The organism is Spirulina sp. CCY15215 (assembly GCF_016888125.1).
In the GTDB taxonomy this organism is placed as follows: domain Bacteria; phylum Cyanobacteriota; class Cyanobacteriia; order Cyanobacteriales; family Spirulinaceae; genus CCY15215.
Map to the genome: position 1 here is coordinate 1 of NZ_JACSWA010000530.1, position 47,201 is coordinate 47,201.

The window sequence follows — 47,201 nt, forward strand, 5'->3', positions numbered from 1 at the left end:
ATGGAAGTATTGTAACGCAAGACGGGTTAAAACCCGTTGCGTTCGATGTCCATTGATTAAAATCAATGGCTAACCCTCACTCTCTAGCTTTAGGTTTGTTTTCTGTTGCTCTTCTTTTTGGAGACTGTTGTAGCGGTGGATTGGGCTTGACGTAAGGCGCGAATTGTGGTTAGGGTCGCTTCGGCAACGCGATCGATTTCTGCTTCGGTATTAAAGCGTCCGATGCCAAAGCGCAGGGAGGCATAAGCAAGGGTTTCCGATCGCCCCAAGGCAGTCAGGACATGGGAGGGGGCGTTTTTCGTGCTGGTGCAGGCGGAACCGGAGGAGACGGCTGTAACGTTTTGTAAACCTAAGAGTAATGCGGAGCCATCTACTCCTTCGACACTAATATTAAGATTTCCAAACAAACGGCGATCGCGGTGTCCGTTGAGGTGAATGCCGTCGAGTTGGCTGAGTTTTTCCCAGAGGCGATCGCGCAATTTCCCGGTGCGTTGTCCTTCGCTTTCCATTTCTGCCAGTCCCAATTCTACGGCTTTAGCAAAACCGACAATTTGAGGGGGATAGAGGGTTCCCGATCGCAGTCCCTTTTCTTGTCCTCCTCCTTGAATTTGCGAGGCGAGTTTCACCCTCGGATCGCGCCGACGGACGTATAATGCGCCGATTCCCTTGGGTCCGTAGACTTTATGTGCCGTTAGGGACATCAGATCGATGTTCATTGCGTTGACATCGAGGGGAATTTTGGCGATCGCTTGGGCGGCATCACTATGAAATAAAACTTCATGTTTACGACAAATTTGGCCAATTTCTGCTAAGGGTTGCAATACACCAATTTCATTATTGGCTGCCATCACCGATACTAAAATTGTGTCGGGACGAATTGCTTTTTCTAGTGTTTCTAAATTGAGCAAACCATCTTTTTCTACAGTTAGAAAAGTAATTTCAAATCCGAGGGATTGGAGATAAAGACAAGGATCGAGGACGGCGCGATGTTCGCTTTCTAGGGTAATAATATGTCGTCCTTGGGTGTAATATGCCTCTGCAACTCCTTTAATGGCTAAATTATTGGCTTCTGTGGCACCACTGGTAAAAATAATCTCTTCTGGGGTTCCCTTAATGCTGTTGGCGATCGCTTCTCTGGCTTGTTTTACGGCGGCTTCGGCTTCCCAACCATAGGCATGATTAATACTGGAAGGATTGCCAAATCGCTCGGTAAAATAGGGTAGCATGGCTTCAACAACTCGCTCATCAACGGGAGTTGTGGCGTGGCAATCAAGGTAAATGGGACGATGAACCATAAAAATTCTAGTTTTGCATTATGAGTCCATTTTATACTAATTTGTAAGCTGGCTGTATTCAGAAATTATTCGAGAATTTATTGGCGATCGAAGGATTGCCTTAATGCACCTAGCGATCGCAGCGTACTATTCTTATTGTTGTTTTGTACTTTATTGCCTTGGCTGAATCTTCTTTACACCTCATTCCTTAAAGGCTCGATCTATCTGTTTGATGGATTATTCTTCGATAAACCATTTTTACGAGAGTAAAAAATGTCCGAGTCAGATGATAGATATGATGACTGTTGAAACTAAAAATCTTGAACTGTTTGAGTAAATTCATTGCCAATCCAAGGTTATTTCTTTGTATCATTTTAATTGCCATTAAAGCTGCAAAGAAAACCTCTAAAAATCGAAAATAGTCGCTGCGAACAATTTCTTTCTTTCGCACAAATAATTTGTTTCCCAAAATTTCCATTTCCAGATCGAGAAATACTTGCTCCAATGACTTCAAAGACAAGACATCGCGATTCACTTTTTCATACGCTGTCTTTGCCATTTCTTCTCGAATGGTATCATGAGTTAGATAGAATCTAGCTTTTGCTAACAACTCTTCAAGATCGCAAAAACAATCAATTTCTCGTCCGATAGAAAAACACTTTTCGAGATGGGAAACCCATTCTGTTAAACAAAATGAACCCGAAGCACAGATTTCAAAGGGACGACCTTTCAATTGATGAATGTGTTGTCTCCAAGGTTCTAACTGAGCGATTGAATCTGGAATACTAGAGCCAGTAAAATTTAAGCATATTTTTGAGTTGGCAAAAATTTCTCTCATCTTCTGTCTAGAAATAAAACCATTTTTCGAGCCGCGACCAAATATTTCAACGCGAAAACCTGCTTCTTTTAAAGTATTTAGGTATTGGTGACGATTAGATTTACGACAATCTCCAACAAAAGCAATATCTATTTTTTTGTCTTGAATAGTCGGTAAAATAGTCAGATCGATGGTTGGAGCAGGGAAAAAAAAAGTAGGAATATCTAATTGTTCAAATATTCCCCGTCCATAAAAATCAGTGGTGATAATAGCATGGGCGGATTGTGCTTGATAAAAAGTTTGTGATGTGCTATATATTTCATCATCAAAACTCCAGATAATTAGGGCAATTTTTTCCGATATTTTCTTTAAAAATTCGGGAGTTAATGCCATAGAATAATGGTAGAATGAAGCAATGACTAAACTGGACTCGCGATCGAGACTTGAGATATGATTGATAATCTGGCTATACATCTCATCAATGCCTAATTCTATCAATTGCTCTGTATGGTCAAATAAAGTCACTTGATAGTTTAACTGTTTTAGTGCTTGGGAATAAGAGATAAAGAGATAGTTTTGGCGATCGGGAATCAGCCATAAAATTTGACGAATTTTCATAATAAAATTTCCTTTAACTTAGCTCCTCGAATTTTCACTGGTTATCAATCATCAGTTTAACTTCCTCAATCGAATCACCAATCAGTAAACGTTTGTAATCTTTCTTCTTAACTCTCTCAAGAGTGAATTCTCCATCTTCTTGAAGAATACCATAGAAGCGATCGTTAACTTCTATAATATTGAATTGCTTATAACCTTCAGTCACTAGCTGAATTTGATTGCTAGAGTCTCTAGAATTATTTATTGTTTCCACTTCTTTATCGATCGCTGCTTTCACTTGCTCAATTGAATTACCAATCAGTAAATGCCTGTATTCTTCCCTCTCAATTTTCTCAAGATTGAATGCTCCTTCCGCTTGAGCAAGACCATAGAAGAGACTATTAGCTTTAATTATATTAAATTTCTTATAACCATCAACAACTAACTCAATTTTCTGAACTGCACTAACCATTTCAGGCAATAAATCTTGCTCTACTTTGCTTGCACATCGATAAGAGATATGGATAGTGTTTGTATAAATGCTTCTAAACATTAATTTTTTTTCTAATTGATACTCATCTTGAAAGTCTGGAGTTATTACTAAGTCTTTGTATCGATTATTTAACAATCTCCGAAAGGGATCGAGATAGTATGTTGTAAAACTTATTTCAAAAGCGATCGGCTTGGAAAACAAATTTTCTAAGTCTTTGGTTTTCCAGAGAAAGGATTTGTAAGGATTCGGATGTTCCAGTCTTATCAAATAAATATTATTGTCGATTAGTAAATTTTGAAGTTGTTTTCGATTTTTTATAACCTCACTTGGAGGCACACCAAAAAAAGAATTATATCTTAGATCGCCTAAACTAATAGATTGATTTCCCTGTAAATGAAATATCATATCTACTATTAATGGAGAATTAGATAAATATATACTGCGATCGCCGATTGCGTTTTTACATTGACCTGATAAAGATTGTTGAATTTCTTCACTTTCAATAAGCCTATCTAAAGAGTTGTAACCTGAAAAGGCATTGGCAACGCTCATTGCATTGTCTAAAAATGATAAAATACAGAGGAAAACTACTACTCTCATCAACCAATGTAATAGCTTTTTGTAAATATTTTTTTTCTTGAGAGTTATTTGATATATAGCTAAAATTGAATTTCCAGTTATTACTGAAATGATAAGAATAATTTGTGTTGCAAGATAACCTAGCTGTGTAGTATTGAAGTAAACACTAAAGAGTGACAATAAAGTTGCAAACAACCAGATAGCAATGAGCAAACTATATCTCATTGCAAAAAATATTCCCAAAAAAGATATATATGAGAAGATAAAAAGTAATTTTATCGATCGATCATCAGAAAACAAAACAAGTATATAAGCAATTATTAATGCTAAAGAAATGATTGAGATTGCTTGTTTTTGTAGGTTGCGAATTGAAAATAATTTTAATTGTTTCTCTGAATTTAGTCCGATCATTGTAAGAATCAATATTAATAGTGAGCCAATAACTAGGCCGGGAGAAATAGTTGAAAGAATATCTAGGAATAAAGATTCTCTAGGACTCAAAGCAGATAGATGATCGTGTAATGCCCCCATTTCAAAAATCGAGATTAAAGAAGGATTTCTGAAAATCAAAAAATTTACAAAAAATGAAGGAAAAATCGATTGAAAACAAGCGATCGACATTAAAATCACAAAAATCCAGTTAAATTTATTCCGATAGAGATGGGTATTATAAAATCCTAGGGTTTTAAAAAAATAGATTAAACAATAATGAAAAAGAATGACAAATGAAATTAATCCAGTTGCTTCTTTAAACATTGGACTAAGTAACAAAACTAACAAAAGAAAAACAAAATTTTTCTGGCTGCCATTTAAGTATTTCAGATACAAGAAAAGACTGAGACACATTAGCCCTGGAACAAGAGATTGCGGCCCAAATAATACCCAATTTGCTGATATTTCCTGTGGAAATAAAATAAAAGAAGAACTGGTAATCAAACCAATGTATCCACCAAACAAATAATCTGCCAGTAGAAATACAAGGAATCCAGACAAACCAAAAAGCAATAAATTAATTGCAGCACAGACAGAAAGCCCAAAATATTGATAAATGAGAGACTGTAAGAGTTGGTATTCGTAAGCAATAGGTCTATATGCCTTCATCTGCTCTGCTCTCGGTCTAAACCAATAGTCAATAGCACTGTTAATATGACCTAAGTACTTAGAACTTCTTTGGCCGAGCAATACTGAAGTATCATCATAATGTAGTTCAAAGTTAATCCGTGTAATATAGAGAAGAGATGTTAAACCTAGTATTACACTGATAACGATCAAGAATTTTGTGCGTCTTTTACCCAAATTGAAGATATTCATCTCTACAATATTTCTCAAACAAAATAAAACTTTTATAAGAGTCTATTTCTACTTCCAAAAAAATAATTCTCGAATAAATTGGAAGTAATAAGCAGCACCCCATCGCAGAATTTGTAATTTACGCTCCCCACCAATACGAGGAGGTTCATCACCGGAGATTTCTGTTACTTTTAACTTCCGTTTTGCCGCTCTAACAGAAAGGAGTGGCTCCCAACTAATTTTGGTTTGGAAAAGGTTTTCTGGCAAATTGTAACTTTCATCTTTATCAAGGTCTAATTCTTTAATGAGCTTCGTTTTATAAGCTCTATATAAAACCATCGCGTCGGTATAATGTCCTCCGTGAAGAATATTTACCGTCTTTGTAAAAAGCCAATTGCCAAAAGCTGTTATGATATCGTCATCTTCACTTTTAGCATCATCTAAATAGCGCGAAACAATAACCATATCATAACCTTCGCGCATTTTTTCGATCAGATTGGGAATTAGTTCTGGTATCGAGTTACCGTCAGGGCTAAAAGTAATCAGAATATCCCCTTCAATATAAGGTAAAACTTCGCAGTAAGCATTGCGAATACCTCTTTTTTTTTGAACGTGGACAAAATAACCCTGCTCTTTAGCATACTCGATTGTACCGTCTGTAGAGCCTCCATCAAGTACGATGATGCGATCGCACCAATTTTTTTCGATCCGAGGCATAATTGCTTTCATCCCCTCAATTTCATTCCAAGCCAATACTAACAAAGTGATTTTCATTTTTTAATGTTGTTGTTTCTACTGTCCTTAAATTTATCCCACTCAATACCAAACCAATGTTTAATTACCAAGCGGAGGATCGTCAGTCCTGAAAAGACCCCCGAGCAGATTAAAATATTGCGTAGTAGTGCATATCCTCCTGTATCTAAAGTAAAACCTCCAACAGACTGACCGAGAGAAGCCATTAAAGTTGAGGGAGGAATCAAAAAAATAGCAGTTGCCCAGAAATATTGTGTTAAAGAAATTCTGGTAATACCAAAGAAATAATTGAGTGGCCCAAAGGAAAAAATAGGGTTAATTCGGGTAAAAGCTACAGATTTCCATCCCTGTTTCTCAATTTGTCGATGCAGCCACAACCATGCTGGATGTTGAAAGCGTTGGTTAAAGTAATCTCTTGCAATATAGCGGGCAATGGCAAAAGAAGCAAGAGCGCCTAAACTCGCTCCGATCAGCGAAAATAATGTTCCCCAAAAAACACCCCACAGAAAGCCAGATCCCACATTTAGGGGTAATGTCGGGATGAGAGCTACGGTTAATAAAATATATATCAGTATGAAAATAGCAGGGGCGCTTCTGGGATAGCTTTCTGTTAGTTCTTGTAATAGAGATGGAGCGATCGCGTCTTGCTTCCTCAGCCAGTAAAGACTGACGATTAAGACACAGACACCAAGACCCAAAAACCAGCGTTTGTATTGCTTAAACTGCGTCTTTTTCATTTTAAGAAACTGAATCTAGATAATTTTTAATCATTTGGTTTGGTTTACCAATACCTATAATTTTTCCTCGATCTAACCAGATCGCTTGCGTACAGGAATCTCGAATAAAATCAAGATCGTGAGAGACTAATAAGATAGTAATGTTTGTTGAGTTCCAAAGTAGATCGATTCGTTTCTTTGATTTCTCCTGAAAACTAGCATCGCCAACAGACAGGACTTCATCTAATATGAGTATATCGGGATGAACGTCGGTTGCAATGGCAAATCCAAGTCTAGCAGCCATTCCCGATGATAGACTTTTAACAGGTGCGTGCTTATAATCATTTAGCTCGGCAAACTCTAAAATATCTTCAGTTTTGTCTCGCATATATTTCCTAGAAAAACCCAGAAATACGCCATACATTAAAATATTATCAATGACTGATAAATCTGGGTTAAAGCCTGCACCTAACTCAATTAGGGGGGCAATACTCCCTCTTGTTCTAACTGTACCGGAAGAAGGGTTTAAAATCCCTGTAATTACTTTAAGTAAAGTTGATTTTCCTGAACCGTTTGCCCCAATAATTCCCAATTTATCCCCTTCATTGAGCTTAAAACTGATTTCATGTAAAACTTTCCTTTTGACTGGATGCTTATATTTACCTTCGATAATTGAAAATAAGGTTTGTTTGAGGGTATAAGAGAACTCTTCTTTCGTTCTTCTAAAAAGCGATACATTTTCAAGTCTGACAGATTCCATTTTTAAATTAAATCCATGTAATGGGGTTTTAAGATTTGAAAAAATAGCCAACCAATTATTAAAACAATGCTACCTGTGAGTACAGATTGAAAAATCAAAAACAGATCTGGAAATTGAGCGGAGAGAACAATCTGACGAATGCTTTCAATAATCGATGATAAAGGATTGAGTTTGAGAATAGGTTGAATGTTTTGCGGTACGATATCGGCAGGATAAAAGACTGGTGTACTTATCCACATCAAGAAAGAAATTATTTCGTAAAAATAGTGAAGATCTCTAAAGAAAACGTATAAGGCACTCATGATATAACCAATTCCCAAACAAAGCATTGCTAATCCAATTATTGGAAATAATAACGCGATCGCATTGAGAAGACTTTTGGAAATAATCAAGGTGACAATAACAAGAAATGGTAAAGCACCGATGCAAAACTGTACGAGATGAGAGAAAATCATAGCGAGAGGGAAAGCTGCTGCGGGAAGTTTTAGTTTATTAAGCAAAGTTCCATTGATTGTAAGACTTAACAATGCTTGAGATGTTGAGGTGGTAAAGAAATGGATAATAACCAATCCTGTGAATGCAGCTAACATATAACGAAGAATTGAACCGTTATAATATTTGATAAAAGCCTCTCCAAAAATTGCGGTATATACACCAGTCATAATTGCAGGATTCAGAAGAGACCAATAAATCCCGAGAAAAGAGCCTCGATAGCGAATTTTGAGATTAAATTCAACTAAAGTGCGTACAACCTCAAAATATCTCTGAAAACTTTCTTCGCGATATATTTTCTCCTGAAATATTTCCATCTTTTTAAGTTAGTTTTTGAATAAATAATCGATCTTTTTAGGAATCCTGCGATCGCTAGACTGAATTAATCAAATTACAGAGGCGATCAATTTCATTATCTTGTAAATCGGGAAAATTCCCAAGATAAAACCCATAAAAGTGAATGTGTTCAACTTCCGGGAAATCATTGATATTGTAGTTAGGAAATATTTTTTGTAAATAGGGTTGACGTAATTGATTTCCTCCTCCAGAACTCCCACGACGAAACTCAATCTGAGCATCTTTCATTTTTTCCATTAGACGAAGTGAAAAATCGCGATCGCCTTCTTTCAAGATTAAGTTAAAAGCATAGTTACTACATCCTTCTAGTTTAAAGTCAGTGCGGTACTTATTGCGATCGATCTGCTCTAAAAAGCGCTTTAAATTGCGATTGCGACGGATGATATTTGCATCTAATCGTTTCAGTTGATTGCGACCTAAAATTCCACCTAGTTCTGTATTGCGAACATTATAGGCTGGAAATGCAAAAATAAAATCGGGATTGAGATCGGGATAATTTTTCTGATATTCTTGTTTGAGATCGAAACTGCTGGCTTCTCTAACCATTCCATGAGAGCGTAACATTCGCAGTTGTTGATAAACGGTCTCATCGTTTGTACAAATCATCCCTCCTTCAATGGTACTCATGTGGTGAGCGTAATAAAAAGAAAAATTAGAGATCCAGCCAAAATTTCCTAATTTTTTATCATGATGAGTTGCACCGTGAGACTCGCAAACATCCTCAATTAAAACAATTTTGCGACGGTCTAACTCTTCTAAGAGTTCGTCGGTTAAGGCATCAAAACCTTGTACGTGGGTTAAAAAAACTGCTCGCGTATTTTTGTTTAATTGAGCAATAACTTGCTGGCAATTCATGCCTAAAGTATGGCGATCGATATCGACGACAACGGGTGTAAAGCCATTTTGCAGTACCGAGGTAAAATCAGATACCCAGGTTAGTGGTGGAACGATAACTTCTCCTCCTGAAGGATAGCGCAGTTTTAAAGCAGCCATCGTTAAGAGGTTGGCTGAAGATCCTGAGTTAACAAATATACTATACTTGACTCCTAACCATTCCGACCACTCTTCCTCAAAGGCTCTAACATTGGTGGACTGAGTTAAGATCGGATCTTCTTGTTTGAGAAAGGCAATCAGGGCATCTAAATCTTCTCGGAGAATATTGTTTCGCATTAAGGGAAAAGTCATATCAGGCAAACCAAAAATGAATAGAAAAATGAATAGAATCAGAAGATATTTAATTAGACATGGCAATCTGTGGCAGTTGACATAAACGCACCTCAACCTCTTCACAAATATAGTGATATAACAAAAGATGTAATTCTTGGATTCTCGGGGTAATTGTAGAAGGTGTGTCAATTAGTACATCACAATATTGAGCCATTTTTCCACCACTTTTTCCGGTGAGACCGAGGGTTTTCATTCCCAATTCTCGAGCGGTTTTGAGGGCAAGTACAACATTTTGAGAGTTACCACTGGTGGATATTCCCCAACAAATTCCTCCTAGCTGACCGTGGGCCTCAACTTGACGGGAAAAAACTGACTCGCATTCATAATCATTGGTCCATGCTGTTAAAACCGATACATTCGCATTTAAACAAATAACGTTACAAGCCTTTCTGGGCTTTAAAAATATTCCCACCAGTTCGCCGGAAATATGCAGTGCATCCGCAGCAGAGCCACCATTGCCACAAATCAAAATAGGTAATTGACAAGATAGAGTCGAATAAAGTAGGGCGATCGCCTCTTCAATTACACCTCGTTTATCGAGATCGATTAGTTGAGAAACCAGAACTTGATGTTCTCGAAGTCTACGACCGAAATTGCTCATAGCTAATTAGTTAGCCAAATATTTGGCTAATTATTTACATTTTGGTAGATAAACCTGAAAAAATCACTTGTGAACCCATCCAATCAATTTTAAAGGGTGGCCAAACTTTAATTTGGGGAAGAGCTTGACGAATTTTTTCATGTTTTTCGGGGGGAGCAAGAAAGAAGAAAAATCCGCCTCCTCCTGCTCCCATTAATTTACCACCAAAGGCTCCCGATCGCAACGCAATTTGATAAAGATCGTCCATCCAAACGGCTGAAATTCCTTCAGCTAAACGACGCTTGAACTGCCAACTTTTGTCGAGCAATTGTCCGATCGCCTCCAAGGACTCTTGGTGAGAAAAAAGTTGCAGAGATTCTCTTGCAAGAGCATGAATAGAACTAAGTTCTTCTGTTTTTTTTCCTTGTTTTATGTTCTCTAATTTAGCGTGGGCATATTGTTCTGCGATGCGATTGATACCACTAAAACCTAATAAAATATGCGATTCTAAATACTTTAAATAATCGGGAGATAGTAACAAATCGCGTATTGTCCATTCTTCCCCCGCTTTCATTTCAATCACTTGTAAACCACCGTGAGCAGCCATAATTTGATCTTGAATGCCAACAGATTCTTTTAATAGAACTTGTTCAACTTCGATCGCTTCTAATGACAATTGTGTGGCAGAAGACGTGCGATTTTGTAGAGCATGAAGGGCATGAAGGAGACCGACAGTAAAGGAGGAACTGGAACCAATCCCCGATCGAGCGGGTAAATCTCCATCATGGTGAATTTCTAAACCTTGAGAAATTTTTAAATATTCCAGACAACCGCGAATGGAAGGATGGGTAATCTCTTGGTTTTTGGCAACATTTTCAATCTGGGAGTAAACAATACGGCTGTGATGCTCAAAAAATGGGGGCAGGTAACGAACAGTGAGGTAACAATAATGTGCCATTCCTAAAGCAATCACCAATCCGCCATGTTCTTGAAACCAAGGATTATAATCCGTGCCTCCTCCAAATAAAGACAGTCGATAGGGGGTGCGGGTAATAATCATGGGATACTTTTAAAGATTAGAAAACTGATTTCTTCTGATAATTTGGTAGCCTTTGACGAGTTCCTGAATGCCGCGATCGAGGGAAACTTGGGTTTTAAATCCTGTTGCTTCCATGCGCTCGTTACTAACAATATAGTTGCGGCGATCGGGGTCTTTGCCAATTTCGGAGAGAATAAAACGAAATTCCCGAACATGGCACTGGATCACTTCACAGAGTTCTTGTTTACTCAGATTAGCCTCAGACAGTCCAACATTAAAGGGTTTGCCTTTCATTGTCGAATAGTTCTTGATCGCATGAATAAAAGCCCCCGCAGCATCTCGTACATGGAGATAATTGCGTTTAAAATGTGCCTCAAAAAGAACCACGGTGCGATCGACGACGGCACGATAGGTAAAATCATTCACAAGCAAATCTAACCGCATCCGAGGACTAATGCCAAATACTGTGGCAAAACGGAAGGTCACGCAATCTCTTCGGTCTAACAGATAGCGATCAAGATCGACTTTGAGCCGTCCGTAAAGAGAAACTGGACGCATGGGAGTATTTTCATCACAAAAGATGCCTTCTTCTCCCACACCATAGCCACTATTGGTACAGGGAAAAATGAGCATTTGTTCGGGGGATTTACACTCAGCAATAAAGCGCACTGCATCGTAATTAATCTGTTTTGCTCCCACGGGATCGCGATCGCACAGGGGCGCTCCTGTTAAACAAGCTAAGGGTAGAATAACATCACATTGAGAGATGAGTTTTTTAATTAAATCGCGATCGCGCACATCTCCTCGGATAATTTCGAGATTGCGATCGTAACAACAATCCAGCAACGAAGTTTGACCGTACATAAAGTTATCGAGAACGGTCACTTTATAGCCTTTTTGTAATAGCATCGGCACTAAAACCGAGCCAATATAACCCGCACCACCCGTAACCAAAATTTTCATGTTTTTGTTTGTGTAAAATTAAGCAATTGACTCTTTAATGACCAAGGTTACATACATTTGATCCCGATCATAACTAGCAACTCCTAGATTGGGAATATTCAATTGCCGATCTTTTGTTTGTAACAAATTTATCCAAAGATGCGATCGTAGTCAAACTATAACCTTATACCACCACCGAAACAATCTCTTCGCTAATTTCAGCAAGGCTTGTCCTATTCTTCTCTTTACTGCTTTTTTCTTTTTTGGGTTTTGGTGGGTTACAAGAGAGGGGTTTTGAGCTATTTTGAGAGTTGAGTCCTAGACTTTATTGAGAATTTTCTGTTCTAGGTGTTTGATTAGTTCTTTGGCGTTCACAGGAGGCCTGTTCCCATAAACTAATATAACAATTGGAGAAAAACTAATGACTTTGCAAGTGAAAAAAAATAAAAGAAAACGTCAATCTATTCTCAATATACCTGCCGATAATCAAGCCGATAATCAAGCTGATAATCAAGGAAAAAAAATAGGTATTTTGATTGTTGCTTATAATGCAGTAGACACCCTGGCAAAAGTGTTTAAGCGAATCCCTCAAAATGTTTGGAACAATGTGAAAGAAGTCGTTGTTTTTGACGATGCAAGTCAAGATAATACCTATGAACTGGCTAGTGATTATAAAACTACTATGAAAATAAAACATTTAAAGGTTTTTAAAAATCCGAAAAATTTAGGCTACGGGGGAAACCAAAAATTAGGCTATCAATATCTAATCGATCAAGAATTTGATGTTGTTGTGCTTTTACATGGTGATGGTCAATATGCGCCAGAAATTTTATCTCATCTTTATCATCCCATTATTACAGGTGAAGCTGATGCTGTCTTTGGGTCAAGAATGATGCCTAATTATGGGGGAGCAATTAAGGGAGGAATGCCTTTATACAAATTTATTGGCAATAAAATATTAACAACTTTTGAAAACTGGTCATTAGGTATGAATTTAACTGAATTTCATAATGGTTATCGTGCCTATAATCTTAAAGCACTCAAGCAAATTGATATGTCTGCCATGACCAATGATTTTCATTTTGATACTGAAATTATTATCAAACTTCATCATCAAAACTTTTCTATTAAAGAAGTGCCAATTCCCACCTACTATGGGAATGAAATTTGCTACGTTAATGGATTAAAGTATGCCAAAGATGTCTTTCAATCTGTAAGACGATACAAAAAAACTATCCATTCCATTAAAAACTATCCAGAGTATAAAGAATATTATATTCACTATCCGATCAAAAAAAGTAAATATTCAAGTCATGACTTTTTTGTAAAACTTGTAGGAAGCAACTCTAATGTATTAGACATTGGCTGTGGTGAAGGATTTTTCGCTTCTCTAATTTCTAAAAACAATAATAAGGTCACAGGAATAGATTTAATTAACGATCCCGATATTAAAAATAAATTTCAGAGGTTTATTCAAGCAGATCTTGAAAATGGACTAGAAGATGCGGTACTTCAATTAAAAGGTGAGAAATTTGATAAAGTTTTACTCTTAGATATTCTAGAGCATCTTCGATTTCCAGAAATTTTACTCAGAGATTGTCACTCAGTCTTGGATAAACATGGTCAACTTTTAGTTTCAGTTCCTAACATTGCGAATATTACAATTCGCTTATCTCTATTGATAGGGAGTTGGAACTATACCGAACGAGGCATTTTAGATAAAACTCATTATCGTTTCTATACACGCCACACTGCCCGTCATCTTTTAGAAACTAATGGATACAAAGTCGTTAAAGAAATGATGAGTGTAATGCCTATTGAACTTGTGCTAGGCCTATCAGCTAATAACCCTTTAATGGTTATAATGAATCGACTATTAGCTGTATTAACTAAATTCATGCCTGGATTATTGGGATATCAATGTATCATGGTTGCTCTCCCTAAACACGATCATTTAAGCAAATAAAAAATCATTTTTTCTTAACGTCAATTTTGATAACATGATGGGACGATGAGATCAAAGTTTACTAAAAACCGATTCCCAAATTACTCTCCCATGTCTCATATAACCTTAGTTCGTCCTCCTGCTTTAATATCTCGTCATTCTGGTACTGGTTCCTTGACCCCCCCCATTGGACTTGCTTATCTTGCGTCCAGTTTAATCGAAGCCGGGCATTTGGTGACTACAATAGATGCACTTGGCGAAGCTCCGTTCCAAAGAACATCTCTATTTGATAATGAAATAGTGGCAACAGGTCTGTTAAAAGACGAAATTGTAGAACGAGTTCCCCCCCATACCGATTTAATCGGAGTCAGTTGTATGTTTTCTCAGGATTGGCCTTACATTCGACAACTGATTGAGTCCTTAAAAGAGAGATTTCCGCAAGTTCCCATACTGACCGGAGGAGAGCATATTACTGCCCTGCCCGAATTCACTCTAGAAAACTGTTCGGCTGTAGAATACTGTGTCTTAGGAGAAGGAGAAGAAACCTTAGTAGAAGTTGTCGATCGCTTGGCAAATCTATCCACCATGAAAGAAGTGAACGGTTTGGTTCTAAGACAGGATGGAAAAATTTTGCGAACTCCTCCAAGGGGAAGAATAAAAGCAATTGATGACATTCCACTACCTGCTTGGCATCTCCTGCCTCTGGAAACTTATTTGAACAATAATCTGAGTTCTGGCATTAACCGGGGACGCAGTATGTCAATGATTGCGACAAGAGGTTGCCCTCATCGCTGTACCTTTTGTTCCAATCCCACTATGTGGACAACGAAATGGATTCCACGTCAACCCGAATTAGTTTTAGATGAAATCGAACTATATCTCAAAAAATACAATGTTACTAATGTGGACTTCTATGACCTCACGGCCATCGTGCAAAAAAAATGGGTTGTTAAATTCTGCCAACTCATTAAGGAACGCAATCTTCATTTCACTTGGCAATTACCCAGTGGAACTCGCACAGAAGCAATTGATAAAGAAGTCTGTCAACTCCTCTACGAAACGGGGTGTTACAATTTAACCTTTGCTCCTGAAACGGGTTCGAGTAAAACATTGAAAGAAATCAAAAAAGGGGTCAGAATTGACCGAATGTTAAATTCTATGAAGGCAGCCATTGAAAGCGGCTTGATTACTAAATTTAACATTGTTATTGGCTTTCCCAACGAAACCCGTTACGACGTTTGGCAAACCATCTGGTTTTTAGTCAAAATAGCTTGGAGTGGTGTTTATGATGTATCAATTTCTGTTTTTACCCCATACCCCGGATCGGAATTGTTCCAAGAACTTAGGGAAGAGAATAAAATTCCTGAAATTTCTGATGATTATTTTTTAAGTTTACACTCTTTAGTCGATCCGACTCGAACGGTTTCTTGGTGCAAAAAAATCTCGACCGAGGAACTTCACCTTCTTCGCATTTTAGCACACTTAATATTCTTTGGTACTCAATATATTCTTCGCCCTTGGCGATTTGTGCACCTGTTATCTAATTTGATTTCTAAGCATGAAGACTCTCGACTAGATAAATGTTTACAGGACTATGTTCGACGCAACTTTCCTAAGATGTACCCGGAAAAAGTCCAGGAAGATACGGCTTTTTGAGGGATTACATCTCAATAGTTAGCCTTTAGGAACGTTCAAATGTGAAAATATTTAGAAATGTCAACATAATCAAACAGCAGGAAACTAAGAAAAGGACAATGGTAAGAAAAACTCGCACTTTCCTAAGATGTTTAAAATGGAAAGAAACATGATTGACACCCATTTTTAAATTCGTCAGTTTTATTCCTTTAAAAGCATAATTTGCCATAAAAATATTGGCAGGTTTTTCATTTACAAAAGCCTGCCAACTGGGATGAAAGGCATCAGCGTATATAAGCCATAGAGGTGTTGTAGGCTCTTTTTTTAGCTCAATATCGAGTTCTAATGAATTCAAGGAAAAATCAACAATCTTAACGTTAAGCAAATCATTTTGTAGATCTTCAACAGAATTAATATCCTCTAAAAATTCTCTTGGTTTGTTGTTACCATATTCATTAACAATAATGGCATTGGGATTGTCTAATTTTTGTAAAATTGTGGTGACATCATCATTATTAAACTCTTGTCTCAAGTTTTCAGAAGGAATACCAAACCTGATTTTAGAGGCAGTACATCCAATAGTGTTGTAAAACAAAGAATCATCATAAGTTGGAAAAATTGTTCCATAATGACCCTGGCGATTTTCAGGTAACTTTCCTGTTTGTTTTTGTTGAAAAGAAAGTCTTAGTTTCATAAAATCATCAACAAATGTAGTCCAAAAATCTTGTCGATATATAGGAATGCAGGGGTCAGCATCAGCAAAAGTATATATAAGTCCATAACGTGCAAATTCGGGTTTACTCGCTACAATATCGCGAAATACTGATAACGAACGACTATTTTTTAATTGATTTATGGTTTCAAATCTTTTCATTTGGAGGTCGTAATTTTTAACAACAAAAGATTTTACACTGTCAGGTGAATAACTATCACTGAAAATTAGATATGATAAATGCCAAGAAAATATATCGAGCAAATAAAGTATTAAGAAACTATAAATTAAAATTGACTTTATCTTTCTGCTACTTCTATGAAAAAAATACACATTAACAACAAGAAATAACAGCAGCAAAGCTATTGCAAATCCGTTCAAAAAGTAGGGATTTAGCGCATGATGTGGAAAGTTTAAAAAGAGTGGATTATCCTCAAATAAAAAGTAGAGCGAAGATATGAAGACAATAATGATCGAACAAGTTATAAGGGTTTTTTGGTTCTTTTTTCTTCTTTTAGTTGACAAACTCTCGAAGAAATGATCGATTCCTAATGATGCACAGAGTAAAAGAAATATTTTTGCTATGGGTCCAAGAAGTCCAATATGGCGATAATAGCTCAAAAGTGGAAGATGATAAATTATTGGGGCTATGAGACCTTGACGGCCTAAGCCAACAGCTAGTATTGCAAGTAAACATATCAAAGAACTATAAAATATTGTATTTCTGACAAAAAGAACTGAGTATATCAAAAATACGATGGGGATCAACCCTACATAAATCACTGCTTCTGAGAAGCCTATGCCCCATATAAACTCTAAATATCTGAGTATAGAAGTGCTTCCTCCATAGGTTAAAAATACGCTGAGTGGAGCTTTCCTAGTGTTAGGATCTCGATCTATGGATGTTAAGACACTAAAGTTAAGGGCTTCCGAAGCAATAAATAAATAGCACAAAGCAATAAGAATAAAGATAATACTAAATAAAATAAACCAAGGATTTAGTAATCTTTTTAATTGTTTTTTTAAGAATGCTACGTTTGGTTTGAGGTGTTTTAAGAATACTATGCTTAGTTTTAGATAGTTTCTTGTTAAGAAAATAATCAAAAAGAAAAGAAGAGGTATGTAAATTAAAATAGGAGCGAAAAAGGCAGCATTGCCGAATAGAGATAAAAGACTGATTAATCCTGTCAGACCAAGGTACAAAAAATTAAAATTGTCTAAAAATTTTAAAATCAGAAAAAATACTAAAGGGAAAAAACTAAATAGTTTAAAATTAAAGAAAGGTTGTATATACAAAAAAGAACTCAAAAGAATTCCAGCACACATAAATATAATTGAAATTTTCTGATGCAACACTTTTTTAGCTAACAAATAAGACCCTGTCAGGAGTTGAAGTTGTTCGAGGTAAACAGAAAATAAAAAGAGATAATACGTATTTTTAATGTGAAATACTTTACCTAAAAAGAAAGCAAAATACTGAAATGGTGAAAGGCATGTTAGTAAATAGTAATCGCTGGGTAAACCATAAAAATTATAGGGTAGCCATCCGGGTAGCTCTCCATACAACAAAAAATCTCTATAAAAAACATGAAATGATTGTAATGTAAAAAGACTGTCATGTAGGGGAATAGTTGAAGAAAGCCAATAAACTATATTCAAACAAATAAGAATTACGTTTAATCCAAGAAATGTATAATTAATTTTAAGTTTTAACATTACGCAAAAAATGGCTAGATGGGGGACTAGGGGAGGTTATGATTTTTGAAAATGAATTTGGAATAGAAATCAAGAGTTTTAGTGTCTAGAGCGATCGCATGACTATTCCTTCAAAATCCTACCATCTAAACACCATCGATAAACCTTTTTAATTCCTTCCGCGAGGGAAGTTTGAGCAGACCAAGCCAGCTTTTCTATTTGGGAGTTATCCAATCGTTTTAGGGGCATTCCATCTGGTTTATCCGTATCAAACACCAAACGACCCTCAAAACCCACAATCTCTTTGATTATTTCTGCTAGTTCTGCGATACTCACTTCCTCTCCACTGCCAATATTAATCAGTTGAGAGGAATTATGGTTATGATCCAACAAAAAAATTAAGGCATCTGCTAGATCGTCGCTCAATAAAAACTCCCGTTTCGGTTTGCCTGTTCCCCAAATAATAACTTTCTTTGCGTCGTTTATTTTCGCCTCGTGAAAGCGACGAATCATCCCCGGAATGACGTGACTATCTTGGGGATGAAAGTTATCGTTAATGCCGTACAAATTCGCAGGAATTACAGTGATATAATTCGTCCCGTATTGCTGATTATATGCCAAGCACATTGCCCAACCGGAAAGTTTAGCGATCGCATAGGGCAAATTAGTTTCTTCTAACACACCCGTTAGTAAGGAATTTTCTGACATGGGTTGAGGACAATGTTTGGGATACATACAAGAACTCCCTAAAAAAATAAGAGATTTAATTCCTGCTTTCATCGCTTGATGAATTAAATTATTTTGAATCGTTAAATTTTGGTGAATAAATTCTCCTGAATAGGTTTGATTGGCTGAGATTCCTCCCACTCGACCGGCTGCAATAATAACGCGATCGGGTTGTTCTCGTTGTAGAAATTGCCCCACGCTTTCTGAGTTCATTAAATCTAGTTCAGCACGAGTTCGCGTAATTATAGAATAATTTGTATCTCCTATTGTACGCCTTAATAGTGCAGAACCAACAAGTCCAGTATGACCAGCTATATATAAAGTTTTTGGTTTCATTAGCTTGTCTTACTTTTCATGATAAAAATCACCATATTCAACCACAATTGTACTTTTTCCATCTTCGCGTTTGAGGGCAAATTCATAGGCAGGAAAAATATCTTTGGGTTCTTCTAAGCGAATGACTTCAATGGTTGTACAACAGCGAGAAATTGCCTCGGTAAAATCCCCAATATGTTGATATTGGGGATGTAGAGGGCGTTCTGAACCAATGCCAGTGCGAATAATGGCTTTAGTTTGGAATCTTCCATTTGACATTATTGGAATTTTATCTAAATGATTAACCAATTGATTGATAGCACAAAGAAGAAAGTTCCATCTAGGAAATATACTAACCGGAATTAGGCCCGTTAAAGCCATTCCTATGGTCATTCCCATTTGCATTTCTTCCGCTACGGGTAATTCAATTCTTTTATCTAAAGGAACTTCTTTTAAAGTATTAGTCATCGCAGTTCCTTTGACCGCGACTGCTTGACCGATGAAAACAACTCTGGGGTCTTCAGCCAAGAAATTCATCGATCGCTTGAGTTCATCAAAATACTTCATCTAGCAAGTCCTTTCTGTTACAAAGATTGATAAAATTCTAGATTTGCGCGTTGTAGGCAATATCTCTACATTAAAATTCAACACGAATACCTGCCCCAGCATGAGGATATTTGGTTTCATATCGATAATAGGTAATGTACTCATCCTCTTGATTTTCAAACTCTTCAAAACTTAAACGCGGCTGATTCCAAACTTCTCGGGTATCTGTACAAACAGATTTTTCATTGTCTTCAACAATAAAATGTATTGGTAATTTGTGATTACGACTGTATTTAATCGACTCATAAGCAATGCCTGTTTCTGCGGTCATTTCCCCCATAAAACAGTAAACTTTACTTTGTTCACCTCTCATTTTAATGGACATAGCCGTACCGACAGAAATCGGTAAAACACCCCCAACAATTGCCGAGGAAAAAATTCGATATTCTGGAAAACAAAGGGAAATCGATCGCCCGTCCAAAATTTCTTGGCGCAATTGTTCGCGAGGTACTCCTTTTAATAAACATTGGTAATGACTGCGCCAAGAACAAAATACCCAATCTTGGGGGCGAATCTTCTGAAAAATTTTAATAATCTGTTCTTCATTTCCATAATATAAATGAATGGGCGCACGAATCTTAGCTAAGTTGAAAAGATTGGCAATTTCTTCCTCAAAGGCAATCAAGTCTTCCTTTGTTAATAGATTGGGTTTGGGGTAGGCGATCGCATCAGTCACCGAGAATCCTCCTTTTTAATTTAATCGAAGCCATATCTTCAATATTTTTACGTTCTTGTTCTCCAAATTTAGCAGCAATAAGAGATAAATACTTTTCATTTGTAAAGTAAGTTTGCCAAGCATTATCTCGAAATTTTAACACTTCTGCCGCACTCAGATATTTAGTTCGCAAAGGAAAAGACTCATAGCTTAAAAAAGCATATCCTTCGTAAGAATCGGGCAATTCCCAACCCTTTTGTTTAGCAATATGATACATGGGACTGCCTGGAAGTGCTTGGCAAGGGTAGATATTAGCCATCTCAGTGTTTAACTCGAGGGCTAAATCGAGAGTTTGCTGCATTGTCTCCAAGTTATCATCGGGAAAACCAAAAATATAATTGCTGATGATGTTAATATCATGGGATTGGATTGTTTGGCAAACTTCGCGAATGTTAATTTCCTGAAAACTCCCTTTAGAGACTTCCTGTCGCACCATTTGATTCCCTGCTTCTATTCCTAAAGCTAACCAGCCGATCCCGGCTTTTTTGAAGTCATCCAAGGCGCGATCGCGCACGGTATCTACCCTAGAATAAGCCCACATCCTCAAATCCAAATCGCGATCGATCAACCCTTGAATTAACGGTTCATAATAGCGTCGATCCAAAAAGAACATCTCATCAGAAATGCGAATGGTACTGACTCCTAAACCTGCCAGCTTTTCAAACTCTTTGAGAATAAACTCCGAACTCCAAAAACGCATTCCTTTGGAGTGAGAAGCATTAATATTATCATTATTATCGACGCGATTGATAATATTAATCATGCAGAAATCGCAAGCAAAGCGACATCCTAGAGACGTATACAATGCAGCAAAAGGAGTGCGCTTATTATGGTCAAATTCTGCGTGCCAAAAATGAGCGCGATAGAGATCCAGGGGCTTTTTTTGATAAGGAAGAAGATCCCAAGCATAACCCGGTAAATCAATATCCATTCGTTCTTGAGGAACAACTCTTTCGGGAGGATTGAGAATTAGATAACCGTCTTGCTTATAACCAATTCCCTTAACTTTATGGAGAGAATTTTTCAGATCGGTTCTTAGGAGATTTTGCAAAGCATAAACTCCTTCATTTAAGAGGACAAAATCAACGAAGGGTAAAGAAAGAATTTCCTTGGGCAAAGCACTGATATGAGAGCCGACAAAACAAATAGGATAATCTGGCTCATTTTGCTTTAATTCTATGGCTAATTCACTAGCTCCAATTGTATTCGTCGTTCCCGAGTTTGGGTTCTGTCCGTAGATAACAAAACAAACCAAACGGGGATTAGCTTCTTTAATCCGAAGAATAGCGCGATCGCAGGTTAAACGTTCCGCATCGCAATCGAGAATTGCAACTTTAAAACCATTAGAACGGCAAGCCTGTGCTAATAATAACGCCCAGGTTGGCGGTTCGATCGCAGAATATGTTTTCGCCAAATCTTGATAGGCTTTTGCAGAAGAATTGGGATTAACGAATAAAACATCAAGGCATTTATTTGCTTGCATGGCGATATGTAGAAACTCAATAGATCAAAGGAGTTTATATTTAGCGATCGAATAGAACTGCGATAAGTTGACTGATATAATTTTCTATCGTTGACTGAATTTTACTTTTCCCCGGATCTATTTGAGAATTTTTATACTCTGTAATTTGACGATGAATATCTGCTTGCGAATTCGCTACAAACAAAATTGAGTAGTCTTTTTGTTCAATGCGATCGAGGCTAAATTTTCCTTCTTCTTGAGGGATAGCATAATATTTCTTATCCACTTTCACAATATTAAAGCCTTGATACTGTTTTTTAATCAATTGAATTTTATAAGTATTCAGTTGAAAATGTTCATTGAATGCTATGATTTGACGGCACACATCCGCTTCATTCTCTGCCATAAAGAAAACAGAATGATCTTTTCTTTCAATGCGATCGAGGCTAAATTTTCCTTCGCATTGAGGAATGGCATAATATTCCTTATCAACTTTCACAATATTAAAGCCTTTATAGCCTTCCAAAACTAACTGAATATTTTGAGAAACTGTCGGCTTTATTTTTGCTTGTTCCAACCCTTGACTTAGATATTCTACATAAACTTTAATTTGTTCTTTCCTCACGGCATTACTAGCTTTTGCGCCTTCAACTAAATTTTCTGTTTTATAGGATATGAATTGTTTATAAGATTCTGATGATTCCGATAAAATTGGTAGATAACTATCCATGATACTCTGGCTGTATTGCGAAAAATTGACGGGGATGAAGCCTTGCGTATACGATCTATATGTGCGGATAGGACTGCTGTAAGGCCACCTAAACTTTTGCGGAATATATAACTCGTGGGTAAATTTTTCTGGCGGTAGATTCGTGCTATTCTCAACATATTCAATAGTTAGATTGGGATGAATTTTATTGAGATTTGACAGCACTGCTTGACGAAATTTGGTTAGCTTCCCTGAAAAAAATAGTTTCGGCGAACTCTCTATCTCTCTATCTAAGAATTTTCCCTCTTCAAATAATGGTTCTATGGCAAAAGCAGGAACTTTATAAAAATCGCTATAGGGTGTTACCAAATCTTTTGATGGTCCGATTATAGCTGTGAAAAATGAAGCGTTTTTTTCAAACTCCTCAGATCTATTGGCTAAATAGTAAAGCTCATCAATTTTTACATCAAAGAATTTGGAAAGAATTTTTTTGAGCGGACGATTGGTTAATATGCTTCTGCGTTTTTTAGATAATTTTCGTAAGAAACGAGAGATGAGAAAATCACGATGTTGAAATGTATTAAAGTATAAAACTCCCTTAAAAAAATGCACCCACTCGCTGGCAATAAATATAATAACCACTCCAGCAGAAGAGAGAATTTCGATCTCGTCGCGTTCGTTAGAAAAATTGCCGTCAATAATATAGTTATGGGAATCTGCTCGATAGGTATCTCCAATCATGACCGATTCATAAATAGAGTTTAGCAACTCGAGCAGATAGTCCATATAATCATCTATCCCTCTATGTCTTCCTTGGGATAAAACAATATTTGCACGCTTTAACATTGTTGAAATGGTAAATTTTGATAAATTGGCTTCGATCAGGACTTTCTCTATCCTAGTAATCATTGAATGCGATCAGAAAGTAACGCCATTCTACAATAATCTGTCTATCCCGATCTAGTAGTCTCTAAGTAATAAGCAATCTCGCTCATATTTGCCGATTTTGCCAATATTGACGTAAAAATGAATCTGCCGCTAAATAGGACTCTGGTGTACCAATATCAATAAAGATATCATCTCCGATCACTCCGTATAAATCCGAACCGACTAGCTGGGGAAAAATATCTTTCTCGATTGACCAAGGAATTTTTCCCGAAGGACAAGAAAAATTATCTTTTGTGAGTAAATAAACTCCCGCATTGATTAATCCTGTCTTAATAGTTTGCGATTTTTCATAAAAACCAACGATCGCATTATTTTCGTTAATCTTCACGCTACCATAGCGATCGCTATTCTCAACTTTAGCCAGCCAGATCGCTGCCTTTGCTTGGTAGCGATCGCGGATTTCCATAAGCTGTTGTAATTCAAATTGACATAATGAATCTCCATTCAGCACTAAAAAAGATTGCCCTTGAATGTAAGGTAAAGCATATTGAATTGCACCACCTGTCCCTAAAGGTTCAGATTCGCGAACATAAACAATATCTAAATTCCACTGACAACCATCACCAAAATAAGATTGTATTTGTTCCCCCAGATAGCCAATACTTAAAATAATGCGGCGAACTCCGACTCGATATAGTTCTAGCAGAATCCACTCGAGAAAGGGTCGTCCTCTAACCAAAGCCATTGGTTTCGGGCGATCGCTAACAACAGATCTGAGACGGGAGCCAAAACCTCCCGTTAATACTACGGTTTCCAACTCCATACTAAATCTTCGCCAGTTGACTTTTGATTCTTAATAGTATCATCAAGGATTAACTCTTCTCCTTTTGCCCATTGGTGATAATCTGCTAAAAGATGAGAGAGAAGACGTTGTTTAATTCTCAATAAAACATTTTTTGCTAAACTTTGACCGGCGGTTTCCAGTAGAGATTTAGGGGTTAATGAGAACAGTTGCGGAAGTTCAACATTAACTTCTACAAAAGCCTCTCCTTTAAGATAAGTTTTTCCTTCTTTTTGGAGAATAGAAAGCAAGCCATTGACTTTAAGAGAAAAGCGAGCATTAATGTAATTCACTCCCCGTATTTCAGAAGATTCTGACTGTAAATAAACAGTGCCTCGACTACTCGACCAAACTTTAAGAACAACTGTAGGCTGAAAATGGTAGAGGTTTAAAAGATTGAGGGGACGCATTTTCAAGCGATAGCGATCGCCTCCCAAAGTTTCCATCAATTTCGGATCTGCGATCGCACTAACTAAACGCTGGGGTTGACGGAGATAGTGTTGGATGGGAACAGATTCTTGTTCTACTAGAATTGTAATGGGTTCGGAAACCGCCAAACAGATTTTCATAAGACGGGAAAAATTAAAATTTTATTAATCTTTTTGATTTTACAGGAAATTGGTTGTGGTTATTGATTATGGTTTCCCATTTCTAAAATAATCTGCCAATCTGCTAATGTTGTTCCCTGAGTCTGTTGCAAGTCGGTTAAAGTATTCAGATATTCTACACGCCTGCGAATTTCTTCATTACGAGCGTCGAGCAAATCTTGTTGAGCCTGTTGAAGTTGAAAGTTATCGCTTTTTCCCGCTTTTACCAGGGCTTCTTGGGCTTCTAATTTTCCCTCGGCGAGTTTGACTTCCTCCTGCGCGAATTGTATTTGCTGAAATTGTACCTCAATATCCCGAAGGCGATCGCTAATTTCTGTCTGAATCGTTTCTTCGAGTTGTGCTAAATTGTTTTGACTTTGGAGCAAGACTTGTAGTAATTCTGCTAAATAATTCGGTTGATTAGCAAAGGTGACTTCACGAATTTTTTCTGGGTCTAATTCGATTAGTTTTTCTGTTTCTTGGCGAATATTTTCTGTAGCGACAATTTTCAGATCGCGATCAATTCCCAATTGATTTAAGAGTGCCAAGCGTGAAGATTTAACAGCATTCTCTGCTTCCAGTAATTGCCCTTGAAAATGTGTTGCGGTTTGCAAGTGTTTTTTGGCTATTTCAAGAGCGGCGCGAGTATTTTTAACTTGTTCTTGTTGCGTTAATAGGATACGGTAAAGTTTGATGGAGGTGGTAATTTTATCGATGAGAGTATTTTGTAAATTCAAAATATTAATATTTTTTTGCAGTCTCGCAATATCTAAATCACTTTTCGCGATCGCCCCTCCAGCATCGCGCGGCTGGGGTTGGGCTAATCTTAAATTGACTCGTTGGCGTAAAGAATCTTCATTAGTTTGAGTATTAGATGGCGATCGCAATTGACTCAACCAACTCAATTGCAATTGCTCTCTTGTGGGCATTAATAAGGAAATTCCCGCACCCAATTCAATGCGATTTTGACGATCTGGAATTGCCTGATTTGTTCCGGCTTCATTAGTTCTTCTCGCCAAAACTGGCTCAACTTGGGGGCGAAATTCTGCTTTCTGCACAATGCGATCGAGATAAGCATTTTTAATCTCGGTATTGTTGGCAACAGTTAAATAAACAATATCTTCTAGATTAAAAGGAATATTAGCAGCATCTGATCTTAAAAGTGTCGTGGTTTGAGTGGATTTCTGCTCTGAATTTGTTGTTGAAATTGTTTGGGGTATTGGGGATTTCTGTTTGGAAGAAGACTCTCGCGATCGCCCAGTTTGTTCTCTAGAAACCTGCTTACTTCCTTGTGAGGAATTCCGAGAAGAAGAACGGAAATTACTGCGATCGGGTAACTGAAATAACTGGAAACTAGGACCGCGATCGCCCAATTTCCCTAGTTTTTCGGCTTTCTGAGAAGATTGAGGAGAAGAAGAAATAACTTTGGGATCGTCGCGATCGGGAATAGGTTCGAGAGTTGGAGTTTCGAGAAGGGAATCTTTTGCGGGAGTCGATGCTTTAAAGAAAGCATTTAAAAGATTTCCTTTGCTTTCCTCACCCGCTACAGATTGATTTGTGTTTCCACTGGCGATCGCTAAAGCAGCTAAGGTTCCCAGGACAGCAAAAAGTGTCGAACTGCCATTTCGCAATACAATAACGAGCAAAGAACGGAAAGAAGGGAAAGGCGATCGGGGAAATCTAGGTTTTTCTGTCATCTATCTTTTCTGTCTTTTCAATCACAGCAAGTTAACTTTAGCAAAAGATTTTGGGATCGGGCAAATTAAATCCTAAAATTCCATCTCGAACGATCAAAACTACTAAAATATCTTTAAGAACTAATGCACTCAATCAAGAAAAAAACGCAAAGATATTCTCTCTGCGTCTTCCGTATTCTTGTGGTGAATCAAAACTTAGCTCAGAAATAAACAATCCACAACCATTCCCGCACATAAAAGCATCATGTAGAGAATGGAATATTTAAAGAGAGATTTTGCCAGAATTTTATCCGAGGGATTTTGTTTGAGTTGCCAGGCTTTGCGTACAAAAATAGCATTAAGAATCACCGCGATCGCGCCGTAAATCCAGCCCAAAACACCCAAAGGGTAAATTAATAAGAAGGTAAAAGGAACAACCGCTAAAGTATAAAGCCAAATTTGCCTTACAGTTTCTTCTTCCCCTTCAATAACCGGTAACATGGGAATATTAACTTGCGCGTAGTCATCCCGAATCATTAACGCTAATGCCCAAAAATGAGGCGGAGTCCAAAGGAAAATAATCGCAAAAAGTAACCAGGGAGCCCAACTTAAACCCCCCGTTACTGCTGCCCAACCCACTAAAGGAGGAATCGATCCGGCTGCCCCACCAATGACAATATTATGAACCGTCGATCGCTTCAAAAAGCGAGTATAAACTATCATATAAAACCCAATACCAGACATGGCTAAAAAGGCACTGGCCAAATTAGCAAACAATGCTAACAAAGAGAAAGATAAAGAGCCTAAAATAATAGCAAAGATGAGGGCGTGATGGGGTTGAACTCGACCGGCTGGAATGGGACGCTTGCGAGTTCGTAACATTTCGTAGTCGATATCGCGATCGTAAACACAATTAAAAGTTTGAGCAGAAGCGGCGGCTAAAGTTCCTCCCAGCAGGACAATTAACAGTAAAATAGGATCGATATTTCCTTGAGAAGCAATCCAGATGGAAGCGGCTGTTGTAATCAACAACAGGGGAATGATGCGAGGTTTTGTTAGTTGAATATAACTTTGCAGAACTTCTCGAAAGTTCTCATGTTGAGAAGGTAAACTTGTTCCTAACATATTAATTCCCTAAATAAATGACGTGCAAGGTGAGAAAAAAGTTTTTAGCGGGCATTGTCCTAGATGGGTTTCTGTCCCGCTAAGGGAATGATTGAGATTGAGTTACATTTCGGCGTGCTAATACGGAAAACATGACCAAAACCCCGAGTAATGCTGCCCCGATCGCCTGATGGGAAATAGTCAAGATTTCTACTTGCAACCGAAAGCGATAGGTAGCCACTCCCAACAGAATTTGCAGCAAGACTAATAAGGCCGCAGAATTGGCCAGAATTCGTAGGGTGGGATGGAGTGCTGGAGTGCGCCAAGCGAAAATAATAACAGCTAATGTGCTAAGAGTGGCGGGAATGACTCCGATCAGGTGGCTGTTCATAACGGCGCAAAGGTGCGAACCCCATAAACACTGATGTAATGCCCATTGAGAGGCGACTAATGCCCCTAGTAAACTTTGCAGGTAAATGGCGATCGCGGCGGTTAGACCCAAACCAGAGAGATATTTTCCGGTTCCTGTTGCGTTATAGGGCATCAAGGCGGCACCGATCGCCAATAGAGTACAGAAGAAGAGTAAAGCGGTTCCCAAATGGGCGGTGACAATATCAAATCGTAGGAGTTCCGTTACCGTCAGTCCCCCGAGAATACCTTGAACGAGGATCGACCCCAGGGCAAATGTTGCAGCGTAAGGCAACCAGGGAGGCAGTTGCGATCGCCACCACCAGGACAAACCCGCTAAGGCGATCGCGCTAAACCCAACAAGGGCTGCGTCTAAGCGATGAAACCACTCTAAAAATACCCGGATGTTCATCTGTTCAAAGGGCAAAAATTGTCCGTAACAGAGGGGCCAGTCAGGGCAGGCGAGGCCAGCATTCATCACCCGCGTGGTACTCCCCACCGCCATCAATAAAAAGGTAGCGATGGCGATTTTCCAGACCAAGCGGCGAATTTGCACTTGAGGGGAAAGCGGTGCGATCGATGGTTTAAGAACTGATTCGGTCATGAGCCTTTTTCACTTTAAATTCATCAATTAAAGAGTGATCGCTAAGGAAATTTCAGCAATTGCTAGATTGACTTTAAGTATTCTTCAGATTGCCTGTGGCAAACATTAAAAAAAGTTTACAAAAAGATTAAAACATAATTAAGGACTTGCCGCGATCGCCAAAAACAAAAGATTGGCTAAAAAGGAAAAAGAGAGAAACAATAAAAATGTCCCTCTCGCTACAGAAAATCCTCTATTTAGGTTGGATTTTGGGCAATCTTAAAAGAGTGTCAAAATATACAAAAGGGAAAAAAGAATGATCCAAATAACATCGACAAAGTGCCAATAAATTTCCGCCATTTCGACTCCGGTGTGTTTGTTGGCGTGGTAATGACCGGGACGGCGCGATCGCCAAACAACACCTAAAATGAGCATAATGCCGATAAAAACGTGCAAACCGTGGAATCCGGTCATGATATAAAAACAGTTAGAAAAGACGTTTTCTGTCAAACCATATCCTAATGTTAAATACTCATAAACCTGACCGCCGAGGAAAATTGCCCCCATTACAGCCGTAATACCATACCATAAACGCATTCCAGGGATATCATTGTTTTTAACCGCCGTATCGCCGCGATGAATGACAAAACTACTGGAAACTAAGATAATGGTGTTAATGGTGGGAAGCAAAAGTTCTACTTCTGTTCCTTCGGGAGGCCAAGTTGAATGAGATGAACGGTAAATAAGATAAGAGACAAATAAGGCCGCAAACATTAAAGATTCAGAAATCAGGAAAACCAGCAGCCCGAAAGTTCTAAAATCATGTTCTTCATGAGCGGCTTCTGGGGGCTTCGATCCGTTTACAGAGGTATTAATTGCTGTCATATTTTTGGTTAGGTTTTTGGTTAGTTAATTGAGTTATTAGTTAATCCTCTATTGGTGGTCATTGTACTTTATTTAGACTTTATGCTTGAGAAATTTAGTAAATTATTAAGACTTTCTTCCATCTGGGTTGGAGTTTGGGATATTCTTTCTCAACTCTTCAGGTTGTCAACCACGTTAAACACTTTCATCACCTCATCCCCTAAATGATTAATCACTTTAACGGCGATGCGACCGGATTTGGGTTTATGGAAAGGGCGAGAAATGTCGCTGTAGAGGCTTTCCCAGGCTTCCGCATCGATTTCGGCTTTCAAGGTGGTTTTTAGGGATTTGTAGGGGTCGCTGGCTCCGAGAAAGTAGGCATGGCGCACGAAAAAGCTCTCTTCGTTATAGTCGGTATCGATGAACCAACAGGCGATCGCGTCGGCATTACTGGCGCGAATTTCTCCAGACTGGGGGTGAAATACATCTACGCCGTGGATTTTGATTGAAATTTGATTGTTTTCGATTTCGTTGATGTCGATATCGGGTTCGCCGAATATCACAAAAAGGTTGCCGGAGCCGGTATTTTTTAGAGTGTCGGCCATGTGCAGGTCGGCATTCATGCGGGCTTTGAGGACGGGAATGCGCCCGAGTTTGCTGAAGTCGGCGGATTGGGCATCGTAGTTAAAAGCGCAGGTGATGAGAACATCAAATCCGGTTTCTCCGGCTTCTCGGGTGGCGGCTACGAGGTCGGGACGGGAGACGGTACCAAATTCGGGTCCGATGAAGATTCCGGCGCGTTTTTCGCTGTTATTATCCTCTTCAAGATAGCGACCTTCGGCACAAATATAATTACCTGCCCATCCTGTGAGGCTGATAAAGTCGATTTTGTCTTCTTTGTGAGCTTGCTGCACGCCGGAAACTTTTAGGGTGTCGAGAATAATGGTAGCGAAGTCGGTTTCTCCTGGGTTTCGGTCTGGGGTGATGTTGGGGTCGATAAGTTCGTCGTCTGAGTCGATCGCAAGGACGCGATGGGGTGACAAACTTTCGACGCTGAAGGGTCCGGCGACGCGGACGATCGCTTTATCTTCGTAGGGTTTGTCGTAGAGGTATTCTCGATCTGCATTGGCGGCGATCGCCCCATCGATTTCTTTTTGTCTAGCGATACGTGCTTGCCAGAAGGATTTTAGGGGTTTCTCTGTCTCTTTTGGCCAGTCTTCGGGTTTTTCTCGGGGAATTTCCCATTCTAGGAGGGCATTGGCGGGGACTTCTTCGCCGGAAGGGAGTTTTACGATGCCGTTATCGGTGAATTTGATACTTTTGCCTTCTCTCCCTCCTGTGGTGACTTTGAAGGGGGTTTTATGACTGTTTAAGGCTGCGTTGAGGTCGGTTAATGCCTGTAGGATTTTCGGTTGATGTTGTTCCCAGATTGTATCGATTTCGGTGTTGTTGGCGATCGCTTTTAGGGTGATATGGGGGACTCTTTCGTACACGAATCCTTGGCGGATATTTTCGTGGGTGGGGGCATTGGAGACGATTTTGCGGTCTAATTCTGCTTCTTTTTGCTGTCCTGCGGGGGAGTCTTTCAGGAGGTAGTAGGGATAACGGGCTCCCATAATGCGCGATCGGGCCAGGGCGAGGGCGACTCGGGATGTATCGATGGTAATCCAACGCCGTCCCCATTGTTCGGCGACGTAGGCTGTGGTGCCCGATCCGCAAGTTGGGTCTAAGACTAAATCGCCTGGGTCAGTGGTCATTAAAATACAGCGTTCGACTACTTTTGAAACCGTTTGAACAACATACATTTTATCTCTTTCAGCCGTTCCCATTGTGTCAGACCACATATTATTTAATGGGGTAGCAGCAAAATCATCTATGAATAGTCGGTAATTTATAAAAGATTTTGTAAGAAATAACCTGTTCGCTTTTCCAAGTCTTAGAAGTCCATCTTGTGTGGTTTTCCAATGTTGATTAAGTTTATGAGATAAAGCTCTTCCTTCAAATTGAAAAATAAAGGGTTTAGTTGGCGCACCATCTGAAGTTAAAGGACTACCTAAAAAAAGGCGCGCATTTTCGGGAAGTAAAAGTTCATCATTATCACTTATAAATTTTGATGAAGGAAGCACTTCTCCATTTTCTAAAATTACTGATTTATATCTTTTTCCTGAACCCTCACCATAAATTTTTGTTTCAAGAAGAGAGCGATATTTTAAACAAGATTTATCTTTTGAAAACCAAACAATATAATCACAAATTAACGGGATAGAACCAGAATCAAAGCCTCCTGTTTTCTTAAATTGAATGATAGCAACATGGTTTTCATCACCAAAAACCTCATCCATCAAAGCCCTAACCCGATGAACATTTTCATCCCCAATTTGCACAAAAATAGACCCACTTTCCGTTAACAAATCCCTTGCCACCATCAACCGATCGCGCAGATAAGTCAAATAAGAATGAATCCCATCGCGCCAAGTATCCCGAAACGCCTTCACTTGCTCCGGTTCCCGCGTAATATGGTCTAGCTTGCCATCCTTGACATCCCGACTCGTGGTAGACCACTGAAAATTAGAATTAAACTTAATCCCATAAGGGGGATCCAGATAAATACACTGTACCTTTCCCCGTAACCCTTCCCGCTCTGCCAAACTCGCCATCACCTGCAAACTATCCCCCAGAATCATCCGGTTTGACCAGTTAGCCTCATGCTGGTAAAACTCCGTCGCTGTAGCATCTTGGGGCAATCCGTCGAAAGTTGCAAACAAATCTAACTGTACTTCCTTTTGTTGTGCCTCGGTGCGCCGCATCAAGTCATCAATTAACACTTTCGGATGCACCTTTTCTTGAATATAAAGGGGAGGCGCACTCACCACCAAAGACCAATCTCGAATATCCTTCCCTCGCCAAATCAACTGAGGATCGAGGTCGGGGTTTCGCCGGTCGTAAGCCACCTGTATCGGGCTTTTCTCCTCATCTGCCATCACCGATTGATGTTCCGCAGTGGGAATATTCTTGCGTTTTGCTTCCTCGTGGGTCAAGGTTTTAACCTGTTTGGGTTGTTTAGTTTTGCGCGGCATTTGTTTCTCCAAAAATTGGCGTTAATTTATTTAACCCGAGTTGCTGATTACAAATATTAAGTGTTTCGATCCCCCTAAATCCCCCTTAAAAAGGGGGACTTCCGGATTCTCCCCCTTTAATAAGAAGGGACTTCCAGATTCTCCCCCTTTAATAAGAAGGGACTTCCAGATTCTCCCCCTTTAAGCTCTCACCATCATTCTACCTCCCGCGATCGCCCCGCTACAGCATCCGCGATCGCCCGATTAAACTCCGATTCGATCTCAAAAACAGCGCGAAACTCCGCAAATGCCCATCGTCCCAAAGTTCCCAAATTGTTAATCCCAGGAAGCCAATAATTCCGCATCGTACTGGCCTTTTCCTTGGCATCTTCCCCACGATAGCCCTTAATCTCCACAATTAAATTGAGCAGATCCCCCCGTCCATCATCCACCAAAACGATAAAATCCGGTCGGTACTTCCGAGGAGTCGAACCATATAAATAAGGCACCTCAAACCCTAAATTGTGATTCTTAACATAAGCACGCACCTGCTTATGAGACTCCGCTACCCGACAAAATTCCGCCTCCCAGTCGCTATCCAAAACAACCCAGTTAATATGACAAAAACGCGGATCTGTCTTCCAGAGGGACTCCTTAGAAGTATTAAAACTCAAGTGAGCCGTAGAACTGACTGGATTGTAAGCATCTAAAATCGCCTTGACTGGGCGATCGCCGATACTCGCTTCGGTAATGCCCTTACGAATGCGATCGCAAGCCATATCTGCGATCTCTTGATAAATCAACTGTGCCGGATAAGTCCCCCCAGTACAGCGCAAATAACCCTGCATCCACTGACGGGCGATCGCCTTCAGTTGCCCGAATAAGTACAATTTTGGCTCTTCTCCGGGATCTCGATACTTAGTAAAAATCAAATGTCGCGTCAAATGAAACAGCACCGTTGCTTCCCGCATCTTTTCCAAATGCTTCAAATTCAAATCTACCCCTTCCCCGATAATGCCCTCATTCCGCGTCACCGACGGCCCCACCAAATTCGGGGTTAATTCCAATAAAGAATCCTCCCCAAACTTCGCCGTTAACTGGGTATTCGGTAACTCTACCCGATAGCCCTCAACCCGAGGAAATTGGATTTCTAGGGCATCGCGATCGGGGCTGACCGCTTGTACTCGTACCGTCTGACGAGGGGGAGCAGGTTTGGCGATCGCGGGTTTGGCGGTAAAATCAAAGGGAATCCCCAAAATATCGGCATATTCCACATTAAACAAATCTTCCCCATTAATCTCATAAGACTGTCGCCGCAACGCCCGCCCGATCACCTGTTCGCATAACAATTGCGTCCCAAACGCCCGCACCCCGAGGATATGCGTCACCGTGTTACAATCCCAGCCTTCTGTAAGCATCGACACCGACACCACGCAGCGAATGGACTCCCCCAACTTGCCCGCTTTGCCTACCGTATTCATCACCTCTCGCAATAAATCTTGGTCTTTGAGGGTTTCCGCTACATCTGCCCCCGCCCCTGCCCTTTGGCGAATTTCATAGCGAAAGCGATCGATTTCCTCCGAGGCAACCTCACGAAAGTTCTTATCTAAAGCATCCCCCGACTCCAACTGCTCGCTATCAATTAACAGAGTACGAGGTCGCGAAAGGCGATCGCCATTATCGTCATAATTACGAAACAAGGCCAAGCGCCCTTGAGAAAATTCCGTCTCGTTGTCCTCATTTTGGCGCTGAAACCCCGAAATAAAGTCATAAATCAACTTTGAGGTGGAAGTATTGTTACAAACCACAATAAAAACAGGCGGCACCTCAATTCCTTGCCCTTGCCATAACTCAAAAGTCTCCTGATAATGCCCGTAAAGCACATTTAAAGCCGTTTGCAACTCCGAAGGCAAACTCAAAGGATCGAGAGTTTTCGCCTTTCCTCGCCCCTTCTTCGGCATTCGCTTGCGGATATGCGCCCAAAGGTTGCGAAACTTCGGCACATCCGCACCGGGAATATTATCCGCCACGGGTACGCGAGGTAACTTAACAATGCCACACTCGATCGCATCCATTAGAGAAAAATCGCTCACCGTCCAGGGAAATAAAGTTCCCTCGGCATAACCCGACCCCCGCAAAAAGAAAGGCGTAGCCGAGAGATCGTAGACATTTTCTACCCCTAGCTTGCGTTTAACGATCTCAATTCCAGAAATCCAGAGTCGTGCCGCTTCGTTGTTCTTTTTGGCTTCATTTTTATCATCTCCCTTAAGACCGGAAATATCATCGACATCGGGTTTTTCGCGGTAACAGTGGTGAGCCTCATCATTGAGAACCAAAATATTTTTCATCCCCATCAATGCCGACATGACGCGCTGTAGCATTTGCCCTTCAGTTTCCAAAGTATTTAAACTTCCCTCTCTGCCTTCCACTAACTTCCGCGTCCCTGTAGCAACTTGCATCCTTTCCCGTAGTTTAAAAGCATGATAGTTAGTAATCACAATCTTAGCTTTCTGCAAATCCGGTAACATATCCGTAGGAATTAACTCCCTGCTGCCATAGTAACTATCGGGGTCATTGGGTTGCAGGACCCGCAGGCGATCGCGAATCGTAATTCCCGGTGCGACAATGAGAAAACCCCGCGTAAACCGCTTGCTTTGAGGATGGCGCACCGCATTCACCGTCTGCCAAGCAATCAGCATCGCCATCACCGTCGTTTTCCCCGCCCCCGTAGCCAACTTTAAACAAGTCCGCAACAGTTCTGGGTTTGCCTCCTCATTCACCCTCTCAATATGTTCGTGAAAGGCTTTCTCATTTTTTCTCCCCCTTTGTGCCACCTCCGCCAGCCAAATCGCTGTTTCCACTGCCTCGACTTGGCAAAAGAAAGGGCGAATATTCTGAAACGGATGATTTCGCCAATGTTGTAGCAGTCTCGCCGTTTCTGGGGTCACTTTCCAATCAGTCGGGTTAGGAAGTTGCCGCCAAGCATTCACCTTCTCGCGAATCCCATTGAGGTAATAGGATAAATCGTAAGTTTGAGACTCACTTGATATCCCTTCCGTATCAAATAGGGGCAATTCCTGTTGAATTCCCTCCTGCTGTTTTTGCTTCCTCGGTTTAGGAATCGGCGTGAGAAACTCTGCCCTACGCCGCCGCGATACAATCTTGTTGGTGGGTTGCCCCTCTGGGTCTAATTCCCAATGCTGTCCGGGATACTGATAGGGAGAATTAAGAATGGGTTGCTCAAAAAAAACGTTGTTCATAAAAATTATTTATGGCCGCGATCGCAATCAGAAAGAAAGAAGCACCAACTATACTGCAAAGCGTTATAGTCGGTGCTTCTTTTCAACTCCTTTACTTCACTTCCTGAGAAACTTCCTTCAGCATTTCTTCCACAGAAGGAACGGCCTCAAAACTTTGCGTATCGATACCATAATCGTAGGGTCCTGCCCAAACGATAGGTTCTTCGTCAAAGTTTTCGATCGCCGGGGGAGAAGTGGTTTGCCATTCCAAAGTCAGCGATCGCCAGGGGTTGCGCCCAGCTTTTTCTCCATAGCGCCAACTCCAGGCCATATTAATGATGAAAGGAATCACTGAAAGTCCCAACAGAATTGCGCCATAGGTACAAATCTGATTGATAAACTCAAACTTGGGATCGTACATAGCCACCCGTCGAGGCATTCCCTGCAAACCGAGGGAGTGCATGGGAGTAAAAGTAATTAAAGTGCCGATGAGAGTCATCACAAAGTGAATGCGTCCCAAGGTTTCGTTGTACATCCGTCCGGTCATTTTTGGGAACCAGTGGTAAAGTCCGGCGTAAACCCCAAAGACGGAACCGCCAAAGAGAACATAGTGGAAATGCGCCACCACGTAGTAAGTATCATGGACGTGGAGATCGAAAGGAACTGCGCCGAGGGTGATGCCACTGAGTCCCCCAAAGACGAACATGGCCAATAATCCCACGGCAAATAAAAGAGGGGTTCTCAAGCGAATTTTGCCACCCCAAAGAGTTGCCACCCAACTAAAAATCTTTACTCCCGTTGGTACAGCGACGATAAAAGTGGAGATGGCAAAGAACATCCGCATCCATGCTGGGGTACCACTGGAAAACATATGGTGAACCCAAACAAATAAGCCCACAAAACAAATCGCCAAACTGGAGTAGGCGATCGCGAGATAGCCAAAAATCGGCTTGCGGGAGTGAGTGGAAATAATCTCCGACATCACGCCGAAAATCGGCAGAATCATCAAGTAAACGGCGGGGTGAGAATAAAACCAGAATAAGTGCTGGTAAACCACGACATTTCCCCCCATTTCCGGGCGGAAAAAGCCGGTGCCGAAGTTAATATCAAACAGTAGCAAAATCAAGCCGATCGCCAATACTGGAGTAGAAAGGAGGGCGAGAATAGAAGTCGCCATCATTGCCCAAATAAAGAGAGGCAATTCATTCCACCGCATATCGGGGATTTTCAGTTTGTAGATGGTGACGAGGAAATTTAACGCCCCCATAATTGAGGAACTTCCCACCAAAATAATCGACAAAATCCACAAACTCTGGGCGGTGTTATTGGTAATCAAACTCAAGGGAGGATAAGCCGTCCACCCGGTTTGAGAACCCCCAAAAAACAAACTCGCCATCAGTAATAATCCGGCGGGAGGATTGACCCAAAAGGCGATCGCATTCAGGTTGGGAAAGGCCATATCCTTGGCACCCACCATCAAGGGAATGAGATAATTGCCAAAACCACCAATAGCCACGGGGACGACCCAGAAAAAGATCATCATCGTGCCGTGATTGGTCAACAGGGCATTATAAACATTAGGATCGAGGAAATCTGATTCGGCGGTGTACAATTCTGCCCGCATAAACATCGCCATCATCCCCGCAATGAGATAGAAGACAAAGGAGAGGACAATGTATTGAATACCGATGACCTTGTGATCGGTGTTATAGCCGAAATAGTGATACCACTTCCACGCCTCGGGATGCTGATGTCCATTTGTCTCTGCGGGAGGGGAGGGGGGGCTATTGAGAGGGATTTGTGCTTGTGCCATAAATAATTATTAGGGGAGTGGAAGAGTAGGGAAAGAAATTCATCCCTCATCATTTAGCCTTCGTGGTGGGCTAAGTGGGCTAAACTGTCGGCATCAATGCCCAGTCTTTCCGCATAGGGGGAGAGAAATTCGCGATCGCTTAATTCGCGAGAATTAACCGCAATGGTTTGCTCTAAATCTGGATTTTGGGCAATTTGATTTTCCTCGACCCAGCTTGTAAACTCCTCGGGGTCGTGAACAACAATCTGCGTCCGCATGGACCCGTGATAAGCGCCGCAAAGTTCGGCACAGACAATGGCATAACTTCCGGTTTTCGTGGCAACAAACCGCAATTGCGATTTTTGTCCCGGAATAGCATCTTGTTTAATGCGAAAATCCGGCAACCAAAGGGAATGAATTACATCTTGGGCAGCAATATTCAGTTGTACATCCGTTCCCACGGGAACATGAAGTTCTCCCGAAACAATGCCCATATTGGGATAGGTGAAAATCCAAGCGTATTGTACTCCCATGACATCAACGCTTAGATCCGGGGGTTGCAGTCCTTCAACGGGGGTAGCGCCGATCCCGTACTGGGAATTTCCTTCTGCATCCACAGCCAGTAAGGAGTTCATGCGACCGAGGGGCATATCTGCAACTTCTACTGCTTGACCTTGGTGATGGTGCGCCACTTGACCTACGGTGTCAAATCCTCCCATTTCGTTGTACACCTGTACGCTATAAATCCCCAAACCTATGACGATGAAGGTGGGAATTGCCGTCCAAAAAATTTCTAAGGGCAAATTTCCCTCAACATAATTAGCATCCGTTTCATCTCCCTCACGATGTCGAAATTTGACCACGGCAAAAATAATCGCACCTTCGACAATCAAAAAGAGTGCCGTACCAATGATCGTCATGAGGTTGAAGAGGTTATCAACTAGGGGAGCTTGTTCGGAAACTTGCTCTGGGAATAACCCATTATTTTGACCGTACCAGAGGCTGATTCCGGCTACGGCTAACCCTATGGTTAGGGTAATTAAAGAACTGGGGACTGTTTCTTTCTCTTTTGCCATAAGTAAATTTTCCTCGGATTGCTATTAAGAGTTAGACGAGATTTATACATACACTCCTTCTATGAAAGCACTCGCTTGAGGAACTTGCTTGAGGACACTTGATATCTTAACAACCCCTTCAGATTTTCCCAGAATCTTAAAATAAACTAAAGTTTTGCGATCGCATCTTCCCAATTGTGTCTGTAAACTAGGCTACATCTGAGTTGAATTAATCAACATTCAGACGCAACAAAAATAATCGTACTGCATTATCTTCAGAATTTTCTTTTTGTAATGCTTGTAAGATTTCTTTCGCTTCATCGATTTGACCGCGATCGCCTAGATTAACCGCTTTTTCAAATAATAGCTTAGTTTTAGTTTTAAAAGTTTTTAATTGAAGTGGATCTGCTTCATAAATTTCGTAAATCCTAGTGGGTTCTTTTTTCCCTTTTACTAAAATTTGACCGAGAAAGCGATAAGCATATTGATCGGCATTTGTCAAGCGATTTAAAGTTTGTTCGCTCATCAATATACTTGCACCATATTGTTTAGTTGCAGTCTCCAAACGAGAGGCTAAATTAACAGCGTCTGCAATAACAGTCGTGTCCATACGTTGCTTTTCTCCTACTGTTCCTAACATTAAATTACCGCAGTGTAAACCAATGCCAATTTGAATAGCAGGATAGCCTTTTTCATGGCTATCTTGGTTAAAGAGTTTAACCTGATTTTGCATCGCGATCGCGGCTTCAATGCCATTTTCTGGACTATGGTAAAATAAGGCCATAATGGCATCACCAATATATTTATCTATAAAGCCTCTATGTTCTCGAATAATCGGACTAACTTGATGCAGATAAGCATTAAGAAAGTCAAAGTTTTGTTCCGGAGACATATTTTCGGAAATACTGGTAAAAGAACGAATATCAGAAAAGAGAACCGTCATTTCTTGATGAATGCGATCGCCAAGTTGGATATCGATAATGCTATTTTTGCCTAAAAAATTGACAAATTCGTGAGGAATAAAGCGACTCGATGCTAAATTATAAGCCTTCAAATAGTTTTGTGCTTCGGTAAAGCGACGTTCTAAAATGAAAACCAGACAGAGCAAAAAGGCCAGCATCCCCCAGTAATAAAGTTGAATATTCCAGATATTAATGGGAGAAATATAAACAATAATATCATGAACAATTGCTAGTAAAAATAGAGAGAAACCACAAGTGAATATTTTCGCTTCTTGTTTTCCTCTCAAAGCGTTTTTTATCGCGATCGCAATTAAAGCGATCGCACTAATAATCCCTAAAATCTGCGTGGGATAGACAGCATTAGTCCAAGTAATAATCCCATTTCCTGCCAGAATTAAGGCCAAGATTGCATAGAAAAGATGAATTTGCCAAAGACGACGAGGAATTGCAAAACGTCCAACCCCAAAAAGATGCTCAAAAAAGAAACAAACACTAACAGGTAATAAATGAAAAGCACCATGATGAACATAAGTCCAGGTCACTTGATAATTAAAGAGAAGACGAACGGTTTCTGTTGGAGTAATCGTGTATAATCCGATGAGTAACGAAACCAAACCAAAAGACAGATAAATATTAAATCTCTTTTTGAGAATTGCGATCGCGATCGGCAAAATTCCACAAAATATAAACAATAATCCGAGAGAAATTTTGATACTATCTCCCAAAATCAAACTTTTAATCAGATCGGTTTTATTACCAATGGTTAAAATTCCATTAACTCCCAAAGAAATTGGTAAATTATTGTTAATATAAACTTTAATAAAAATATTTTGGTTTTGAAAATTAGAGTCGATGGGAACAATGGGAAATTCTCCTTCTTTTTCCTTCAAGCGATCGCGATCGTCTAACTCATCGAAAATATAGATTAATTCTTCCTGAAAATAAACTTCTAACAGATTAGGAATACCGCGAAAGTAGAGACTGGGAAATGTCCATTGTCCTTCTGGTAAAGGGACCGTTAACCAAAATATTTTCTCTTCGGGAGGGGGTGAGATTTTACTGGGAAGTGTTAAAGGTTTCCAGTCTGCATTTTGAGATGTCTCCAATACCCAGATAGGAAAACCATATTCATTTTCAGGAGAATCTCCCCAATGATATTGCCATCCTTGTTTTATTTCAATCGGAGGGGAATTGGTGTGATAGAATTTTGCTTGGACGGGAGTAACGCAAAGCAGTAAGAGTATTCCCAAACACAATAAAAGTCGGAGAGGGGTAAAAAATCTAAACCTCATTGAGAAATTCTCCTCGCTTTAAATTTTCACTTGAACTTTTGAGATCGCCAATTAAGGGTTGTTATCCTAATATACCCTCGCGATAGAAAAAAGTAGAAAAAAAGTAAATGCGATCGCGAAAATACAAACAATAAGAGGAGGAAATAACTTAAAATCTTGAGAATTGGATTATTTATGCTCAAAAATTCCGTGAAATTGTAGCAAGTCTAATTCTACTAATACAGGTAAACATTCAAAACAACGCTGGACTAATTCTCCTCTTTCTTCTCTCTCTAACATAGTCATCAGTTTTTTTCTAGCCTTGATTAAATAGCGCACATCATTAGCAGCATAACGCAATTGTTCTTCGGTGAGATTATTGGGATTTCCCCAGTCGGAACTTTGTGAAGATTTATCAAGTTCTATTCCTTCTAACTCCTGAATTAATGCTTTTAAACCATGAGATTGAGTATAAGTTCGAGCAAGTTTGCTGGCAATTTTAGTGCAGAAAACGGGATTTGTATCAACAGAGAATGTATTTTTAAATTGTGCTAAATCAAACCGCGCATAGTGAAAAATCTTGACTACATTTGCATCTTCCAGTAATATTTTTAGATGAGGGGCTTCCTTTTGACCCCGATCAATACGAATAACTGTAACTAAACCGCGATCGTCGCATAACTGCACCAAACAAAGGCGATCGCGGTGGGGAATTAACCCCATTGTTTCCGTATCTACTGCGATCGCCTCAGCTTGACGATATTGCGCTAAAGTTTCTGCGTCGAGATCGCGATCGCAAATTTTAAAATTATTAAGCATGAGTAATAGTTAATTGCAAATAAGTTAGAACTTGTTAATTATTTCGGGTTCGCATCCAAGAATTTTGCCACGGTTTGCACATCTTTATCACCGCGTCCCGAACAGTTAATAATAAGCCGAGGACTACCTTCTAATTGCGGACAAAGGGTTTCTAAATAGGCGATCGCGTGGGAGGTTTCTAAAGCAGGAATAATGCCTTCTAAGCGAGACAAACGCTGAAATGCGTCTACAGCTTCCCCATCGGTAACACTATAATACTCCGCCCGTCCCGTATCTTTTAAATAACTGTGTTCCGGACCCACCCCAGGATAATCTAACCCAGCACTGAGGGAATGCGCTTCAATAATTTGTCCTTCCCCATCTTGCAAAACATAACTCATGGCACCATGCAGCACCCCAGGGCGACCTTTTGTGAGAGTTGCCGCGTGTTTTTCCGTCTCTGCCCCTTCTCCCGCCGCTTCTACCCCGATCAAACGTACCGATGAATCCTTGATAAACTCGTAAAATAGCCCTATCGCATTAGAACCACCACCAACACAAGCTAACAAAATATCCGGAAGTCCCCCCCATTTTTCCTCACATTGTTGGCGAGTTTCGCGACCGATCACCGCGTGAAAGTCCCGCACCATCATAGGATAAGGGTGAGGACCCGCGACAGACCCTAAAATATAGTGAGTATCTTCTACATTCGTCACCCAATCCCGGATCGCCTCCGAGGTGGCATCTTTGAGAGTTCCCGTCCCTGCTTCTACGGGTTGCACCGTTGCCCCTAACAAACGCATCCGAAAGACGTTCAGGGATTGGCGTTCCATGTCGCATACTCCCATATAAATAACGCATTTCAAGCCAAAGCGGGCGCAAACAGTTGCAGTGGCGACTCCGTGCTGTCCTGCCCCAGTTTCGGCAATAATGCGAACTTTACCCATGCGCTTCGCCAACAGAACTTGAGCGAGAGCATTATTGATCTTGTGCGCTCCAGTATGATTTAAGTCCTCTCTTTTAAGATATATTTGCACTCCCGTACCGTCAGCCTTAGCGTAATGTTGGGTCAAACGTTCGGCAAAATATAAGGGGCTGGGTCTTCCCACATAATCTTTTAAGAGTCCATCGAGTTCTTTTTGAAAGCCTGGATCGTCCTTATATTGAGCGATCGCGTCTTCTAGTTCCCTCAAAGCGGGCATGAGGGTTTCAGGAACATATTTACCACCAAAGGTACCAAAACGACCCAGGCGATCGGGTTGAGTTTGAGTGGGGGAGGGATGTAGGGGAGTTACGGTCACGGCTGCAAGGATTTTTAGACTCGACAAGATTTTTTTATTATAGGTCAAGAGGTCGAGGAATCGCGAAATACTTGCTATTTTCAATCTTTTTCCGATCGACTATACTTTTTTAACTATCTTCAAACTTGTAACCCACACCAATCACAGTCTTAACAAAGGTAGGATGAGAAGAATCGAATTCAATTTTCTTCCGCAAGCGACCAATATGTGTATCAACTACTCTTTCATCGCCAAAAAAATCATCACCCCAGAGTTTTTCTATCAGTTGAGAACGACTCCAAACTCTTCCAGGATAACTCATAAAAGCGGACAATAATTTGAACTCTAAAGTGGTTAAATCTAAAGTTTCTTCAGTTTGATTTTCAAGAGTACGAATAGCAGTATGGCGATCGCAATCGATGCTAAAATGAGGAGTTTCATAAATTTGGGCGCTTTCATGTCGCAAACTGCGCCGCAATAATGCCCGAACTCTCGCCACTAATTCTCGAGGACTAAAAGGTTTAACCAAATAATCATCAGCACCAGTTGATAAACCAATCACGCGATCGATTTCTTCTCCTTTTGCCGTTAGCATTAAAATATAAGGGTCCTTCAGACCTTCCTTTTGACGAATGCGCGTACAAACTTCTAAACCGTCTAATCCTGGTAACATAATATCGAGAATAATCAGATCGGGTTGTTTTTCTCGAAATACATCTAAGGCTTGTAATCCATCTGTTGCCAACAAGCATTGAAAACCTTCTCGGGTTAATGTATCTTGAACGAGTTGACCGATCTCGCGATCGTCTTCAACAATTAATAGTTCCATCCTCTACAAGAGTAAATCTAATTTGATTGACGATTGAATTAATGATATTATACTCCCAGAGTTTTCTTTGTGAAACTAATCAACAATCTTAAAAATACTTAAAAATGGGGTGTAAAATTATGTGGCGTAAACTTGTAGTTCTGATTTTAGTCGTCTTGATGGGGGCGATCGCGGTTCCCGTGCCAGCAGTGAATGCAGAAGAAAACCCCACAGCAACAGTTACAATCGATACAGGAAACCCAGAAGTTAGCGGAGAAATATCCCTAGAAGAAGTGAATAACGGCTTAACTCGCATTTCTGGAACAATTACAGGTTTGAGTCGCGGAGTCCACGGTTTTCACATTCACGAGTCTGGCGATCTATCCGATGGCTGTACTTCTACAGGTTCTCACTACAATCCTTTTGGTAAAACTCATGGTAGCCCCACTTCTAAAGAACGTCACGTAGGAGATATGGGCAATATTTACGCAGATGCTACCGGGAAAGCAAAATTCAGAATTATGGATCGTCTGGTCAATTTAACGGGAGAGACTTCGGTTATTGGTCGCGCGATCGTCATTCACGCAGGACGAGACGATCTTGGACGGGGTAAGGAAACTGATTCCAAAACAACAGGACACGCTGGCGGAAGAGTTGGTTGTGGCATTATTAAATAAAGAAAATTGGACAAAATAGACGGGGTTTATTTTTGCGAAGAATGCTAACATCTCCCACACTACTCGCTCTCGATTTTGATGGTGTAATTTGCGACGGTTTGCAAGAGTATTTTCAAACAACTTGTCGCGCTTACGATCGCCTTTGGAAACCCGAAACTCTAAATTCCCAGCACGATACTTTTGCAAACTCTTTTTATCAACTCCGTCCTGTCATTGAAACCGGCTGGGAAATGCCAGTTTTATTGCGAAGTTTGGTCTTAGGAGAAACAGAAAGTAACATTTTAGAAGACTGGCCGCAAGTCCGCGATCGCCTTGTCGAAACAGAGAAATTAAATGGCAAAGAAATTACGCAAATCGTTGACAGTGTAAGAGATGAATGGATCGAAAGCGATTTAGAATCTTGGCTAAAACTGCATCGCTTTTATCCTGGAATTATTGCCAAAATCAAACAAATTCTCCAAGCACAACAAACCCAAGTTGTTATTATTACCACCAAAGAAGGACGCTTCGCCAAAAAATTATTACAACAACAAGGATTAAACTTTTCCCAAACCGCTATTTTTGGCAAAGAAGTCAAGCGCCCCAAACCAGAAACCCTGCGTCAATTAATTGCCAATCCCAGCTACAATACCGAGAAAATTTGGTTTGTCGAAGATCGTCTCAAAACCCTCGAATTAGTTGCTCAACAGCCCGATCTAAATGATATTGAACTTTATTTAGCCGACTGGGGTTATAATACCGAAACGATGCGCGCTTCCCTAGCCAATAACTCTACTATTCATCTTCTTTCCTTAGCAGGATTTGCAAGCAATTTTAGCAATTGGCGATCGAGATCGAAATCTTAAACGATCTTAATGTTAAGATTGGTGAAGAGCGACGACAGATGGAGAATGGTAAATGCTGCGATTAGAGCGTATTAGTAAGATTTATCCGACGGGAGAGGTTCTCAAGGATGTGAATTGGGAGGTGACACCTGGCGATCGCATTGGCTTGGTGGGGGTAAATGGCGCAGGGAAATCCACCCAAATGAAGATTATCATGGGGGAGATAGAACCGACCTCTGGGGAAGTGATTCGCCCATCCAGTTTACACATTGCTTACCTGACGCAAGAATTTGAAGTCGAACCAACGCGGACAGTAAAAGAGGAATTTTGGCAAGTTTTTAAAGAAGCTAACGAAGTTCACGAAAGTATTGAACATATTTCCGTAGAGATGGAAAGCGCCGATGCAGAAGAATTAGATCGGTTAGTACACAAACTCGATCGCCTGCAACGTCAATTTGAAGCCCTAGATGGGTACGGTTTAGAAGCACAAATTGATAAGATTTTACCAGAAATGGGATTTGGACAAGAAGACGGCGATCGCCTCGTCAGCGCCTTTAGTGGAGGTTGGCAAATGCGAATGAGTTTGGGTAAAATTCTCCTGCAAAAGCCCGATTTATTACTTCTTGACGAACCGACCAATCATTTAGATTTAGAAACAATTGAATGGTTAGAAATCTATCTCAAAGGACTAAAAACTCCGATGGTGATTATCTCCCACGATCGCGAGTTTTTAGATCGACTCTGCACGCAAATTGTAGAAACTGAACGGGGAGTTTCCACTACTTATCTCGGTAATTATTCCACCTATTTACAACAAAAAGAAGAAAGCCGCCTTGCCCAACAAGCCACCTACGAACGCCAAACCAAAGAAATCGAAAAACAGCAGGTTTTTGTCGAGCGTTTTCGTGCCAGTGCCACCCGCAGTACCCAAGCTAAAAGCCGAGAGAAACAACTCAATAAAATCGAGCGAATTGCAGCCCCAGACTCACACTTAAAAACCCTAAAATTTCAATTTCCTCCCGCACCTCGTAGCGGTAGAGAAGTCGTAAAAATTCAAGATTTATCCCATACTTACGACGATAAATTGCTCTTTTTAGGCGCAAACTTATTAATCGAACGCGGCGATCGCATTGCCTTTCTCGGTCCGAATGGTTCGGGCAAATCCACCCTCCTCCGCATGATGATGGGCATGGAAAAGCCAGAAGATGGGACAATTAAACTCGGCGATCATAATGTGATTCCTGGGTATTTCGAGCAAAATCAAGCAGAAGTTTTAGAGCTACATAAAACCGTCATGGAAACTATTCATGATGAAGTTCCCAGTTGGAAAAATGAAGAAGTTCGCACCTTATTGGGTAGTTTTTTGTTTAGTGGCGATACAGTTTTCAAAAAAGTTGAAGCCCTAAGTGGAGGAGAAAAAGCACGTTTAGCCTTAGCAAAAATGTTATTGCGTCCAGCAAATTTACTGATTTTAGATGAGCCGACCAATCATCTCGATATTCCAGCCAAAGAAATGTTGGAAGAAGCCTTACAAAAATATGATGGAACAGTAATTATTGTCTCCCACGATCGCTATTTTATTTCCAAAGCGGCCACCAAAATAGTTGAGATTCGCGAAGGAGAATTAGTGATTTATAATGGTGATTACCACTATTATTTAGACAAAATTGAGGAGGAAAAAGAAAAAGAACTCCATCGCCTTGAAGAAGCGAAAAAAGCCGCCAAACGAGCCGAGAAAATTGCCAAGCAAAAAGAAAAACAAAAGAAAAAAGCAGTGGCAAAATAATTAACATAATTAACAGGAATTCGGGATAAGTTAACTCAATTTGATCCCCCCCAGCCCCCCTTAATAAGGGGGGAGAATCTGGAAGTCCTCCTTAATAAGGGGGGAGAATCTGGAAGTCCTCCTTAATAAGGGGGGAGAATCTGGAAGTCCTCCTTAATAAGTGGGGAGAATCTGGAAGTCCTCCTTTTTAAGTGGGGAGAATCTGGAAGTCCTCCTTTTTAAGTGGGGAGAATCTGGAAGTCCTCCTTAATAAGTGGGGAGAATCT

The 47,201-nt window shown here is 40.1% G+C and carries 36 protein-coding genes; 5 read left to right on the plus strand and 31 right to left on the minus strand.

The genetic code is table 11. The features are described from left to right. Positions 1-89: 89 nt before the first annotated feature. The 11 genes from JUI58_RS18290 to JUI58_RS18340 form a co-directional block, all read right to left on the minus strand. Positions 90-1,295: an IscS subfamily cysteine desulfurase gene (locus JUI58_RS18290; RefSeq protein ID WP_204105246.1), complete on the minus strand. Its 1,206-nt coding sequence runs from the start codon at positions 1,293-1,295 to the stop codon at positions 90-92. 187 nt (positions 1,296-1,482) lie between these two features. Further along, on the minus strand, positions 1,483-2,709 hold the full coding sequence (locus JUI58_RS18295) for a glycosyltransferase (RefSeq protein ID WP_204105247.1): 1,227 nt from the start codon (positions 2,707-2,709) through the stop codon (positions 1,483-1,485). A 34-nt stretch (positions 2,710-2,743) separates the two neighbouring features. Further along, positions 2,744-4,861, minus strand: a complete 2,118-nt coding sequence (locus JUI58_RS18300; RefSeq protein WP_204105248.1) for a hypothetical protein — start codon at positions 4,859-4,861, stop codon at positions 2,744-2,746. A 258-nt stretch (positions 4,862-5,119) separates the two neighbouring features. Beyond that, positions 5,120-5,824, minus strand: coding sequence for a glycosyltransferase family 2 protein (locus JUI58_RS18305; RefSeq protein WP_204105249.1), 705 nt, complete (start codon positions 5,822-5,824; stop codon positions 5,120-5,122). Further along, positions 5,821-6,540 carry a TVP38/TMEM64 family protein gene (locus JUI58_RS18310; RefSeq protein ID WP_204105250.1) on the minus strand — a complete coding sequence of 240 codons (720 nt, stop codon included), beginning with the start codon at positions 6,538-6,540 and terminating at the stop codon, positions 5,821-5,823. Before JUI58_RS18310 ends, JUI58_RS18305 begins: the two co-directional genes overlap by 4 nt. A gap of 1 nt (position 6,541) precedes the next feature. After that, positions 6,542-7,279, minus strand: a complete 738-nt coding sequence (locus JUI58_RS18315; RefSeq protein WP_204105251.1) for an ABC transporter ATP-binding protein — start codon at positions 7,277-7,279, stop codon at positions 6,542-6,544. Positions 7,280-7,281: 2 nt separating this feature from the next. Next, positions 7,282-8,088 carry an ABC transporter permease gene (locus JUI58_RS18320; protein ID WP_204105252.1) on the minus strand — a complete coding sequence of 269 codons (807 nt, stop codon included), beginning with the start codon at positions 8,086-8,088 and terminating at the stop codon, positions 7,282-7,284. 55 nt (positions 8,089-8,143) lie between these two features. Beyond that, positions 8,144-9,313 (minus strand): DegT/DnrJ/EryC1/StrS family aminotransferase, encoded by a 1,170-nt coding sequence (locus JUI58_RS18325; protein ID WP_204105253.1) that lies wholly within the window; start codon positions 9,311-9,313, stop codon positions 8,144-8,146. Positions 9,314-9,362: 49 nt separating this feature from the next. Next, positions 9,363-9,956 (minus strand): SIS domain-containing protein, encoded by a 594-nt coding sequence (locus tag JUI58_RS18330; RefSeq protein ID WP_204105254.1) that lies wholly within the window; start codon positions 9,954-9,956, stop codon positions 9,363-9,365. A gap of 34 nt (positions 9,957-9,990) precedes the next feature. Further along, entirely contained in the window at positions 9,991-10,995 is a 1,005-nt protein-coding gene (locus JUI58_RS18335) for a hypothetical protein (protein ID WP_204105255.1), read from the minus strand. A 9-nt stretch (positions 10,996-11,004) separates the two neighbouring features. Further along, a complete protein-coding gene (locus JUI58_RS18340; RefSeq protein WP_204105256.1) occupies positions 11,005-11,937 on the minus strand; it encodes an NAD(P)-dependent oxidoreductase in 933 nt (310 codons plus the stop codon). Positions 11,938-12,337: 400 nt separating this feature from the next. Between JUI58_RS18340 and JUI58_RS18345 the strand changes: the two genes are divergently transcribed. Next, the gene (locus tag JUI58_RS18345; RefSeq protein WP_204105257.1) at positions 12,338-13,882 is read left to right on the plus strand and encodes a bifunctional glycosyltransferase/class I SAM-dependent methyltransferase; all 1,545 of its coding nucleotides are present in this window, start codon (positions 12,338-12,340) and stop codon (positions 13,880-13,882) included. Between the two features lie 90 nt (positions 13,883-13,972). Beyond that, on the plus strand, positions 13,973-15,517 hold the full coding sequence (locus JUI58_RS18350; protein WP_204105258.1) for a radical SAM protein: 1,545 nt from the start codon (positions 13,973-13,975) through the stop codon (positions 15,515-15,517). Between the two features lie 25 nt (positions 15,518-15,542). Here JUI58_RS18350 and JUI58_RS18355 read toward each other — a convergent pair whose 3' ends face one another. The 20 genes from JUI58_RS18355 to JUI58_RS18450 form a co-directional block, all read right to left on the minus strand. Further along, entirely contained in the window at positions 15,543-17,924 is a 2,382-nt protein-coding gene (locus tag JUI58_RS18355) for a hypothetical protein (protein WP_204105259.1), read from the minus strand. Between the two features lie 102 nt (positions 17,925-18,026). Next, positions 18,027-18,965 (minus strand): GDP-L-fucose synthase, encoded by a 939-nt coding sequence (locus JUI58_RS18360; protein WP_204105260.1) that lies wholly within the window; start codon positions 18,963-18,965, stop codon positions 18,027-18,029. Between the two features lie 9 nt (positions 18,966-18,974). After that, positions 18,975-19,511 (minus strand): hypothetical protein, encoded by a 537-nt coding sequence (locus JUI58_RS18365; protein ID WP_204105261.1) that lies wholly within the window; start codon positions 19,509-19,511, stop codon positions 18,975-18,977. 70 nt (positions 19,512-19,581) lie between these two features. After that, positions 19,582-20,226 carry a thiamine pyrophosphate-dependent enzyme gene (locus tag JUI58_RS18370; protein ID WP_204105262.1) on the minus strand — a complete coding sequence of 215 codons (645 nt, stop codon included), beginning with the start codon at positions 20,224-20,226 and terminating at the stop codon, positions 19,582-19,584. Beyond that, the gene (locus JUI58_RS18375) at positions 20,219-21,748 is read right to left on the minus strand and encodes a B12-binding domain-containing radical SAM protein (protein ID WP_204105263.1); all 1,530 of its coding nucleotides are present in this window, start codon (positions 21,746-21,748) and stop codon (positions 20,219-20,221) included. The genes JUI58_RS18370 and JUI58_RS18375 overlap by 8 nt, the downstream gene beginning before the upstream one ends. A gap of 40 nt (positions 21,749-21,788) precedes the next feature. After that, on the minus strand, positions 21,789-23,282 hold the full coding sequence (locus tag JUI58_RS18380; protein ID WP_204105264.1) for a hypothetical protein: 1,494 nt from the start codon (positions 23,280-23,282) through the stop codon (positions 21,789-21,791). Positions 23,283-23,427: 145 nt separating this feature from the next. Continuing rightward, the gene (locus JUI58_RS18385; RefSeq protein WP_204105265.1) at positions 23,428-24,147 is read right to left on the minus strand and encodes a nucleotidyltransferase family protein; all 720 of its coding nucleotides are present in this window, start codon (positions 24,145-24,147) and stop codon (positions 23,428-23,430) included. Continuing rightward, positions 24,129-24,734, minus strand: coding sequence for a DUF1997 domain-containing protein (locus JUI58_RS18390; RefSeq protein ID WP_204105266.1), 606 nt, complete (start codon positions 24,732-24,734; stop codon positions 24,129-24,131). The genes JUI58_RS18385 and JUI58_RS18390 overlap by 19 nt, the downstream gene beginning before the upstream one ends. Positions 24,735-24,793: 59 nt before the next feature. Next, a complete protein-coding gene (locus JUI58_RS18395) occupies positions 24,794-26,449 on the minus strand; it encodes a TolC family protein (RefSeq protein WP_204105267.1) in 1,656 nt (551 codons plus the stop codon). A 195-nt stretch (positions 26,450-26,644) separates the two neighbouring features. Further along, entirely contained in the window at positions 26,645-27,553 is a 909-nt protein-coding gene (locus JUI58_RS18400; RefSeq protein ID WP_204105268.1) for a heme o synthase, read from the minus strand. A 79-nt stretch (positions 27,554-27,632) separates the two neighbouring features. After that, entirely contained in the window at positions 27,633-28,544 is a 912-nt protein-coding gene (locus JUI58_RS18405) for a heme A synthase (RefSeq protein WP_204105269.1), read from the minus strand. A 258-nt stretch (positions 28,545-28,802) separates the two neighbouring features. Next, positions 28,803-29,408 carry a heme-copper oxidase subunit III gene (locus JUI58_RS18410; RefSeq protein WP_204105270.1) on the minus strand — a complete coding sequence of 202 codons (606 nt, stop codon included), beginning with the start codon at positions 29,406-29,408 and terminating at the stop codon, positions 28,803-28,805. A 149-nt stretch (positions 29,409-29,557) separates the two neighbouring features. Beyond that, on the minus strand, positions 29,558-32,464 hold the full coding sequence (locus JUI58_RS18415; protein WP_204105271.1) for a site-specific DNA-methyltransferase: 2,907 nt from the start codon (positions 32,462-32,464) through the stop codon (positions 29,558-29,560). Positions 32,465-32,658: 194 nt separating this feature from the next. Further along, positions 32,659-35,703, minus strand: a complete 3,045-nt coding sequence (locus JUI58_RS18420; RefSeq protein ID WP_204105272.1) for a DEAD/DEAH box helicase family protein — start codon at positions 35,701-35,703, stop codon at positions 32,659-32,661. Positions 35,704-35,794: 91 nt separating this feature from the next. Beyond that, positions 35,795-37,495 carry a cytochrome c oxidase subunit I gene (gene ctaD / locus JUI58_RS18425; protein ID WP_204105273.1) on the minus strand — a complete coding sequence of 567 codons (1,701 nt, stop codon included), beginning with the start codon at positions 37,493-37,495 and terminating at the stop codon, positions 35,795-35,797. Between the two features lie 53 nt (positions 37,496-37,548). After that, positions 37,549-38,550 (minus strand): cytochrome c oxidase subunit II, encoded by a 1,002-nt coding sequence (locus JUI58_RS18430; RefSeq protein ID WP_204105274.1) that lies wholly within the window; start codon positions 38,548-38,550, stop codon positions 37,549-37,551. 208 nt (positions 38,551-38,758) lie between these two features. Continuing rightward, positions 38,759-40,783 carry an adenylate/guanylate cyclase domain-containing protein gene (locus JUI58_RS18435; protein ID WP_204105275.1) on the minus strand — a complete coding sequence of 675 codons (2,025 nt, stop codon included), beginning with the start codon at positions 40,781-40,783 and terminating at the stop codon, positions 38,759-38,761. Positions 40,784-40,951: 168 nt separating this feature from the next. Continuing rightward, positions 40,952-41,581: a ribonuclease H-like domain-containing protein gene (locus JUI58_RS18440; RefSeq protein WP_204105276.1), complete on the minus strand. Its 630-nt coding sequence runs from the start codon at positions 41,579-41,581 to the stop codon at positions 40,952-40,954. A 38-nt stretch (positions 41,582-41,619) separates the two neighbouring features. Next, positions 41,620-42,861: a tryptophan synthase subunit beta gene (trpB, locus tag JUI58_RS18445; RefSeq protein WP_204105281.1), complete on the minus strand. Its 1,242-nt coding sequence runs from the start codon at positions 42,859-42,861 to the stop codon at positions 41,620-41,622. A gap of 109 nt (positions 42,862-42,970) precedes the next feature. Next, complete coding sequence (locus JUI58_RS18450; protein ID WP_204105277.1) at positions 42,971-43,669, minus strand: response regulator transcription factor; 699 nt, start codon at positions 43,667-43,669, stop codon at positions 42,971-42,973. 119 nt (positions 43,670-43,788) lie between these two features. On the opposite strand from JUI58_RS18450, the gene JUI58_RS18455 reads away from it, so the two are divergent. The 3 genes from JUI58_RS18455 to JUI58_RS18465 are packed head-to-tail and all read left to right on the plus strand — an operon-like array spanning position 43,789 to position 46,935. Beyond that, positions 43,789-44,325: a superoxide dismutase family protein gene (locus JUI58_RS18455; protein WP_204105278.1), complete on the plus strand. Its 537-nt coding sequence runs from the start codon at positions 43,789-43,791 to the stop codon at positions 44,323-44,325. A 41-nt stretch (positions 44,326-44,366) separates the two neighbouring features. After that, positions 44,367-45,170, plus strand: coding sequence for an HAD hydrolase-like protein (locus JUI58_RS18460; RefSeq protein ID WP_204105279.1), 804 nt, complete (start codon positions 44,367-44,369; stop codon positions 45,168-45,170). Between the two features lie 52 nt (positions 45,171-45,222). Further along, positions 45,223-46,935, plus strand: a complete 1,713-nt coding sequence (locus tag JUI58_RS18465; RefSeq protein ID WP_204105280.1) for an ABC-F family ATP-binding cassette domain-containing protein — start codon at positions 45,223-45,225, stop codon at positions 46,933-46,935. Positions 46,936-47,201: the final 266 nt, after the last annotated feature.

Bases quoted from the DNA above. Each gene is read 5' to 3' on its own strand.
- JUI58_RS18365 (WP_204105261.1), bottom strand. From the start codon at position 19,511: ATGAAGTATTTTGATGAACTCAAGCGATCGATGAATTTCTTGGCTGAA.
- JUI58_RS18335 (WP_204105255.1), bottom strand. From the start codon at position 10,995: ATGATTATTACCCGCACCCCCTATCGACTGTCTTTATTTGGAGGAGGC.
- JUI58_RS18430 (WP_204105274.1), bottom strand. From the start codon at position 38,550: ATGGCAAAAGAGAAAGAAACAGTCCCCAGTTCTTTAATTACCCTAACC.
- JUI58_RS18375 (WP_204105263.1), bottom strand. From the start codon at position 21,748: ATGCAAGCAAATAAATGCCTTGATGTTTTATTCGTTAATCCCAATTCT.
- JUI58_RS18310 (WP_204105250.1), bottom strand. From the start codon at position 6,540: ATGAAAAAGACGCAGTTTAAGCAATACAAACGCTGGTTTTTGGGTCTT.
- JUI58_RS18360 (WP_204105260.1), bottom strand. From the start codon at position 18,965: ATGAAACCAAAAACTTTATATATAGCTGGTCATACTGGACTTGTTGGT.
- JUI58_RS18440 (WP_204105276.1), bottom strand. From the start codon at position 41,581: ATGCTTAATAATTTTAAAATTTGCGATCGCGATCTCGACGCAGAAACT.
- JUI58_RS18465 (WP_204105280.1), top strand. From the start codon at position 45,223: ATGCTGCGATTAGAGCGTATTAGTAAGATTTATCCGACGGGAGAGGTT.
- JUI58_RS18450 (WP_204105277.1), bottom strand. From the start codon at position 43,669: ATGGAACTATTAATTGTTGAAGACGATCGCGAGATCGGTCAACTCGTT.
- JUI58_RS18390 (WP_204105266.1), bottom strand. From the start codon at position 24,734: ATGAAAATCTGTTTGGCGGTTTCCGAACCCATTACAATTCTAGTAGAA.
- JUI58_RS18325 (WP_204105253.1), bottom strand. From the start codon at position 9,313: ATGACTTTTCCCTTAATGCGAAACAATATTCTCCGAGAAGATTTAGAT.
- JUI58_RS18295 (WP_204105247.1), bottom strand. From the start codon at position 2,709: ATGAAAATTCGTCAAATTTTATGGCTGATTCCCGATCGCCAAAACTAT.
- JUI58_RS18395 (WP_204105267.1), bottom strand. From the start codon at position 26,449: ATGACAGAAAAACCTAGATTTCCCCGATCGCCTTTCCCTTCTTTCCGT.
- JUI58_RS18415 (WP_204105271.1), bottom strand. From the start codon at position 32,464: ATGCCGCGCAAAACTAAACAACCCAAACAGGTTAAAACCTTGACCCAC.
- JUI58_RS18315 (WP_204105251.1), bottom strand. From the start codon at position 7,279: ATGGAATCTGTCAGACTTGAAAATGTATCGCTTTTTAGAAGAACGAAA.
- JUI58_RS18405 (WP_204105269.1), bottom strand. From the start codon at position 28,544: ATGACCGAATCAGTTCTTAAACCATCGATCGCACCGCTTTCCCCTCAA.
- ctaD (WP_204105273.1), bottom strand. From the start codon at position 37,495: ATGGCACAAGCACAAATCCCTCTCAATAGCCCCCCCTCCCCTCCCGCA.
- JUI58_RS18350 (WP_204105258.1), top strand. From the start codon at position 13,973: ATGTCTCATATAACCTTAGTTCGTCCTCCTGCTTTAATATCTCGTCAT.
- JUI58_RS18455 (WP_204105278.1), top strand. From the start codon at position 43,789: ATGTGGCGTAAACTTGTAGTTCTGATTTTAGTCGTCTTGATGGGGGCG.
- JUI58_RS18320 (WP_204105252.1), bottom strand. From the start codon at position 8,088: ATGGAAATATTTCAGGAGAAAATATATCGCGAAGAAAGTTTTCAGAGA.
- JUI58_RS18345 (WP_204105257.1), top strand. From the start codon at position 12,338: ATGACTTTGCAAGTGAAAAAAAATAAAAGAAAACGTCAATCTATTCTC.
- JUI58_RS18340 (WP_204105256.1), bottom strand. From the start codon at position 11,937: ATGAAAATTTTGGTTACGGGTGGTGCGGGTTATATTGGCTCGGTTTTA.
- JUI58_RS18330 (WP_204105254.1), bottom strand. From the start codon at position 9,956: ATGAGCAATTTCGGTCGTAGACTTCGAGAACATCAAGTTCTGGTTTCT.
- JUI58_RS18300 (WP_204105248.1), bottom strand. From the start codon at position 4,861: ATGAAGGCATATAGACCTATTGCTTACGAATACCAACTCTTACAGTCT.
- JUI58_RS18290 (WP_204105246.1), bottom strand. From the start codon at position 1,295: ATGGTTCATCGTCCCATTTACCTTGATTGCCACGCCACAACTCCCGTT.
- JUI58_RS18460 (WP_204105279.1), top strand. From the start codon at position 44,367: ATGCTAACATCTCCCACACTACTCGCTCTCGATTTTGATGGTGTAATT.
- JUI58_RS18420 (WP_204105272.1), bottom strand. From the start codon at position 35,703: ATGAACAACGTTTTTTTTGAGCAACCCATTCTTAATTCTCCCTATCAG.
- JUI58_RS18400 (WP_204105268.1), bottom strand. From the start codon at position 27,553: ATGTTAGGAACAAGTTTACCTTCTCAACATGAGAACTTTCGAGAAGTT.
- JUI58_RS18385 (WP_204105265.1), bottom strand. From the start codon at position 24,147: ATGGAGTTGGAAACCGTAGTATTAACGGGAGGTTTTGGCTCCCGTCTC.
- JUI58_RS18355 (WP_204105259.1), bottom strand. From the start codon at position 17,924: ATGTTAAAACTTAAAATTAATTATACATTTCTTGGATTAAACGTAATT.
- JUI58_RS18410 (WP_204105270.1), bottom strand. From the start codon at position 29,408: ATGACAGCAATTAATACCTCTGTAAACGGATCGAAGCCCCCAGAAGCC.
- JUI58_RS18380 (WP_204105264.1), bottom strand. From the start codon at position 23,282: ATGTTAAAGCGTGCAAATATTGTTTTATCCCAAGGAAGACATAGAGGG.
- JUI58_RS18305 (WP_204105249.1), bottom strand. From the start codon at position 5,824: ATGAAAATCACTTTGTTAGTATTGGCTTGGAATGAAATTGAGGGGATG.
- JUI58_RS18435 (WP_204105275.1), bottom strand. From the start codon at position 40,783: ATGAGGTTTAGATTTTTTACCCCTCTCCGACTTTTATTGTGTTTGGGA.